At 51.9% G+C, this 40,908-nt stretch carries 38 protein-coding genes; 27 read left to right on the forward strand and 11 right to left on the reverse strand.

The window, feature by feature from the left end; genetic code table 11:
- The coding region (locus tag OXI60_06440) for a YHS domain-containing protein (protein ID MDE0309454.1) at positions 1–646 on the forward strand (646 nt) is incomplete at its 5' end.
- Positions 647–831: 185 nt separating this feature from the next.
- Here the strand turns inward: OXI60_06440 and OXI60_06445 are convergent.
- Both OXI60_06445 and OXI60_06450 read right to left on the reverse strand, forming a co-directional pair.
- Positions 832–1,224: a type II toxin-antitoxin system VapC family toxin gene (locus OXI60_06445; protein MDE0309455.1), complete on the reverse strand. Its 393-nt coding sequence runs from the start codon at positions 1,222–1,224 to the stop codon at positions 832–834.
- The gene (locus OXI60_06450) at positions 1,224–1,478 is read right to left on the reverse strand and encodes a type II toxin-antitoxin system VapB family antitoxin (GenBank protein MDE0309456.1); all 255 of its coding nucleotides are present in this window, start codon (positions 1,476–1,478) and stop codon (positions 1,224–1,226) included. Before OXI60_06450 ends, OXI60_06445 begins: the two co-directional genes overlap by 1 nt.
- Before the next feature lie 70 nt (positions 1,479–1,548).
- Between OXI60_06450 and OXI60_06455 the strand changes: the two genes are divergently transcribed.
- Entirely contained in the window at positions 1,549–1,890 is a 342-nt protein-coding gene (locus tag OXI60_06455) for a cupin domain-containing protein (GenBank protein ID MDE0309457.1), read from the forward strand.
- 54 nt (positions 1,891–1,944) lie between these two features.
- Here OXI60_06455 and OXI60_06460 read toward each other — a convergent pair whose 3' ends face one another.
- Together OXI60_06460 and OXI60_06465 are read right to left on the reverse strand one after the other, a co-directional pair.
- Complete coding sequence (locus tag OXI60_06460) at positions 1,945–2,895, reverse strand: hypothetical protein (GenBank protein ID MDE0309458.1); 951 nt, start codon at positions 2,893–2,895, stop codon at positions 1,945–1,947.
- A gap of 35 nt (positions 2,896–2,930) precedes the next feature.
- Positions 2,931–3,764, reverse strand: coding sequence for a phytanoyl-CoA dioxygenase family protein (locus OXI60_06465; GenBank protein MDE0309459.1), 834 nt, complete (start codon positions 3,762–3,764; stop codon positions 2,931–2,933).
- A gap of 290 nt (positions 3,765–4,054) precedes the next feature.
- On the opposite strand from OXI60_06465, the gene OXI60_06470 reads away from it, so the two are divergent.
- The 9 genes from OXI60_06470 (at position 4,055) to OXI60_06510 (ending at position 13,764) form a co-directional block, all read left to right on the forward strand.
- Entirely contained in the window at positions 4,055–5,206 is a 1,152-nt protein-coding gene (locus OXI60_06470; protein MDE0309460.1) for a Xaa-Pro peptidase family protein, read from the forward strand.
- A gap of 79 nt (positions 5,207–5,285) precedes the next feature.
- Positions 5,286–6,833: a trimethylamine methyltransferase family protein gene (locus OXI60_06475; GenBank protein MDE0309461.1), complete on the forward strand. Its 1,548-nt coding sequence runs from the start codon at positions 5,286–5,288 to the stop codon at positions 6,831–6,833.
- Between the two features lie 54 nt (positions 6,834–6,887).
- Entirely contained in the window at positions 6,888–7,775 is an 888-nt protein-coding gene (locus tag OXI60_06480; GenBank protein ID MDE0309462.1) for a 3-keto-5-aminohexanoate cleavage protein, read from the forward strand.
- Between the two features lie 79 nt (positions 7,776–7,854).
- Positions 7,855–8,862: a 2Fe-2S iron-sulfur cluster-binding protein gene (locus tag OXI60_06485; GenBank protein MDE0309463.1), complete on the forward strand. Its 1,008-nt coding sequence runs from the start codon at positions 7,855–7,857 to the stop codon at positions 8,860–8,862.
- On the forward strand, positions 8,856–9,815 hold the full coding sequence (locus tag OXI60_06490; GenBank protein MDE0309464.1) for an SDR family NAD(P)-dependent oxidoreductase: 960 nt from the start codon (positions 8,856–8,858) through the stop codon (positions 9,813–9,815). Before OXI60_06485 ends, OXI60_06490 begins: the two co-directional genes overlap by 7 nt.
- A 16-nt stretch (positions 9,816–9,831) precedes the next feature.
- The gene (locus tag OXI60_06495; protein MDE0309465.1) at positions 9,832–10,539 is read left to right on the forward strand and encodes a phenylacetate-CoA oxygenase subunit PaaI; all 708 of its coding nucleotides are present in this window, start codon (positions 9,832–9,834) and stop codon (positions 10,537–10,539) included.
- A 16-nt stretch (positions 10,540–10,555) separates the two neighbouring features.
- The gene (gene gtdA / locus OXI60_06500; protein MDE0309466.1) at positions 10,556–11,596 is read left to right on the forward strand and encodes a gentisate 1,2-dioxygenase; all 1,041 of its coding nucleotides are present in this window, start codon (positions 10,556–10,558) and stop codon (positions 11,594–11,596) included.
- A complete protein-coding gene (locus OXI60_06505) occupies positions 11,589–12,152 on the forward strand; it encodes a hypothetical protein (GenBank protein ID MDE0309467.1) in 564 nt (187 codons plus the stop codon). The genes gtdA and OXI60_06505 overlap by 8 nt, the downstream gene beginning before the upstream one ends.
- A 91-nt stretch (positions 12,153–12,243) precedes the next feature.
- A complete protein-coding gene (locus OXI60_06510) occupies positions 12,244–13,764 on the forward strand; it encodes an AMP-binding protein (GenBank protein MDE0309468.1) in 1,521 nt (506 codons plus the stop codon).
- A gap of 537 nt (positions 13,765–14,301) precedes the next feature.
- On the opposite strand, the gene OXI60_06515 is transcribed toward OXI60_06510, so the two are convergent.
- Positions 14,302–15,105, reverse strand: a complete 804-nt coding sequence (locus tag OXI60_06515; GenBank protein ID MDE0309469.1) for an outer membrane beta-barrel protein — start codon at positions 15,103–15,105, stop codon at positions 14,302–14,304.
- Between the two features lie 596 nt (positions 15,106–15,701).
- Here OXI60_06515 and maiA point away from each other — a divergent pair.
- The 3 genes from maiA to thiS are packed head-to-tail and all read left to right on the forward strand — an operon-like array spanning position 15,702 to position 18,449.
- The gene (maiA, locus tag OXI60_06520; protein MDE0309470.1) at positions 15,702–16,343 is read left to right on the forward strand and encodes a maleylacetoacetate isomerase; all 642 of its coding nucleotides are present in this window, start codon (positions 15,702–15,704) and stop codon (positions 16,341–16,343) included.
- Between the two features lie 22 nt (positions 16,344–16,365).
- Positions 16,366–18,186 carry an aldehyde ferredoxin oxidoreductase family protein gene (locus OXI60_06525; protein ID MDE0309471.1) on the forward strand — a complete coding sequence of 607 codons (1,821 nt, stop codon included), beginning with the start codon at positions 16,366–16,368 and terminating at the stop codon, positions 18,184–18,186.
- Between the two features lie 11 nt (positions 18,187–18,197).
- Positions 18,198–18,449 carry a sulfur carrier protein ThiS gene (thiS, locus tag OXI60_06530; protein MDE0309472.1) on the forward strand — a complete coding sequence of 84 codons (252 nt, stop codon included), beginning with the start codon at positions 18,198–18,200 and terminating at the stop codon, positions 18,447–18,449.
- A gap of 7 nt (positions 18,450–18,456) precedes the next feature.
- Here thiS and OXI60_06535 read toward each other — a convergent pair whose 3' ends face one another.
- Positions 18,457–19,617 (reverse strand): pyridoxal phosphate-dependent aminotransferase, encoded by a 1,161-nt coding sequence (locus OXI60_06535; protein MDE0309473.1) that lies wholly within the window; start codon positions 19,615–19,617, stop codon positions 18,457–18,459.
- 264 nt (positions 19,618–19,881) lie between these two features.
- On the opposite strand from OXI60_06535, the gene OXI60_06540 reads away from it, so the two are divergent.
- The 5 genes from OXI60_06540 (at position 19,882) to OXI60_06560 (ending at position 25,933) form a co-directional block, all read left to right on the forward strand.
- A complete protein-coding gene (locus OXI60_06540) occupies positions 19,882–20,709 on the forward strand; it encodes an enoyl-CoA hydratase/isomerase family protein (protein MDE0309474.1) in 828 nt (275 codons plus the stop codon).
- Positions 20,633–22,792, forward strand: a complete 2,160-nt coding sequence (locus tag OXI60_06545; protein MDE0309475.1) for an acetate--CoA ligase family protein — start codon at positions 20,633–20,635, stop codon at positions 22,790–22,792. Before OXI60_06540 ends, OXI60_06545 begins: the two co-directional genes overlap by 77 nt.
- Positions 22,789–23,823 (forward strand): TRAP transporter substrate-binding protein, encoded by a 1,035-nt coding sequence (locus OXI60_06550; protein MDE0309476.1) that lies wholly within the window; start codon positions 22,789–22,791, stop codon positions 23,821–23,823. The genes OXI60_06545 and OXI60_06550 overlap by 4 nt, the downstream gene beginning before the upstream one ends.
- Positions 23,824–24,358: 535 nt before the next feature.
- On the forward strand, positions 24,359–25,405 hold the full coding sequence (locus tag OXI60_06555) for an aldo/keto reductase (protein ID MDE0309477.1): 1,047 nt from the start codon (positions 24,359–24,361) through the stop codon (positions 25,403–25,405).
- 216 nt (positions 25,406–25,621) lie between these two features.
- Entirely contained in the window at positions 25,622–25,933 is a 312-nt protein-coding gene (locus OXI60_06560; GenBank protein ID MDE0309478.1) for a hypothetical protein, read from the forward strand.
- A 418-nt stretch (positions 25,934–26,351) separates the two neighbouring features.
- Here OXI60_06560 and acs read toward each other — a convergent pair whose 3' ends face one another.
- From acs to OXI60_06575, 3 genes are read right to left on the reverse strand one after another with little or no spacing between them, the layout of a single operon-like run.
- Entirely contained in the window at positions 26,352–28,292 is a 1,941-nt protein-coding gene (acs, locus tag OXI60_06565; protein ID MDE0309479.1) for an acetate--CoA ligase, read from the reverse strand.
- Positions 28,293–28,335: 43 nt separating this feature from the next.
- The gene (locus OXI60_06570) at positions 28,336–30,672 is read right to left on the reverse strand and encodes a molybdopterin-dependent oxidoreductase (GenBank protein MDE0309480.1); all 2,337 of its coding nucleotides are present in this window, start codon (positions 30,670–30,672) and stop codon (positions 28,336–28,338) included.
- 33 nt (positions 30,673–30,705) lie between these two features.
- Positions 30,706–31,146, reverse strand: a complete 441-nt coding sequence (locus tag OXI60_06575; protein MDE0309481.1) for a hypothetical protein — start codon at positions 31,144–31,146, stop codon at positions 30,706–30,708.
- A 118-nt stretch (positions 31,147–31,264) separates the two neighbouring features.
- Here OXI60_06575 and leuB point away from each other — a divergent pair, with 118 nt between their 5' ends.
- From leuB to OXI60_06590, 3 genes are read left to right on the forward strand one after another with little or no spacing between them, the layout of a single operon-like run.
- A complete protein-coding gene (leuB, locus tag OXI60_06580) occupies positions 31,265–32,356 on the forward strand; it encodes a 3-isopropylmalate dehydrogenase (GenBank protein ID MDE0309482.1) in 1,092 nt (363 codons plus the stop codon).
- A 26-nt stretch (positions 32,357–32,382) separates the two neighbouring features.
- Positions 32,383–33,399 (forward strand): aspartate-semialdehyde dehydrogenase, encoded by a 1,017-nt coding sequence (locus OXI60_06585; protein MDE0309483.1) that lies wholly within the window; start codon positions 32,383–32,385, stop codon positions 33,397–33,399.
- On the forward strand, positions 33,396–34,367 hold the full coding sequence (locus OXI60_06590; GenBank protein MDE0309484.1) for a hypothetical protein: 972 nt from the start codon (positions 33,396–33,398) through the stop codon (positions 34,365–34,367). Before OXI60_06585 ends, OXI60_06590 begins: the two co-directional genes overlap by 4 nt.
- 17 nt (positions 34,368–34,384) lie before the next feature.
- Here OXI60_06590 and trpA read toward each other — a convergent pair whose 3' ends face one another.
- The gene (gene trpA / locus OXI60_06595) at positions 34,385–35,224 is read right to left on the reverse strand and encodes a tryptophan synthase subunit alpha (protein MDE0309485.1); all 840 of its coding nucleotides are present in this window, start codon (positions 35,222–35,224) and stop codon (positions 34,385–34,387) included.
- On the reverse strand, positions 35,221–36,447 hold the full coding sequence (trpB, locus tag OXI60_06600; GenBank protein ID MDE0309486.1) for a tryptophan synthase subunit beta: 1,227 nt from the start codon (positions 36,445–36,447) through the stop codon (positions 35,221–35,223). Before trpB ends, trpA begins: the two co-directional genes overlap by 4 nt.
- Positions 36,448–36,529: 82 nt before the next feature.
- Here trpB and truA point away from each other — a divergent pair, with 82 nt between their 5' ends.
- From truA to OXI60_06625, 5 genes are all read left to right on the forward strand, one after another.
- Positions 36,530–37,309 (forward strand): tRNA pseudouridine(38-40) synthase TruA, encoded by a 780-nt coding sequence (truA, locus tag OXI60_06605; protein MDE0309487.1) that lies wholly within the window; start codon positions 36,530–36,532, stop codon positions 37,307–37,309.
- 184 nt (positions 37,310–37,493) lie between these two features.
- Positions 37,494–38,183: a phosphoribosylanthranilate isomerase gene (locus tag OXI60_06610; GenBank protein ID MDE0309488.1), complete on the forward strand. Its 690-nt coding sequence runs from the start codon at positions 37,494–37,496 to the stop codon at positions 38,181–38,183.
- Positions 38,180–39,049 carry an acetyl-CoA carboxylase, carboxyltransferase subunit beta gene (gene accD / locus OXI60_06615; GenBank protein ID MDE0309489.1) on the forward strand — a complete coding sequence of 290 codons (870 nt, stop codon included), beginning with the start codon at positions 38,180–38,182 and terminating at the stop codon, positions 39,047–39,049. The genes OXI60_06610 and accD overlap by 4 nt, the downstream gene beginning before the upstream one ends.
- Before the next feature lies 1 nt (position 39,050).
- On the forward strand, positions 39,051–40,400 hold the full coding sequence (locus OXI60_06620; GenBank protein MDE0309490.1) for a bifunctional folylpolyglutamate synthase/dihydrofolate synthase: 1,350 nt from the start codon (positions 39,051–39,053) through the stop codon (positions 40,398–40,400).
- Positions 40,397–40,908: hypothetical protein (locus tag OXI60_06625; GenBank protein MDE0309491.1), on the forward strand; the 512-nt coding region annotated here is incomplete at its 3' end. The genes OXI60_06620 and OXI60_06625, both read left to right, overlap by 4 nt.

The raw sequence follows: 40,908 nt of genomic DNA on the forward strand, positions 1-40,908 counted from the left end.
TTATACCGGCAGGGCTTTTCTTGTTTTTGACTTGTCTAAAGAGATTTCAGGGTGTAACCTGAAAACTCACAATTTGCCGAAGCAGGATACCATTTATGAGTTTGCTGAGTTTCACGAAAATGTACATACTGGTTTCAGAGCATACAAAATCACATCAATTGTCATAATTCAACAGGAAAAATTCATGGAAAACGTCATCAGAACATCCAGATTGGTACTGATCGCAGTAGGCTTGCTGATCGTCTCGGTTCAGACATTTGCTGCAGAACCACCGGTATTTACCGGCCGGGGAGAGTTTGCGATCAACGGGTATGATGCAGTTGCCTATCACACCGAGCGCAAGCCGGTCAAGGGGGACAGTCAATTCACCGCGCAGTGGAACGGAGCCAAGTGGCGTTTCGCCAGCGAGGAGAATCGCAGCCTGTTCGAATCAGACCCGGAACGATGGGCTCCGCAGTATGGGGGATATTGCGCGTGGGCTGTCTCCAACAACTACACGGCGAAAACCGACCCTGACGCCTGGTCGGTCGTGGATGATCGGCTCTATCTGAACTACAATCGGCGCATCCGCAAGAAGTGGAGCAAGGATATCCCGGGAAACATAAAACGCGGCGATGCGAATTGGCCGGCGGTTTTGAAGAAATGATTGGTTCGGGTCCGACGGACACACTTGAAAATATGCTGTGATACTTTGCCTTGAAAAACAGTTTTCATTGTGCAGGCGATTGACGCCAGTCATGACGGTTTGACTCAAACATCTCGAGGCTAGTATTCTTTCATATATCAGTCAACATTCGCCACCAAAGTTCATCCACTTCACCAGAATTGTGACTACACGACAAATACTCTAATGTCGGTTTTGGAAAAATCTTCTCCTTTAAACAACAAACGCTGATCAAGTGACCTTGCCAGCGCATAAGTGAAACAATCGCCAAAATTCAACTGAGCAGGATGTCTGCCTTTCCCGAATTCCAGGAATGCTCTGCGCGCGATTACCGCCTGATTGTAATCAACTGAACGCATTCGAATTTCTGCCTTGTCTATGAATACGTCCAATTCCCTGAGCGCACTCGCACCATAACGCGAAACGAGAACTTGCGATGCCTCTGCAAACGATACAGTAGACATATTCTTATAGGCAACAGAGCCTATCGCTTCAACGAATCTCTCTCGTTCTGGTTCCGTCTGCAGTATGGCGACGATTGCTGACGTGTCAATAACCATCAACTTGGCAAGCCATCTTCGTTGTAGCCCATAATTTCATCGTCACTTCTATCGTCAATGACCGGCAAGGCCGCACAACGCAACGCAATTTCATTAAGCTCATCAACCAAACTCTTGCCGGACCGATCTCGTTGAATTCGCTCCAAACGTTCTTTCAACGCCACTGTGACAGCGGTTGTCTTTGTCTCGCCAGTCAGTTCGGCCACCGTTATGGCCAACTGTTCTGTCCTTGGATTTCGAATATTTAATGCCATTATTTCAATACGTGTAGATAATGTGCTACATTGTATACAACTTTACAGTTCTTCCAATTCTAAAAAAAAGATGAAGCCTATTCAATCAGACAAGCGAAAGGTTGTAAATATTGACGTCGGGGAGTTCAAACCGCTCGTGGACGACAACGGGCGGGTGGACGGCGAGGTCCTGCAGGCCAATGGAAACTATGACTTGGGTTGCGGTTTTCACGTCTATCGTATGCCGCCGGGACATACCACGACACGGCATATACACAACGGAGACGAAGACTTTCTGATCCTGGAAGGTGAAATTGTCGACCATGATGGATTTCGATATCGCAAAGGTGATCTGGTGTGGCTGGAGGCCGGTACCGAACACAACTCGTACACCGAGCATGGCGCGCTGATCGCAGTCTTTTTCCGCAACTGAGCCGCGTTCGGCTCAGATGACCCGGCGCTTCGGGATGATCAGATTGCGACCGGCTTATCGAAACTTGTCGTATATATAGCGGGCAGTCATCAGGTCAAGGTGCCCTCCGCCGCCATTTTTGAACAATGTGACGTCCTGTGTTGAATTCCGTCCGCGGACAGACCCGCAGCACAGCTCATACAGATCGCCCCGCACATCTGACTCGGCAATCACACCGGCTTCGATTGGAATTGTGATCTCGCCGATCTCGCCGATCGTGGTTTTTCTTGAGTCAACGAATATTCTTGACCTTTGGATGGCATCGTCATCCGCTTCCCGCATATCAAGTCGATAAGCGCCGATGAGGTCAAGATGTGATCCGGGCGACAGCCAATTTCCGCGGATGATCGGATCGACGGTCATGGTGGCTGAGCTGATCAGTTCGGCGTTTCGCACAGTTGATTCGATATCTTGACTCGCTTCGATTTCAACGCGGTCGATACTCATTGAATCTGCGAGCGTCTGTGCGCGAGAAAACGTACGGTTCCAGATGGTTACAGTATCAATTGTCGTATGAACCGCGCAATGGGCGCGGATGAGATGAGGCGCCATGGCTCCCGCTCCGATCATCGCCATTGACTTGGGATTTGAGTTGGCCAGCAGCTTAGATCCCAAAGCAGAATCAGCAGCGGTCTTATAGTAAGTCATTGCGGTTCCGTCGATGACTGCTGCAGGCACTCCGTCCTTGCCGTCGTACAAAGCGTAGATTGCGTGGATGGCAGGCAGATCAGAAAACTTCGAATTGTTCGGGAATACGCTGGCGGCCTTCAGTCCGAGCACGCTGCCGTGACTCCAAGCGGCACGGATCAGCAGATGATTGTCCGCAGCCGGCTCTTCCTGCGGACTTGACAGGAGCATGTCTTTGAGGTCTGCCGGTGTTTCCCGGTGAAAGGTTTCAAGCGCATTGACAAGACTTGGGTAACAGGCACATGCCTGATGGACCTGGTCGGCTGAAACAAATTGCATGGGAAATGGATCGCGAGCGAAATTTCAGGTTTGGATCAGGTTCTGTGGCTCGTCCAATCCGTATCCGAGTAAAGAATTTTGCGATAGTTCTCATTGGACTTCCTGTGGAACTCCACTGCGACCGGATCGAAGTCTCTGGAGGGTTCCGGTTCGTGAACAAAATTCCCGTGGAGATCTTCACCGCAGATCATCGTCGCACTGTCCCAATCCGACTTGAGTTGCTTTGAAACAGTGGAAACATATCGGATTGCGATGCCGAGTCGCCGGTCGTCGCTGCGGTTCGGGTGTGATGCATGCGCAATTCGATAGGTAAAGAACACCGCTTCCCCGGTCCCAACTTCGATATTGACTGCCTTGCTCTCGTCGATCCCTTCGCAGATCGTCTGACCTCGGGTCAGCATGTTGTCGTTGTGGTATGTATCTTCATGCGCAAGCGCGTCTTCAAGATGGCTGCCAGGAATCATGCGCATGCATCCACTTTCCACTGTAGCGGGAGAGAGTGCGATCCATGCAGTCAGAAGTTGGTCCCCATCAATTCCCCAATATTGGCTGTCCTGATGCCACGAGACAAATTGATCTGAATTCGCTTCCTTCAACCAAAGATCAGTGCCCCAGCACATCAGATTCGGACCCAATAGGGCTTGCACATTTTGAACGATTGCCGGCGAGCGGATCAGGTCGGCAATCCATTTGTACAGAAGATGACACTTCAGTCGGTAACCGCCTTTCAACTCCCCGATGACCGTTTCAACTGCCTGCAGGCGATTTCGGTAGTCGACAGCTTCCTTTTCACTCATCACGCGGACCGCCGGTGTGAATCCGTCATTTCGAAACTGTCTGATGGCGCTGCTTGAGAGTGGTTCTGGCATTGTGGGCTCAGCTGACTGTTGTTTATCCTGATGAATCCTGACAATGTGTCTGCGAACTGCTATAGTCCGACAAACTCAATGATACTTCAAACCAGTTGTGGTTACAGAGCCGAGGATGGCAGCGATGCGGCGGGACCGGATTCAGGACAGTCATAAGGTTCGAGCTGCGAAACGACATACGAATGGTATGGACCGTCGACCGTATCGTGCACATGTCTGATAAACGAACCTGGAAATCAGAATAAAATAACCAACGTCCGACAAAATGAATCAATCGTGCGGGTAGTCTGATGGCGACATTTTTTTCTGAAGCAGAATTCCAAGAGCGCAGAGACAGGACTGCAGAACGTCTCAGACTGGATGAGCTTGACAGCATACTGATCTTTCGTCAGGAAAGCATGTACTACCTGACCGGGTATGATACGTTTGGCTATTGTTTCTTTCAGTGTCTATATCTGGATGTCAGCGGAAGATATGCACTGCTTACCCGATTGCCGGACCTGCGACAGGCACAGATCACGTCAACCATCAGTGACATACGAGTGTGGGTTGATCAGGCCGGACACAATCCCGTCGATGATCTGATTGCGATGCTCGACGATTTCAGTTGTCGCGGCAAACGACTGGGTATCGAGCTTCACGCATATGGTCTGACTGCCCAGTTATGGGGCCGGATCGAACCCGCACTGTCCGACTACTGTAGTCTTGTGGATGCGTCTGATCTGGTGAGTGCGCTGAGAGTCATCAAATCTCCCGCCGAGATCAGTTATGTTGAGCGGGCCGCCGCGCTTGCCGATGATGCCCTTGATGCGGCAATCCAGACGACGCACCCGGGGGCGTTCGAAGGAGACATACTGGCAGCGATGCATGCTGCAATCTACCGTGGAGGGGGCGATGATCCGGCGAATGAGTTTATAATCGGTTCGGGTGAAAATGCGTTGCTATGCCGCTACCACACCGGGCGGCGGACACTTTCCGATGACGATCAATTGACATTGGAATTCGCCGGGGTGTACAGACACTACCATGCCTGTCTCATGCGTACGATTCTGGTCGGAAAACCCGATCCGCGACAAAAGAAGATGTCGGCGGCATGTGAACATGCCATCTCCGCCTGCAAGGATGTGCTTGTACCCGGTGCGTCAGTCGGTGAGGTTTTTGATACACACGCTCGAATCATGGATGATCACGGATTCAGGAATATGCGCATGAATGCCTGCGGCTACAGTCTAGGCACGACATATGCACCGACCTGGATGGATTGGCCAATGTTCTATACCGGCAATCCGGTAACTGTGGAACCAAATATGGTTTATTTCTTGCACATGATTCTGTTTGACTCCGACAATAATCTGGCGATGACACTGGGTGAGACTGTGCATGTGACGCAAGAAGGTCCGCGCACTTTGAGCCGACATGGTACGGAGCTTATCTGTTGCTGACTGTCGGGACATGAAGGGCGGATTCGGCTGAGAATTGATTTTTGACAGAGATTTGAATGAGTTGAGGCAAATAAAATTGGTGGAAGTTAGACGACTTGGAGGAAGGGCGGCGCGCAAGGCCTTGAGAGCCGCACCGCTGGCCGAAGAGGACAAGGCGGTCAAGCCTGGCATGCACGGTGGCCGATTTGCGCCGCTGACCGATCTGCAGATAAAGCGGGTCAACGAATCGGTAATGGATGCGCTCGAAAACATCGGACTGTCCCAGGCGATTCCTTCCTGTATTGAACTGTTGACCAAGGCGGGTTGCACATATACAAATGAGGGACGTCTCACATTTCCGCGTTCGTTGGTAGAGGACACGATTGCGGATGCTGCCCGAAACTTTGTGCTGCATGGACAGGACGCCAAGCATGATATGGAGCTGACATCCACGCGGGTGTATTTTGGTACCGCCGGTGCAGCGGTTCACGTGGTTGATGTCGATACACGTGAATATCGAGAATCCCATCTGCTCGATCTATACAACATTGCCAGGATCGTCGATAACATGGAGCATATCCATTTCTTTCAGCGACCGCTGGTTTGTCGGGACCTGGAGAACCCGCTGGAGATGGATTTCAACACATGCTATGCCAGCATTTCAGGGACGTCCAAGCATGTCGGCACCAGTTGGGTGCTCCCCGAACATTTTGACAAGACCATGCAGATGTTGCACATCGTCGCCGGCAGCGAGGGCAAGTGGCGAAAACGGCCGTTTGTGAGTTCCTCATCATGTTTTGTTGTGCCCCCGATGCGTTTTGCTGAAGATGCGTGTGAAGTCCTGGAAAGAACCGTCCGGGCAGGCATGCCGATTCTTCTATTGGCAGCCGGCCAGGCGGGTGCGACCAGTCCAGCCTCTCTCGCTGGAGCGGTTGTGCAGGAAGTTGCGGAGACGCTCGCAGGTCTCGTATATGTCAACCAGATCAGCAAAGGTCATCCAGCGATGATCGGTATTTGGCCGTTTGTCTCCGACCTGCGTACCGGAGCCATGAGCGGAGGTAGCGGGGAACAGGCAGTCCTGATGGCTGCGTGCGGTCAGATGGGGAGATATTATGACTTGCCGACGGGAATCGCTGCAGGAATGGCAGATTCCAAAGTGCCGGATGCACAGTCAGGGTTTGAGAAAGGCTATACAACATCACTCGCCGGACACAGCGGCGCCAATATGGTGTATGAGTCTGCCGGCATGCAGGCGAGCCTGCTGGGTCTCAGTTACGAGGGATTTGTAATTGACAATGACATGCTCGGTGCGGTCAATCGCTCAGTGCGCGGAATTGAGGTGGATGAGGACTCCCTGTCGATAGAAGTGATGCGCGATGTCTGTATCGGCGGACCTAATCATTACCTTGGCCACGATCAGACCATGAACCTGATGCAGAAAGATTATGTCTATCCTGAGGTTGGTGACCGCACGAGTCCAAAGGAATGGGCGGAGCAGGGTTCAACAACTGTGATCGAGAAGTCACAGATGATCGTCCAGCAGATCCTGTCCAGCCACTATCCCCGACATATCAACGACGCGACAGACGAGGCTCTGCGAGCGCAGTTTCCTGTTTGTTTGCCTCGCGATGCGATGCGTCCAAGCTGACGATCTGATATCTTCCATCGGGTAAGAATATACATTTGATAATAAGGAGTAATAATGAATCAAGAAGTTGTCATTACTTGTGCGGTAACGGGTGCTGGTGAGACCCAGCACAAACACCCGGATCTTCCGATCACGCCCAAGCAGATCGCGGACGCCTGCGTTGAGGCAGCGAATGCAGGTGCAGCTGTCACACACATTCATGTGCGCGATCCGGAAACCGGGGCCGGCGCTCGCGACCGAAATTTATTTTCCGAAGTAGTTGACCGTGTAAGGAGTTCCGGTGTCGACGTAGTGGTCAATCTAACGACCGGTATGGGAGGCGATTATGTCGTCGGTGATGAGACGCCGACGGAGCCTGGACCGGGAACTGATTTTGTGATGCCTGAAGAGCGGGTGGCACACGTTGATGACCTGCTCCCCGAAATCTGTTCGCTGGATTGCGGGACCATGAATTTCGGTGAGGGGAATATGTTGATGATCAACACACCGAATCATTTGCGACGAGCTGCCGAGCATATCAAGAAGCTTGGTGTGAAACCCGAGCTCGAGGTTTTTGACACTGGACATGTCTGGATGGCCAATCAGATGGTGCAGGAAGGACTGATCGATCAGCCACCTCTATATCAGATCTGTCTTGGTATTCCCTATGGCGCACCGGCCACGACAGCTGCGATGAAGAACATGCGTGACATGCTGCCTGAAGGCTCGAACTGGACCGCTTTCGGGATCAGCCGTCATCAGATGCCGATGGTCGCGCAGGCGGTCCTGCTCGGCGGCCACGTCCGGGTTGGACTGGAAGACAATCTTTATCTGGAGCGCGGAAAGTTTGCGAGTAACGGCCAGCTGGTGGAAAAGGCGGTAAAGATAGTCGAGATGTTGGGTGCGAAAGTGGTCGGTCCGGACGCGGCAAGAGAGAAGTTCCGGTTGGCGAAGCACGCATAGCCACCTCAACAGTCCACGAATCCAACCGAAACAGATAGAGAGGTTCTCTCAAGAAGGTCACAGGTATCGTCACAGTCAGATGTTCAATGTACACATCCGCCAATCCGAGCAGACGATTCAGGTCGAGGTAGGATCCACCATCCTCGAAACTGCACTGGCTGCGGGTATCGAATATCCTCATGGCTGTCGTGCCGGCAACTGCGGCGGATGCAAGTCCCGGATACATTCCGGCGAAGTGGAGTTGTCTCCGTATTCCGAATTCGCGTTGTCGCAGGAAGAGTACGATAGCGGACTTATTTTGGCCTGCAGGGCGGTTCCATGGTCTGACTGTGAGGTTTCCTGGCATGATCAGGATGATCACGCAGCCCACGCGGTACGTCGGCTTGCCTGTGAGGTTTCCGGGCTTGAAAGGCTTACCTCCGATATCGCAAGTGTCAAAGTCAGACTCGCGCTCGGTGAGAGTTTCAGTCACTCATCCGGTCAGTTTGTATACGTTACGTTCGAGGGATATCCGCGTCGGGAGTACTCGATCGCTTCTTTCGAGTCCGATGAAATGGAATTCTATATTCGCAGAATTGAAGGCGGGGCGGTCAGCTCGTTCGTCTGGGATTATTTGCAGGTGGGAGAGACCGTTCAGATTGAAGGCCCCTACGGAAACATGTACTATCGAATTGATCATGCCGGGCCGGTATTGGCGATCGCCGGTGGTTCTGGGCTCTCAGCGATCCAATCTGTCGCGTGCGACGCTGTCACCGCAAACCCCTCAAGAGCAGTGTATCTCTATCATGGCGTTCGTGACGAGTCGGATATTTTCCGGGCGGAGCTGTTTTTCGAATTGGCCAGGGAGTATGAGAGTTTCAGTTATATCCCGGTATTGTCCAATCCATCGGCACCGAGCCAGGTGAGGACGGGCTTGCTGTCGGAAGTACTGGCGCAGGATTTCAGATCAGACGAAGAATTTATGGCATATATGGCCGGTCCGCCGCCCATGGTAAGGACATGTACCGAGGCATTATGCAATATCGGGGTGATGAGATCGAACATCCACGCCGATCCCTTTCTCACTGCGGCTGACCGGGCATGGTGAATACGAACGACTCAGGTAAGGTGCTGGAAGGGCGTGTTGCACTGGTAACCGGAGCAGCGCGGGGGATCGGCAAGGCAATCGCGACGGAATTTGTTCGCAACGGAGTCCGGGTGGTTGTTGCCGACAGCGGTGTGAACATTGATGGCACTCAGCCCGACGGTTCTGTTCTTGAGGGAAGCTTGAATTCGCTGGGAGAACATGCTGAGGGTTGCAGTCTGGACGTGGCAGATCCGGAGTCGGGGCATGAAGCCGTAAGAATGGCGCTCGAACGCTGGGGCCGGTTGGATATTGTTGTGAATAATGCCGCTATCTTGCGTGACCATTTCATATTCAAGGCCAGAGCGGAAGATTTCAGCGAGGTTATACGCGTAAATCTTGCTGGTGCCTATCATGTTCTGGCGGCGGCGACACCGGTGCTGAAGGAACAGGCTAAATCCGCGGGTCCAGGCAATACCTACCGTTGGGGAAGAATCGTCAATATCGTATCGACCGCTGGATTTTATGGGAATTACGGACAATCGTCCTATGCGAGTGCGAAAAGCGGTCTGATGGGACTGACGCGGGCTGTCGCTCTCGATATGATGCGTTCGGGGGTCACTGTCAATGCCGTGGCGCCGTTTGCGAGGACTCGAGTGACCGACACAATCGTTCCGGCGAACGAAGAACAGGAACTCTACAAAAGCAGGGCGATGAAAATCAGCCCTGATTATGTCGCCAAGGTGGTTGCTGCCCTGTGCTGCGATTCGGCAAGTCATATCAGTGGCCAACTGATCGGCGTCCGCGGTCGCGAGGTGTTGCTGTTCTCGCAACCCAGACCGATTTCAAGTATCGAGATCAATGCAGATGCATGGAACGCTGAAAGCGTTGCTGCGACAATGAACAGCGAGTTTGGGGAGTTGTTGGCATCGCTCAGTTCAGACTTGGAAATTTTCAATTACGAACCACCCACTTGAACCGGGAGCAGGAAATATGACCATCCAGCCAGGCACGCAGGTCAATACAGTCGAGGAGTTACGTGAGGCTCCTGAAGAATTCCGGGTTGCAGTGGAGAAGATTGTAATCAGTCATGCGGTCAATGAACTGTATGGCGCTCGGGTTTTCGATGAACCGGCTGTCGCACTTGCGCCGTCTCCATATGCCAAGTGGCTCACCTGCAGGATTGCCATGGAGGAGTATGGCCACCACGTTCGATTCAGTGAGCTTGGCGAGCAATTGGGCATCGAAAAGCCGCAGATGACACCGGAACACAAAAAGCCGTTATCAATCTTTGAATTTGATATGGATACGTGGACCGAGTTTTGTGTGATCAAGATTTTGGCCGATACAGCGGAAGTCATCCAGGTCGAGGATCTGATTCATTGTTCATTTGTCCCGCTTCGGAAGCTTGCGCGGATGACAATGCCGGAAGAGAAATTTCATGTTCAGTTCGGTATGGATTTCACCGCGGAAATTCTGCAGGAACAAAAGCGCAGGGCGGAAGTTCAGGATGTCGTAAACCGATACTATCCGATGATGCACAAGTTCTTTGGACGACCGCAATCGGAAAACAATCGAATCTACCGCAAGTGGGGGATCAAGCAGCGAACCAATGAGGATATGGCCAAAGCCTATCTCGATGTCATGCAAGAGAAGATTGTCGGACATTTCGGCCTTGAGCTTCCGACAGCAACCGAATAACCGAGCGTCTTCCTGAATGACTGCCAACGTACCGGACACTCCTGAACTCAGGGATTTCTATACACGCCTTCCGGCGCATAGCCTTGCGCCCCTGTGGACCGTATTGAGCTCACTGATCACACCGACACCGCAGAGTCGATGTGTACCCGCAGTTTGGCACTACGATCAGGTCCGGCCCCTGATCATGGAATCCGGGGAACTGATCACAGCCATGCAGGCAGAAAGAAGAGTACTGATCCTAGAAAATCCGGGGCTGTCGGGCGAATCAAGAATAACCGAAACACTGTATGCCGGTTTGCAGTTGATACTTCCTGGAGAAATCGCGCCAGCACACCGACACACACAATCTGCACTGCGCTTCATTGTTGAGGGAGGAGGTGCTTTTACCGCTGTCGACGGTGAGAAAACCATTATGGAAGAAGGAGACTTCGTCATTACACCTTCGTGGGCATGGCATGATCATGGCAACGACAGTGACGAGCCAATGGTTTGGCTTGATGGATTGGACATACCGCTGGTCAAGTCTCTTGATGCGTCATTTTTCGAGAAATACCCGGACGATGTATTCCCTCAGTCGAGACCGGAAGGGGATGCGCTGGCAAGATATGGGTCGGGGCTTCTGCCTGAGGGTTATGAAGAGGTCTCGAAAACATCGCCGGTATTCAATTACCCCTATGCAAGAACTCGCGCGGCACTTGACCGGATGCGAGTCTCCGAACAATGGGATTCATGCCATGGACTCAAGTCCCGCTATGTCAATCCAGTCACCGGAGACCATGCGATGCCAACCATGGCAACCAACATGCAATTGCTGCCGAAGGAATTCGAAACCGCGGGTTATCGATCGACTGACGCGACGGTGTTTTCTGTAGTCGAGGGCGCGGGATATTCGAACGTGGGTGAGACAAGGATTGAATGGTCGAGACGGGATACATTCGTCGTTCCGAGCTGGGTCGAGGTGCAGCACTTTGCGGCTGAAGATTCATATCTGTTCAGTTTCTCAGACCGACCTGTTCAAGAAAAACTCGGGCTATGGCGGGAATTGCGCGGTGACTGAACGTAAAGCGAATTCGCTCGCACTGGGCGCTGGTGAGCGAATCAGGCAGATGCCAGTCTTGTTCGAATCGGTTGATTGGTTCAGCAATGTTGGGACGGAAGCATCCGACAATATCAAACAGCTTGTAAATTGCCATCTTGACGGACTTGGATGCTTCGCAGAGTCGATACGGATTGTCGGTGATGTTCATACCCTGGAAGATTGCATACGAAATGAATTCGATTCAGACTGGATGGACGCTGAGACTGACGCGCATGACGAATTGGTGGGAAAGACCAAAGAGTCGCAAACGTCAACATCCCTGGACAGGGTGCTGACTCATATCGTGACACAGCAATCTTCTGCGATATTGGAATATGCACAAAATCGATTGCCTGGCTGTGACCGGTTTCTTTCCCGGGTGGCGGCTGGTTGCGCAACTGAAACCTGTTATCGCTATGCGATGGAGACAGCTGTTGATCCACGCGGACCGCGGACATTTGCTCGTAAGTTTGAATTATTCCGAATGGGACGATGGCCGCTGTGCCTGTCTAACGGGCAATATATATTGTTTTGATAACAATAATATAAGTAGTTTTAATAAAGCATTTTATTACTAATATTCTGCGCCGAGAAACAAGCGCTGATTTCAGTTTTCCAACCTCAGAATGAATATTGTTGCCCAGTTATTGTGCTCTGACCGGCTTGCCGAAGTTGGCACGCAGATTGCGCTTAAGTGGAAACTGGGTTCATGGACTTATACGGAGCTTGCAGGCCGTGTCCACCTCAATAGTGTCGAGCTACGCCAGTCGGGAATCGGTTCCGGCGAACGCGTTGTTTTCAGATGTCTTGACACTGCGCAATTCGTCGCCATGTATCTGGCCGTCATCAATATCGGAGCCGTTGCTGTTGCCGTATCCACGCGCCTTGACAATGTCGAACTTCGTAATGTGATTGATGATTCCCAAGCGGTTGCTTTTGTTCACGATCCAGGCGATACAGATGAGCTTTGCCATCTGCCCCAAGTGGTGTCTGGAGAATTGAGGTTGATTGAACTGACCGATTGGGCTTTGGATACCAATAAAGAATTTCCGCTGGCTGCGATGCCGAAAGACGCAGGTGATGAGTGCTTGTGGGTGTACTCGTCCGGCTCTACAAGTCGTCCCAAGGGTATAGTACATACCCATCGAAAAATTTCCGACTGCTGCCATTTTCATACAGACACGCTGAAAGCGGGCCCTGGCGACGTTGTTTTCTGCACATCAAAACTGTCGTTTGCGTATGCGCTTGCCAATGGTTTGCTAGCGCCCTTGATGATCGGGGCGACTGTTTACCTGCATCCGCAGTGGCTAACGATATCCGAGGTCCATGAAATCATCGTGACTGAGTCTCCGAAAGCAGTCTTTTCGGTTCCGACAATCTATCGGAGGCTGCTGGGTAAGTTGACAGCGGACGAGCTTGGCAGCTTGTCTGACGTTGAGCATTTCGTTTCGGCCGGAGAGCACCTGCCTTCACAAGTTCAAGACGCTTGGTGTCGTACCGTTGGCAGCCGCATCATTAATGTGTATGGCTGCTCGGAGACATTGTTTCTTGCACTGGCAGGGCATTGTGACCACACCTCGCCTGAATCGGTCGGCAAACCGTTGCCCGGTGTCAAACCCGAGCTCGTCCGCACTGACGGCGATTCGGCAGGTGTCCCCAAGCAGGCTGTGCTTCGAATAACGCATCCTTTCATGTTCAAGTGCTACGCCAATAGAGAGCAGGAAACAGCAGACCGACTCTTGGGTAACCAGTTCGTCACCGGCGACCTTTATCATTGCGATTCTGCAGGCGACTGGCATCATCAAGGTCGGGAGGACGATCTGATCAAGGTATCGGGACAGTGGGTACATCTGCGTGATGTTGAAAAAGTTGGACAGCAGTCCGACGTTGCTTCAGATGTGACAGTTTTGAGTGCGGCGGATGATACAGGGACTGAAAGGCCCGCATTGTTTTTCATTCCTTCGGACAATACCGCTGCTTCCGCAGCGTGTGATCGAATGAGGGAACATATGAACCGAAAACTGTCAAAGTTCAAACAACCCCGTTGGATTCGTGCGGTTGAGGAATTTCCCAGGACTGTCAATGGCAAGATCAGTCGGGGCAGATTACGATTGTTAGTAGAGGGTACCGAACGTGATTCAGTTTGAGTGGCGTCATAAAGTGGAATGGGGGGAGTGCGATCCGGCGCAGATCGTGTTTTACCCCAACATTTACCGCTGGTTTGACAAAAGCACTCAGGACATGATGAGACACCATGGATTCGGTCAGGCAGAAATGATTGAGCGATATGGGATTGTGGGTTTCCCACTTATTGAAACGCATGCGGAATTCAAACGTCCAATGAAATGGAACGACGAAGTGATCGTTTCCAGTTGTATTGACTCATGTTCCGGCAGATCGTTTTCCATCACCCACCAGATATTGAGATCCGATGTTTTGTGCGTGCGCGGATATGAGATTCGATGCTGGGCAACGCACGACCAGGAAACAGGTAAACTGACAATATCGCAAATGCCGGATGATTTTATGAATTCGGTGGATTAGCTGTCCAACTTGCCTCACCTCGCTGTTGCTGAGCGAGCCTTCATGGATCCGTTCTGATGTGAAGAGAAATCGACGCGTCGACTTTTACCTCCTGTGGTGCCCGGATGAGACTTCGGAATTTATGCAGTTCAGGCAGCCAATCAGAATTGATATACGAAACCGAGGCGTAAAACAGACACACGGTGATCGATTTTGTGAGTGGCGCACGGTGTTTTCGGACCACCGGAACCGCAACCATCATTGGCAGCGTGGTTGACCTGGTATGTTTCATTGCCGAAATCAAAAACCGCGCCCTCGAGACGTATCAGCCAGTTTGAGGCAATGCTTTTCTCAAATCCGATTCCAAGATTCCATCCGAAGCGAGTCGATTCACTGCTGAACGAATCGTCAGGGTCGTAGACATAGCGTTTTTGTTCGCGAATCCAATCCACGTCTGTCACTGAATTCTCGATGCGGGCGAGTGCCGGTCCGCCAAGTACGAAAAACCGAACATTGTCAATTTGCTTGTCTACGCCAAACCGCGCTGTCAGCGTCCAGTCATACTTCGTGACAACTGTTTCATCTCCGCCATAAATCGGTCTTGGATCAACTCTATTCGAACGGGATACCAGATCAGTCAGCATGAACTCCACTTCATAGCGCTTGTTAGTACCTTCGAAATTGGTGCGCTGGCCGGCAAAAACACCGCCAACGAGACCCCGATCGCTGTATTTGACCTTTGAACCCGGGTGACCCCAATTTGAAAAACCATGAATGTCAACTATCTCGTTTGATGAGTGCCCTGCGCCAAGCATGAATCCGGCGTAAGTGCTCATCTGTGGTGATGTGCTTAAGCCCTCGTCTGCCAATGCAGGTGTCTTAAAAAATGATGCAAACAGATACAAGCCTGTCGCTACTGCCGCACAGCAAAACAGGCGCACCATTCGTATATTTTGGCTTGGCATGTGGTTGGCTCCTGCCGAAAAACTTATGCGTCAATGCATGCTGATATTGTGCCTCATTGACTTCGACCAAATCAACTAATTCTGGCTGTCAATCGGCGCAGAGTCATGTGCGGATCGGTAGAGGCATCGAATCTTCAAAGGCACAGTACCGAGTCGGAGAAGCAGCTTGGTCCTGCAATTCGTACCCGAAAGCCTCAAGAGTACGAGTCGTTGTTCCAGATTGATGCGAAGTCGGTTGACTTTTGGAGAGTCACTGTCTGTCTTGCTTCCCGTTCACCGCGGTTGAACAAACCTGTCCGGATCCGAAACTGATGCAAGGAGAAATCAATGCGTCGGTCTTGAATTCCGATATGGCTCTTACAGCAACCGCTCCTTGAATGGAAGGTCCTTGACGTACGATATCATGAAGGACTGTCCTTTGACGGAAATGACACGGAATCAGTTCCTTGAGCTGTTGCCTGTCAAAAACTCCGCAATTGAAAATAGCATGGGAAACAACTGCAAGATACTTGCTCGGCCAGCAACAAAATTCCAAATCCTTCTTCCCGTTCATTCACATTTACCAACCAACTTTGAGTTTACTGCGAGAAAAACAAATGAAACTATATGGTTATTTTCGAAGCTCTGCGGCGTATCGAGTCAGAATCGCCCTCAACCTCAAGCAGATCGACTACGAGGATGGCTTCGTCCATCTTCGGAACAATGAAATGCGCCAGGATGAATTCCTGCAATTGAATCCTCAAGGACTGGTACCGGTGCTTGACGACAACAGCGTCATTCTCACGCAATCGATAGCGATCATCGAATATCTTGAAGAAAAATATCCGACACCGCGATTATTGCCTGAATGCGAAGTCGATCGTGCTTTTGTCCGCTCTGTCGCTCTGTCGATTGCATGCGACATACACCCTTTGAACAATCTGAGGGTATTGAGGTATTTGGCATATAATCTCAGCCTTGACGATGCGGCTCGCGACACATGGTATCGACACTGGATCGCTCAAGAGTTTCAAGCGTTGGAAAGTCGCTTGGTCGCTAGCGGAAACGACGATTTGTATTGTTTCGGCGACACGCCTACAATGGCCGATGTTTGCCTCGTACCGCAAATGGCGAACGCCCGAAGGTTTCAATGTGACCTGAGTGCCTATCCAAGACTGGTGGAAATTGATGCGAATTGTCGGGAACTGGCGGAATTCACCAAGGCTGCGCCAGAGAATCAGCCGGATGCGGAAAATTGACAATTGAAGGAGAGTAAGATCGATGGGATGGCAGAGAAAAGTACTAAGAGTCAATCTGACTGACGGACAGATTCAGTCTGAGCCGTTGAATATGGATTGGGCACAGCAGTTTCTCGGTGAACGCGGTTTGGGAACCAAGTATCTTTACGAGAATATGGACCCTTCGGTTGATGCGCTTGATCCCGGAAATGTACTGATCTTCGCGACCGGCCCGCTCACCGGAACCATGGCATCCACTTCCGGTCGCTACGCGGTGATAACGAAAGGTGCCTTGACCGATGCAATTGCGTGTTCGAATTCCGGAGGAAAGTTTGGAGCTGAACTCAAGTTTGCAGGATACGATCTGCTCATTCTTGAAGGTCGAGCCGCCGAACCCTCCTATCTGAAAATCTTCGACGACAAGGTCGAAATCATCTCGGCCGAACCGATTTGGGGAAAGACGGTCTGGGAAACCGAGGCGTGGCTCAAATCCCATCACCAGGATCCATTGATGAAAGTTGCCTCGATCGGTGTGGCCGGTGAAAATCTTGTTCGATATGCGTGCGTGGTAAACGATCTGCATCGGGCTGCCGGACGCTCCGGTGTGGGAGCCGTCATGGGTTCAAAAAATCTCAAGGCGATCGCGGTTCGGGGAACAGTCGGCGTTACGGTGGACAATCCAAAACGATTCATGGAAGTGGTCAAGGAAACCAAGGCAAAACTGGCGCAAAGCGGTGATGTTCAAGAACTTACCGAGTACGGCACCAACGCCATGATCGACATGATGCAGGAATTTGGCGGATTGCCAACACGCAATTTCCAGGAAGTCCAGTTTGAAGGTGTGGACAATATCAATCCAAGTGCGATGACGCGTGAGAACCCCAACGGCCACGTCAACCTGCTGACCAACAAGGCATGTTTCGGCTGCACCATTGCTTGTGGCCGAATATCTCACATTGACAAGGATCACTTCACGATCAGCAATCGACCGGAATACTGGCATGCGAGCGGCGGGCTTGAGTACGAAACCGCTTTTGCGTTCGGGCCGGATTGCGGAGTGGATGATATCGATGCATTGACGTTTGCAGGATTCATGATGAACGAGCATGGCATGGATCCAATCTCGTTTGGCGGTACACTGGCAGCCGCGATGGAACTGTATGAAATGGGTGTGATCACTGATAAAGATACCGATGGCGTTCCATTGAACTTCGGCAATGCAGAAGCGCTGACAATCATGGCTGAAAAGACTGGTCGACACGAAGGATTTGGACAGATACTCGGGCTTGGTTCAAAACGGCTGTGCGAGAAATACGGACATCCTGAGCTGTCGATGACGGTGAAAGGTCAGGAGTTTGCCGGCTACGACTCACGGGCGTTGCAGGGCATGGGACTGGGTTACGCCACGAGCAGCAGAGGCGCATGTCATATGAAACACGATGTCTTCGGTCCGGACATGGAAGATCAGACTGGTGCAGGCAAGGCATTGCCCTGTAAGAAATCACAAGACAAGGTCTCTATCATCGATTCGACAGGACTTTGTTGGTTTACGTTATCCGGATGGGGGATCAAGGACTTTCAGGCGCAGATTGATGCCGCCTGCGAAGGCGACTGGAGTGTTCCACGTCTTTTCGAGACCGGGGAGCGAATATGGAACCTGGAAAGGCAGTTCAATCTGAAAGCCGGACTCACCAAAGCGGACGATTCCCTGCCACCTAGATTGCTGAATGATCCAGCAAAGTCGGGTGTGGCAAAAGGCAAGGTCAACGAGTTGGGCAAGATGTTGCCCGAGTACTACGAGATCAGGGGCTGGAACGAAGACGGCGTGCCGACAGAAGAAACGTTGGATAGGCTTGGACTGTAGAGGTCTGCCCCATGCAGTTGACAGTCAAACTAGTTGGCACATTTGCCAGATATCTGCCAACGCCAAGTCAGGGCAACATGGTGGAGATCGAGGTCGACGATGGCACCACAGCGGCACAGTTGGCAGGCATCCTCGGTTTGCCGGAGACGCAGCCGTTCATGGTATCCGTCAACGACGAAATTGTTCCGAAATCTGACCGCGAATCAAAAGTTCTCCAATCGACAGATAGCATAAAGATCATACCTCCGCTGAAAGGAGGTTGATCGACACTCATCCTGGAAGGTATTTGAGACCTTGTGTCAACCGGTCGATACCTTCCACGACAGTTGCCGGTTGCATTGCTCCATAGGAAGCCCGGATACAGCGGGCGCTTGCCATTCCGAACGCGACACCTGGAATCACTGCAACCTGGTACTGTTCGATCAGAAATCTGACAATGTCCATATCACTCAGACCGACTTGTGGAAGGTGCAGGAATGCGTAGAATGCTCCTTGAAGCCTGCCATGCGAAGCGGTGCTGTTGCCGTGCAGGCTTTGCTGAAAGTGCCTGCGTACCTTGTCAATTTCACCAATCCGTGATTCGTAAAATCCCCGACCGACCTTGAGGCATTCCATCGCCGCATATTGGCTGATGACAGAAGGACATATCAGATTGGTATCCTGAATCTTTCTCACCGGCTTGAACAGTCGTGGCGGTATAAGCATATATCCGATTCTCCAATTGGCCATTCCATAACTCTTGCTTGTGGAGTAGAGCGAAATGGTATGATCAATTGCAGAATCGACCGATGCCGGTGAAAAGTGCTCTGCATCGCCATAGCAGAAATATTCATAGGCTTCATCATGTATGTGAAACAGGTTGGCGTCACGGCACAAGTTATTGATTTTGATCAGCATCTCCCGATCATATACAGCACCGGTCGGGTTATTGGGGGAAATTGTCACAATCGCTCTGGTTTTGGCGGTTATCGCCTTTTCCAGTGCTTTCACGTCTGGTTGATACTGCTCGTCCGTATCGACCGAAACCGGAGTGCATTGCGCAATCCGTACTGCCATTTCATGATTGAAGTACCACGGCTTGAGTAGAATGATCTCATCGTCGCTGTCGGCAATCGCAAGAATTGCATTCAGAAACCCCATATTGCTGCCAGCGCTGACGACAATTTCATAACCCTCAGTCTCAATTCCATTTTCGTCCTGTAACTTCTGACCGATCAGGTTTCTCAGTGCAGGAATCCCTTCGACTGCCTGATAGTGATGCGAGTTCGATTGCATGAACTCCTGCACGCCTTGGCTGATTTGTTCCGGCGGTTTGTAATAGACAACACCCTGACCCAATGAAATGGTTCCTGGATTGCGAACAATCAGATCCGCAACCTCGGGGATGATCGGAGCCTGAACCTGGTTCATTCTGCGTGAAATATCGGACAACTGCCTATGGCTTCCTTTGGAGCGGTTGAATCGTTCGTGAAATCCGTGAAGTTGTTGAATGGTACACAATTTTCGTTCGGTACCAGAATATACGAAGACAAAATTGATTTGTTCGAAGGGTATTCAACATACAACGGTTCGTCAACATCATAACAGACCAGGCCTGCGCCACAGGCGCGCGTCATGCCTGTTCGATTCAGATAACCGGATGCTTCGAAGCCTTTTATAATCCGCTGTGTTTTTGGAATGATTTCCTTGCCGGAGATGACATACGACACCATCCAGCTTTCGATTGATGGGCCGGTTGCGACGATCAGCCTAAACCGTCCGAACAAGCTCAATGCCATCAACACCACGATGCTCCATGAACTGGGCGGGGCTCTCGACACTGTGGAAGACGATGATGCGGTGATGGCCATCGTGTTACACGGCAATGGTCGTTCGTTTTGTGCCGGATTTGACCTGAAGGCCTCGGTCGACAAACAGCGTAGGAGTGAACAGGAATGGCGGGCTGCGCTGGAGTATGACCTCGCGGTCATCATGCGGTTTTGGCATTGTGAAAAACCAACTATCGCTGCGGTGCATGGATATGCACTGGCAGCAGGCTTTGAACTTGCCCTTGCCTGCGATATGACAGTGTGCGGAACAGGTGCCATGTTCGGGGAGCCGGAAGTTCGATTCGGCAGCAGTATCGTAGCCTTGCTGCTGCCTTGGTATGCCAATCCAAAACGGACCAAGAAGATGTTGCTCACCGGCGAGGACCGAATGACTGCGCAGGAGGCGCTGCAACTTGGCCTTGTCAACGAAGTCGTAGCGGACAGCGAAGTGTTGACTCGCGGCAAAAGCCTTGCTCTCGGAATTGCCCTGATGGACCCCGATTCGGTTCGATTGACCAAAAAAGCGATCAATCGTACTTACCAGATCATGGGCATGAACCAAGCCTTGAATGCCGGACTGGAAACATCGATCGAAATTGAAACTGCCGAGACGGAGGTTCGCAGGGAGTTCAACCGAATTGTTCGCAAGCAGGGGCTCAAGGCAGCGCTCAAGTGGCGCGAAGCAAGGCTTGGGTTCTCCGATGCATCGGCTTGACCCTCTGCTGAAACCGAATTCCGTCGCTCTGGTGGGTGTCTCGGACGAACCCGGCCGCCCGGGACGAAACCTGGCCGAACTTGTCATTCAATCCGGATATCAAGGTCATGTCTATCCCGTCAACCCAAAATATCGGGAAGTTCTCGGGGTGCCGTGCTTTCCAGATCTCGCGTCCGTGCCGCAACCGGTCGACAATGTCATCCTGGCAGTCGCGAATGAGCGCTTGGAAGATGCATTGCGCCAGGCTGTGCAACATGGCGGGAAATCAGTGACCATCTATTCCAGTTGCACTCTGGAAAATGATACCGATCCGCCACTGAAGCACAGATTGAAGCAGTTGGCGGACAATGCGGGCATTCCGGTATGCGGTGGCAACGCAATGGGGTTTTATTCCATTGGCATCGGGTTGTTCGCCGGTGTGTTTCCCATCAACAAGACTATTGAAATGGGTTCGATAAGCTACATTGCCCAGTCGGGTTCGGCACTTAGCGCGTTGGTCCATAACGGCACCCGCCTCAGATTTAATCTGTGCGTGTCAAGTGGCAACGAACTGACAACTTCCGTGTCGGACTATATGGATTGGGCACTTGATCAGGAGGCGACGCGAGTTATTGCCCTGTTTCTTGAGACTGTCAGAGACTCAGATGGTTTTCTAAAGTCCCTGAAGAAAGCTTATGATCGGAGAATACCGGTTGTTGTTCTCAAAGTGGGGAAGTCGCCACTTGGGGCGAAACAGGCCGAAACTCATACCGGTGCGATGGCTGGTAACCATACGGCTTTGGAAGCTGTTTTCAGGAAATACGGAGTTATGGAAGTCAGTGGGCTCGACGAGATGGCGGCCCTGCTCATTCTGTTGCAGTCTGCCCGAAGGCCTGGGATCGGAGAACTCGCGACAATCCAGGAATCAGGTGGGTTTATGGAACTCGTCACTGATCTTTGCCATGATCTCGACATCAGTTTTGCCCAAATCAGTCAGCAGACGAAAGACGAAATCGCCCGGCACTTGGAACCCGGACTGAAAGCTGACAATCCCCTTGATGCCTGGGGAACGAACAAAGAATTCGAGCATCGTTTCTACGCTTGCATCGCGGCGATGATGCGAGATTCCGCGGTAGCAAGTGGTATGTTTTTCGCCAATTTTCGAGATGGATATTACCTTGCAGAAGCTTTTTTCAGAGCGGTCAGAAGAGTCTGCGATGAAACCCCGAAGCCATTGGCGATGGTGAACTGTTACAGCGACATCTCCCATCGCGATCTTTGCGTGAAAGCGGCTGAGGCCGATATTCCGTTTATTGACGGTGCCCGGGAGGCTCTCCTTGCGACGCGCCACATCTACCGATACCGCGATCAGTCGGGCCGTGTGTCCGATGAGCGCGACTTTGCCCTGGATTCGGACAAAGTGACCGAGTGGCGGCGTTACCTGAGCACGACGCAAGGCGGCCACCTCGCACAGACAGCGGCGATGGACATGCTCGACGACTTTGGCATCAGGACTCCGAGACGCCTCGAGGTCAGCACGATGCAGGACCTGATGGTCTGTGCGTCGCGGATTGAATATCCGGTCGTACTCAAATCCTGTGCACCGGGTCTGCATCACAAAACAGAACAAAACGCAGTCATGCTCGACATACCGGACGACAAGGAACTGATTCGACACTACCGCGACATGAACAACCGATTGGGTGCGAAAGCCGTTATCTGCGAACAGATTGCCAGTGGTACCGAAATTGGATTCGGCATGCTGAACGACCCGCAATTCGGACCGTTTGTCATGCTGTCGGCGGGTGGGACCTATATCGAACTTCTTGCTGATCAGGCTGTAGCCCTGCCACCTCTTTCCTATTCCGAAATTGACGAAATGCTTTCTTCCCTCAAGGTTGACAAGATACTTCAAGGGATACGCGGCCAACCTCCTGGCAACAGATCAGAATTGATAGACAATCTAGTAAAATTGTCTCATCTGACCATTGAATTCAAGGATTTCTTCGCTGAAGTTGATATAAATCCAATTGTTGTGAACCCGCGAAACGCTGTGGCAGTCGATGCGTTGTTCATGCTGAAACCACCGAAGTCATTTGAATGAACGGAGCGCGGCTTGTACCGGTGCCCGAACATGTAATCATCAGGAAAGGTATTCATATGAAGTTTAAGTTGATCACTGGAGCTGTTGCATGCATCCTAGCGGTTTTTGCGAGTGTGGCATTGGCTGAAAAATGGGACATGCCCCTTGCATATTCAGCGACAAACTATCAGTCTGAAAATGCTGCCGCTTTCGCCGCAGCAGTCGAAGAGGCGACAGATGGAAAACTGAAGATTGTCACACATCCGGATGGGTCACTTTACAAGGGTGGTGAAATCTATGCAGCCGTGAAGTCCGGTCAGGTGCCAATTGGTGAACGATTGATGTCGACGTTGGGCAACGAGCATCCGATATTCGAAATTGACGCACTTCCTTTTTTGGCGACGAGTTTTGAAGATGCTTGGAAATTGCAAGAGGCAACCGCGCCGATTCTTGCAGAAGTTCTTCGAGAATCCGGATTGGTCCTTCTGTATACAGTGCCTTGGCCGCCGCAAGGACTCTATACAGTCAAACCCGTACAAAGCGCTGCGGATATGAAGGATGTCAAATTCCGAGCCTATAACGATAGCACTGTGCGGCTTGCCGAACTGATGGGTGCAGTTCCCCAAAAATTAGAAGTTGCCGAATTGTTCCAGGCCTTCGCCACCGGAGCAACCGAGAGCATGATCTCTTCAGCTTCAACCGGCTACGATCGTAAACTATGGGAACACATAAGTTACTGGTACGACCTCCAGGCATGGCTTCCAAAGAATATGGTGATTGTCAATCAGGATGCCTGGGACAGTCTGGATGCGGATACACAGGCGGTGGTGAGGAAGGCTGCCGCGGATGCACAGGCAGCCGGGTGGGGGAAGGTGCAAGAGTTGGCTGCTTGGTATAAGGAGCAGTTAACTGCCAATGGGATGGAAGTTCATCCGCCTGACGATCAGTTGAGAGCGGAGCTCGAGACAATTGGACAAGTCATGACACAGGAGTGGCTGGAAAAAGCGGGGGAAACCGGTCAGGCCGCGATTGATGCGTATGAAGCCATGTAAGTCAATTTGCCATCCTTGTCTGCTCTTTATGAGCGCGTCGCGTGTTTAGTCTGCATTGTCCTGACGTTTCCGGATCGACGATATTCTATTGTGCTCTTCATCAAAGCGAAATTGACCGCTATGAATTTCTTTCCATCTGCATACGACTTGACTTCCCATGACACTATTCGCAGCAGCACCGATTTACGCTACATATGCAGAACGAGATTGCATTCCCAATGAACGGTCGCTTGCAGCTTATTTGAACTTTTTGCACGAGGGAGGCGGTTCAATATGTGCGGATGACGCAGGTTATTCTCCAGGATTGAAAGAGCGGATAGAAGTTGTACGAGATGCTTATAGTCGACCCTCTCTTTAGGGCATTCAATATTACAGTTGATTGATGAGAATGGAAAGGAACTGCATGTGCGTGTTGCCGAAATTTTCAGCAAGCCCTCTAGTGGAGTATTTTGAGGTTGGCTAATGAGAGTTAACCAGAAATCGGATCTGAAAATATGATTTTTTCGATTCGTTTGCCTGAAGTGGGCGGTGGACAATGAAATACAACGAACTCGGAAAATCCGGCATCAAGGTCAGTGAAATTTGTCTTGGGAGTATGACCTGGGGCACTCAAAATACCGAAGCGGAAGGACATGCGCAGATGGATCTCGCTTTCGAAAAAGGAGTGAATTTCATCGATACAGCTGAAATGTATCCGGTCAACCCGATCACACGGGAAAAATCCGGGCGATCAGAAGAAATTATTGGTAACTGGCATCGCTCGCGCAAGAATCGTGAACAGGTGATTCTTGCCACCAAGATTGTCGGACCGGGTACAAGATCAGTCAGGGACGGCGGGCCGGTAAACCGAAAATCTATCGAAATTGCAGTCGAAGGCAGTTTGCGACGTCTCCGGACTGATTACATTGATCTGTACCAGATACACTGGCCGAACCGGGGTTCGTACCATTTTCGCCAATCATGGGAATTTGACCCTTCCAAACAGGACTATGACCAAACGTATGCCTATATTCTGGAAGCGCTGGATGGCTTGCAGCGACAGATGGATGCGGGGAAGATCAGAGCCATAGGGCTATCGAATGAATCGTGCTGGGGCACAGCCAAGTTTCTCGAAGTGTCCGCAGCTCATAATCTACCGAGAGTTGTCAGCATGCAGAACGAATACAACCTGTTGGATCGAAAATATGACCTCGATATGTCGGAACTATCCATCAACGAAAATGTTGGTTTGCTGGCTTTCTCCCCATTGGCGGCGGGTATATTGAGTGGCCAATATCAGGGCGACCAGATTCCGGCTGATTCAAGACGCAACTTTTCCAATGATATCGGCGGCCGTTACACAGAATACGTAGTTCCGGTTGTTGACAAGTATCTGGATGTTGCAAGGAACCACGGTTTGGATTGCTGCCAAATGGCATTGGCCTTCTGTCTGACTCGGCCATTTATGGCGTCGGCGATCTTTGGAGCGAGAACGATGGAGCAACTCAAGGCGAATCTGGCAGTCGTTGACCTGAAACTGGATGACGCGGTGATTCAGGACATCGCCTCCGTCCATCGGTCCCATCCCAATCCGATGGGTTAGGCTGAAGTTCTGGGCGGTAGTTTAGGTTATCCCGCAAGCGGTATCAAGGACATCTTTTAATCAGCAACTTGAGAGTTGGTTACTAGACGGCAGAGCGAGAAAATATTTCAAAACGCGCGATACTGAAACTCTTGTTCCCTTAGACAATGCGATTGCCAAAATGAAATTGATTACTGATGGCACTAACAATAAGAAATTGATTAAGAGGGATTATTTATGAATGAATCAGATTATTTTACTTTTGGATTAGGCCTTTTGGTAGTGTACATTTTTGTTTGCGGCCTAGTCAGCATCTTTAAATGGTTTAGAAGAAGAATATTCAAGATACCACCAAAATGGCATAAAGATGATGCTACTGATAGGCAACTTGACTATATCGAATCATTAGCAGAAGAACGAGATATGACACCTGAACAAGCAATGCAACGAATATTAGGTGTTAATGGTAATTATTTGAATTTAACAAAAGGTGAGGCCAGCTTACTAATTGACGAGTTGCTTAAACATGATATAGATACACATGATTAATGGGAGTCAAGTATATAATACCCAAAAAAAAGAGGCTGTCAGGTTGGACAAATAGTCGTTTGAAATCCGAGACTTGCGAGCGAAAAAGGCGAAAAACAGCCGCAGAACTTCAGACTAAGTACCAGTGCCTCACTCCATACCGTATTCTCCGTTTCCGGCAGCCGCTCATCAAACCGGACATGCGGTCTTCCGCATCCGGCTTTCATTCGAAATCATGACTTCACCCGCGGAAGGCTCCGCGTCTGAACTTCAGGCGAGTCAGGCCCTAATGGTCATACAGCCTGCCATAGGAGAACCGCAGAACTCCCGCCACTCGCCTCGTGCTTGCGACTAAGCCACTTGCGAAGCCGTCTGGAAGCATGAGCGTCAATAGCTGCGTAAGCCGGGGGCGGGAATACCTGACCCGAATCCCGTCCGATCAGCTGGTTATTGTCCTATTTCTGATGATGTCATCGACAACGGCCGGTTCTGCCAGCGTTGAGGTGTCTCCCAAATCGTCGACTTCATTGCTGGCAACCTTGCGCAAGATTCTCCGCATGATCTTGCCGGAACGGGTTTTCGGCAAGCCCGGCGCGAATTGGATGACATCGGGCTTGGCAATCGGACTGATTTCGTTGCGTACCATATTGAACAGTTCGGTTCGCAGTTCTTCATTTTCGACGGTACCCGCCACAGTCGTAACGTAGGCATAGATCGCCTCACCCTTGATCGCATGCGGAAAACCGACAACAGCAGCTTCGGCCACCGTCGAGTGAAGGACCAAGGCACTTTCAATTTCCGCAGTGCCAAGTCGATGACCTGATACGTTCATCACGTCGTCGACGCGTCCGGTAATCCAATAGTATCCGTCTTCATCGCGTCGTGCACCGTCACCGGTCATATACATACCCGGAAACGTACTGAAATACGTCTGAATGAAGCGTTCGTGGTCGCCCCAGACAGTTCTCATCTGACCTGGCCAGGAGTTCTTGATACACAGAGCGCCTTCTGCAGCACCTTCGATTTCATTGCCTTCCGGATCGACCAGACAGGGTTGAATTCCAAAAAATGGATTGGTGGCGGAGCCTGGCTTCAACCGGGTTGCACCTGGCAACGGTGTGATCATGTGACCGCCTGTTTCAGTCTGCCACCAGGTGTCGACAATCGGGCAACGCCGATCACCAACTTTCTCGTGATACCATTCCCACGCTTCGGGGTTGATCGGCTCTCCCACGGTGCCGAGTATCCGCAGACTCTTGCGACTCGTCTTTTCGACAAACTCGTTGCCGGCTCCGATGAGTGCGCGAATTGCCGTCGGGGCGGTGTAAAACAGGTTGACCTGATGCCTGTCGCAGACCTGCCAGAACCTGCTCGCGTCAGGATAGACGGGGACGCCTTCGAACATCACATTGGTCGCCCCGTTTGAGAATGGTCCGTAGACGATGTACGAGTGTCCTGTCACCCAGCCGATGTCGGCTCCACACCAATACACCTCTCCATCGTGATAGTCAAATGTATATCTGAACGTCATTGTGACGTAGAGAAGATATCCCGCAGTCGTGTGGACCACACCTTTGGGTTTGCCGGTCGAACCGGACGTATAGAGAATGTACAGGGGGTCTTCGGCATCCATTTCCTCGGCCGGACAGACCGCGGAAGCTTCCGCTACGGCTTCGTGGTACCAGATGTCCCTGTCGGACTTCATGCCAACATCACCACCGGTTCGCTGCACCACGATGCAGGTATGGACATCCGGGCAAGACTCCATGGCGGCATCCGCGTTTTGCTTGAGCGGCACGTTCTTGCCGCCGCGCGGACCTTCATCCGCTGTGATGACGACTTGGCAGTCGGAATCCAGAATTCGATCCTTCAGAGCCTCGGGAGAGAATCCGCCGAACACGATGGAATGAATCGCGCCGATTCTGGCACAGGCAAGTGCGGTCACGGCGGCTTCCGGCACCATAGGCATGTAAACACAGATCCGGTCACCTTTTTTGACGCCTCGAGACTTCAAGACATTGGACAGTCGGCAGACTTCCGCGTGCAATTCACTGTAGGTAAAAGTCCTGACAGTATCGCCATCATCACTCTCCCAGATCAGGGCTGTCTGATCGCCTTTGGTCTCTAGATGCCGGTCAAGACAGTTGAATGACGCATTCAGCTTACCGCCTTCGAACCAACGAATATGTCCCTCGTTGAAATCATATTCGCTCACCTTGTCCCATTTCTTGAACCAATGCAGAAATTCATCGGCCTGTTCCGCCCAGAAGCCATCGGGTTCGGAGATGCTTTGCGCATACATTTTTGCGTACTTTTCAGCACTGATGAGGGCACCTTGGGCGACATCATTCGGGATTTCGTAAATTTTTGATTCAGACATCGAAACGTCTCCTGTTGCTAGGGAGCCTGAAATACCAATAAAGTCATTTTAATTGATTGTCTTGAACCACGTGAATAGACGTTATCGTTGGCGGTGCGAATGCGCTGACTTCAGGTGCCGGTCGATTCAGCTTCTCGATTTTGACGAGACATGTCATGGCAGCCGGACCCTGTCCCAATCTGGATGTGCCGCGATCGTGTGTGACCATATTGGGATTGCCATGCTTGCAGATCGACCTTTCAACGTCAGGGTCTTCCGGATCGAACCAGGCTCCGGTCGCGATCTGAAGCACACCTTGGCGCAGATTTTCGTCCGGCTTGGCTGTCGCCAAGAATTCGCCTCGTTGATTGTAGACTCTCACTACATCACCGAATTCAATGTTTCTTGCCCTTGCGTCATCCCGGTTGATCCGGATCGGCTCCCGTCCGTTCAGTTTATGCGCCTGACTGAGCATTCCGTGATCAAGTTGGGAATGTAACCGAGGCGATGGCTGATTGGAAATCAGATGCAGCTCGTCAGATTCGATACCGTCTTTGCCCAACCATTCTGAAGGCGGGATCCATGCCGGATGTCCAGGACAGTCTGCATAGTTGAATGAATCGATGACTTCAGAAAAAATCTCAATCTTTCCGCTTGGAGTTCGAAGCGGCTTATTCTCGGGATCCTGAATGAAGGGTTGCAGCAGGATTCCCGGTCTGGCAGGATCGTCGACCCTGAACCACCCATTTTTGACAAATTCATCGAATTCGGGGAGGTGCGCGCCGCCCGAATTCGGAGTCTCTTTTGTCTGCTGGTAGAGCAGGCGCAGCCACTCGTGTTCATCACGGTTTTGCGTAAATTCTTCTTCGAATCCAAGTTGACGCGCAATGCCTGCGAAAATCCGGTGATCGGTTCTGGATTCGGCAAAAAGCGGCAGTATCTGATCCATGTGCACCGCATAGGCGTCTCTCGGCGATGAACTGATATCGGTGCGCTCAAGTGTCGTGGCAACTGGCAACACCACGTCGCTGTATCGAGCCGTAGCAGTCCAGAATGAGTCATGGATGACTGTGCACTTTGGCTTGCGCCACGCTTTGATCAGTCGATTGAGATCCTGATGGTGATGGAAGGGATTGCCTCCGGCCCAGTAAATCATCTCGATGTCCGGGTACGTGTATCGCTGGCCATCGTAATCGAATTCGGTACCTGGATTGAGCAACATATCGGAAATCCGGGCGACAGGGATAAAGTTGGCGACCGGATTGCTGCCGGTCGGCAAGTTCTGAAAACGCAGTCTGCCGGTCATATTGCCAACGCCATTGACCGAACCGTAGCCGAATCCGATTCCACCGCCTGGCTGCCCGATCTGTCCAAGCATTGCGGCGAGTGCGACAGCACTCCAGTACGCTTGCTCTCCATGTTCCTGCCGGGTCAGTGCCCAGGTTATCGAAACCATCGTACGGTTTTGCGCCATTTGCATCGCCAGCGCCTCAATCTGATCGGCTGCGATTCCACAGATCGACTCCGCCCACTGTGCGGTTTTCGGTATGCCGTCAGACTCACCGGTCAGATATTCTCGAAAACGCTCGAACCCAACACAATACCGATCAAGAAAGTCGCGGTTGTGCAGATTGTGCTTTAGCAATGTCTGCGCCAGACCCAGCATCAGGGCCACATCAGTATTCGGTACGATCGCAAGCCATTGCGAATTCAATTGCTGGTCAATGTCGTCCTTGATCGGGCTGACACTGACAAACCTGATGCCGCGTCTCGCAGCCTGTTCCATGTAGTTGCACTGAACATGGCAGGCGTGTCCGCCAAACTCGACTTGCGTGTTTTTCATCGGAATGCCGCCGAAAGCCACGAAAAGGTCACTGTTGTCCAAAACAGATGGCCATGCCGTGGTATTGACCAAAAGAATGAAGAAATTCCCCATCACGTGGGGCATGATCACTTCGGCCGCCGCGAAACTGTAAGTGTTCTTGGAATAGGTGTAGCCGCCGAAGCAGTTCAGGAAGCGAAAAAGCTGACTGGGTGCGTGATGAAACTTACCTGCACTGGCCCATCCGTAGGAGCCGGCGTAAATGGCCTCGTTTCCGTACTCCCGCCTGACCGCCCGCAACGAGTCGGCAACAATTCTTTCAGCGGTATCCCAATCGACACCGACAAAGGGTTCACAACCGCGTTGTGCTGTGTTCGAGTTGAGCCCGTTTTCGTAAAACCCTCTGCGTACGCAAGGTTGACGGATTCGCGCCGGATGATCGTAAGCGTCAATCCAGCCATCTGATATGGGTGAGGGATCCGGGTCAAAGTCCACCCCGGGCATCTCTACCAGCCTGCCGTTTTTGACAATCGGCTGATAGGCTCCCCAGTGTGTCGCGGTCAGCTGACGACGTTGCATCGAAGCGGATTTCACGGTCAGCTGGGCAGGTTGTTACCCGGATTGCTGGACTTTGCCTTTTCCGGGACTCGAGTGCAATGCGGATTGTGTAGCCTGTAATGCAGTGGGGTAGGAATCGTATTGCTTGAAAAACTCTGCGGCCACACTTCCAATTTGATGAACAAGTTCCACCTGATCGATGTCAGATACATCGGAGTTGACAATGTCGCCATAAATCTCACCGATTGCATCAAATGTGGATTCAAAATAAATCGGCGCATTCAGGTGATAGCAACTGTTGGCGCGATAGATCGCGCGCGTCAGTTTCTTGACAATGTCGTAGTGAATCGCGTCGGAGGTGATCAACGCGGCTGGATGCATTGCCGTCTGTTCGATTGGTATCTGGTGATGGCCAATTTGGTCGGCGAGCGTCGATACCAAATTACGAAAAGTTGCATACGTTACAGACTTTTTTTTGGAACGCTTTTTACTCATCAAATCCAATCGACTATCTGGCAATACCGAATTTCCGATAAAATACTGTTTTCTTTCTACGCTATCAATTACCCATAATATAGCGTAATTCTTGTCAAATTCTAGTGAGGAGTATTTTGTGGCAGCCAATCTACTGCTGATTCCAGGCGATGGTGTCGGGCCGGAAATCATGGCTCAGGCGCGGTTGGTATTGGATGAGTTGTGCAATCTCACCGATCTCGATGTCAATTGCGAGTATTCAGATCTCGGTGGTGCTGCGTATGACAAGACCGGGCATGCGCTGCCGCCCGGTACACTGTCGTTGGCCAAAGACAGCGACGCGGTACTTTTTGGAGCCGCCGGCGGTCCTCAGTGGGATAGTCTGCCGCGGGAAAATCGTCCGGAAACCGCACTGCTGCGGCTTCGACGCGAACTTGATCTTTTCGCGAATCTGAGACCGGCGATCCTGTTCGACTGCCTTGCGTCGTCGTCCTCTCTTAAGGCTGATCTGGTGTCCGGACTCGACATACTGATCATCCGTGAATTGACCGGTGGAATCTATTTCGGCGAGCCGCGGGGAGTTGAGACTCTGGATTGCGGCAAGCGAAGGGGGGTCAATACCTTGGTCTACCATGAAGATGAGATATCCAGGATTGCTCACGTGGCGTTCAAGATCGCGCGTCAGCGGGACAACAGGGTTTGCTCCATTGATAAGGCCAACGTACTCGAGACGACTGAACTTTGGCGCCAGATCGTGACCGACGTCGGAGGAAACCACTATCCGGATGTTGAACTCAGTCACATGCTGGTGGACAACGCAGCCATGCAATTGGTGCGGGAGCCGAAGCAATTCGATGTTATCGTGACGACCAATATGTTCGGAGACATTCTGTCCGACGTCTCCGCAATGCTGACCGGTTCCATCGGTATGCTGCCTTCTGCATCGCTGGATCGCAATCAGAAAGGATTGTTCGAACCTGTACACGGTACCGCGCCGGATATCGCTGGACAGGACAAAGTCAACCCGTTGGCGATGATCCTGTCGCTCGCAATGCTGTTGCGCTATACACTGAAGCAGGACGATCTCGCCGACAAGGTTGAACAGGCGGTAGAGAATGTGATCGACAATGGCCTGCGTACGCATGATATTTTTGTCGAAGGTGCGGTATTGGCAGGAACCGGCCAGATGGGTTCGGAAGTTGTCAGTGAGCTTCGTAATCTTTTGAATTAGCGTGGCTCCAATGAGGGATAGGTGAGATGAATCAGGAATATGATGTTGCAGTAGTCGGCGCTTCGGGAATGATCGGCGAAGCGATGATGTCCATCCTTGAGGAAAGGAACTTTCCTGTCCGGAATATCTATCCGCTCGGCAGTGAGCGCTCTGCAGGTACCGCATTGGAGTTTCACGGGGAGACAGTTCACATCGGATTGCTTTCGGATTTCGACTTCTCGCATGTTCAATACGGTCTTTTCTCGGCAGGGGCAGGCATATCGGACGTATACGCGCGCAAGGCCGTGGATCAGGACTGTACAGTCATTGACAATACTTCAAGATTTCGTTACGACCCGGATATTCCGCTAGTCATTCCGGAAGTCAACGGTGAGGTATTGAGCGGCCGCGACCGGCTGATCGCAAATCCTAACTGCTCAACCATTCAGATGCTGGTAGCCCTCAAACCGATTTATGATGCGGCGGGGATTGACCGAATCAATGTTTGCACCTATCAGTCAGTGTCCGGTGCGGGTCGTTCTGCAGTGGAAGAACTCGCGGAACAGTCGGCTGCGCTTCTGAGCGGACGTGATGCCCAGGTGTCGGTCGCACCGCGACAGATCGCATTCAACGCTATTCCCCATATCGATGTTTTTCAGGAAAACGGCTATACCAAAGAGGAAATGAAAATGGTGTGGGAGACTCGGAAGATTCTCAATGATGACACCATCCGGGTCAACCCGACTACGGTCAGGATACCGGTTTTCTTCGGCCATTCAGAGGCTGTGCACATCGAGACCAAACAGAAGATTACAGCAGCCCAGGCTCGCGAATTGCTCAGGTCTACCGAAGGCATTACCGTAATCGATGATCCGGACGGGCTCGAGTATCCAACCGCAGTCACTGACGCGGCCAATCGGGATGACGTGTTTGTTGGAAGGATACGAGAGGATATCTCCCATGAGCACGGTCTCAATATGTGGGTGGTCTCGGATAACGTACGCAAGGGCGGCGCACTGAACAGTATTCAGATTGCTGAATATCTGATCAACGCAGAACGTTGAAAAAGTTGCCTCGCCCAGCGATTGCAGGAAGATTCCGGTTCTATTGCGCTGCCGCTATTTCAGCGGCTTTGTTTTCGACAGCAGTGATTGCCCAGTACGACGGTGCTGATCAGCAAACCGAGTCTGCGCAAGTCAGTCTTATGGATGCTGAACAAAGTGAAGCTGCGAAGCTGACCGTTGGTCTGAAACGATTCCTTGACTTGGTTCGGACCGAGTTTGAGTTGATCGAAGGCACGAATCTCCAACATCGGATTCAGTTTGTTATTGAACGCTATGATTCGGATTCGACTGCGCGAATACTTTGGATTCTGATCGCCCTGATGCTGACTTCCGGGTCGATTTTTGTCCTGTCGATCGCTTTCGGGTTGCTGGTCAGGCCCCGTCGTAGCGCGACACTGCGACGCAGGCGGCGTTCGAGATCGTCTGCCAAAAAAACAAAGAGTACCCGGCCCGCCCCGCACTCGGGACGGTCAATGGTCGGTATGCTCAAGGAAGGGCGGTTGAAAGACGTCGAGAAGCTGCTCCTCGCACAGCATCGAAGACAGCCGGTCGACTCGACCGCGGTGATGTATCTTCTCGCCTGTCGGGCAACTGCCGATTCGGCTGCCTATGATGACTTGATTTCGGAGTTGTTTTCGAAGGGGCTGGACCGAAGCATCCAGATTTGTCTGCATGCAGCCGAGATCGGAAGACTGATCAAGCCTGACAGTTACCCCTTGAAGCAGTATCCTGAGCCTGAATCGGCGTTTGTGGTTGACAACACAGTCAGTGGAAATACGTTGGGTCCGATTTCTGAATTCGGCGATGTGCAGACGTTATTGGATCTTGTGCGTGTCTATGTCGACATGGAGGATGAGGCCGAGGTCAAGCACCTGACAGTCGAAATCCTGGTTCGGGGGAACTGCGAACAGCGCCGGCAGGCACTTGAGTTCCACAGCAAATTAGTGCGGAAAAAGAGCGCTTCCTAGCGCTGAGAAAGAGGAGATCAGGCTTGGACTACCGAGTCGGCGATTTCCCTGACGTAACTGTGAACGGCTTGTGCAAGTCCGGGATTCGGTGATCCGTCGCGGTCAAGGTTCGCTTTGACCAAGTCGACGATGGCAGAACCGATCACGATACCGTCGGCTTTTTCGGCAACAGATCGGGCATGTTCGGGTGTCTTTATGCCAAAGCCGACTGCGAGGGGCAAATCAGTGTATTGGCGAAGGCGCGTCACCGCTTCGTCAACATGGTCAGTCATTGCGCTGCGGGTTCCGGTCACGCCCAGCACCGAAATGTAGTAGACGAACCCGCTTACATTGTGCAGCACGGATTCAATCCGGCTGTCATCGGTCGACGGCGTCACCAACCGAATCCAATGCAATCCGGCGGTGAGCGCCGGATCACACAGTTCCATATCCTCTTCAGGCGGCAGGTCCACAATGATCAGTCCGTCGACTCCACTCGATGTACATTCGTGAACGAAACGATCGACTCCATAACGATAGATGGGATTGTAGTATCCCATCAGTACGATGGGAGTCGATTGATCTTGTTCCCTGAAGTCCCGCACAAGTTGCAGTGTCTTTGCCAGTGTCATTCCAGCTTTCAGCGCTCTTTGGCTGGACGCTTGAATCGCCGGGCCATCTGCCATGGGGTCGGAGAAGGGAATTCCGACCTCAATCAGATCAACGCCCGCTTGCGGCAGACCGCAAATCAGGTCCCGACTGATTTCGTAATTCGGATCGCCTCCGGTGAGAAATGCGACAAATGCCTTGCGGTTCTGTTCACCGAGCTGGGCGAATTTTCGCGTAATGCGCGTGTCTGTGAGTGAACCCGGATTCAAATCGATTCTCCCAGTGCCTCAGCAACGGAAAATACATCCTTATCGCCCCGACCGCACATGTTCATGACAAGAATCTGATTGCGGTCGAATTCGGAAGCAATTTTGGCGACGTGCGCAAGTGCATGCGCCGGTTCCAGGGCAGGGATGATGCCTTCTGTCCGACAGCACAACTGAAACGCGTCCAATGCTTCCTGATCGGTGACTGACACGTATTGGACGCGACCGTTATCGTTGAGCCAGGAATGTTCGGGTCCGATTCCAGGGTAGTCCAGTCCGGCTGAAATGGAGTGTGCATCGATAATCTGCCCATCCTCAGTCTGAAGCAGGTAAGTCCGATTCCCGTGCAGCACGCCCGGTTGTCCGCCGGTGATGGAAGCGGCATGCTTTCCCGTTTCCACCCCCAGCCCGGCAGCTTCGACGCCGATGATCCGGATGTCACGCTCATCGAGAAATGGGTGGAACAATCCCATTGCATTGGAACCTCCGCCGATGCATGCAACCAGGCAATCGGGAAGGCGGCCTTCGGCCTCCAGAATCTGTTGACGGGTTTCGTTTCCGATCACTGACTGAAACTCACGCACCATTTGCGGGTAGGGATGGGGCCCGGCAACTGTACCGATGATGTAGAAAGTCGATTCAACATTGGCTACCCAGTCACGCAATGCCTCATTCATGGCGTCCTTGAGTGTTCCGGTACCCGAAGTGACTGGAACGACTTCGGCGCCGAGCAGCTTCATCCGGAATACATTGGGAGCCTGGCGTTCTATATCAGTCTCTCCCATATAGACGACGCACGGAAGGTCGAACAGCGCACAGACGGTTGCCGTTGCGACACCGTGCTGGCCGGCGCCTGTTTCTGCGATGATCCTGGTTTTCTTCATCCTGCGCGCCAGCAGTATCTGGCCCAGGGTATTGTTAATCTTATGCGCACCCGTGTGATTCAATTCATCCCGCTTGAAGTAAATCTTCGGTCCGCTCAGGTTCTCGCTCAGCCTTGCGGCATGATATAGGGGACTCGGCCTGCCGATATAGTGCTTCGCAAAATAGTCAAAATCAGCCTGAAAGTCGGGGTCTTGTCGAGCCTGGTTGTACGATTTCTCGACATTGAGAATGAGAGGCATCAGTGTTTCGGCAACAAACCTTCCGCCGTAAATGCCGAAATGACCGGTTTCGTCCGGTCCCGAGCGATAAGACTCAATATTTGATTCGGGTTGGGAACTCAATCGCAGTTACCTGTCAGGATAAAATTGTGTCGTTGGAATTATACTCAACGAACTGCATGAAACTCTTGCGGGTGTCACAGAAATGAGAATCGCTGGCTGTATGGAATATGACGGGACCGGATTTTGCGGTTGGCAGGTTCAGCACGGCCAGTACACGGTGCAGGAAGCATTGGAATCGGCGATATCCCACATTGCCGATCACAGGGTACAGGTCCACGGTGCCGGACGAACAGACTCGGGCGTGCATGCCTGTGGACAAATATTTCACTTCGATACCGACAGTGCCAGATCCGAACATTCTTGGGTGATGGGGATCAATTCGAAACTGCCGAAACAAGCCAGTCTGCTTTGGGTCAAGGTCGTGCCGGAAACGTTTCACGCCCGCTTCAGTGCGATCAGTCGTCGATATCGTTATATTTTGCTGAATCGAAGAGCCCGACCGGGAGCCATGACCGGCAAGACTGGCTGGTACCCCCGTGCGCTGGATGTGGAACGGATGAATGGGTGTGCGCAGAATTTGTTGGGTGAGCACGACTTCAGTGCATTTCGCTCCGCACAGTGCTCGAACAAGGTGACTACCAAGCGTATCGTCGCAATTGACGTGAAAAGGTGCGATGACTGGGTGTGGATTGATGTCGAAGCCACCGGTTTTTTGCACAATATGGTTCGAATTATCGCAGGTACCCTGGTCGAGGTCGGCTGTGGCGACCGGGATTCGGATTGGGTTTGTGAGGTGCTGGCGGGCAAGGACCGGACAAAGGCTGGCGTTACGGTACCGGCAGACGGATTGTATTTCGTGAACGTGCGATATCCTCTGGAATTCTCCTTGCCGGCCCCGCCTGCCGCATTCCGGTTCTGGTAATCAATCAGTCCACAGTCAGCAACAATATCGCGCAATTGTGGTAATCCGAATGCCGGCGATTGCATATAATCACGCAGTATCGAGAATTCCATAGGTTTCCATCTCGCAATTCGTCTGTTCCCGGCTATATTCGCGTTATCCAAGCCTAATCAGAAATTCCATATCCTTAGCACATCATTTCGCAATGAAACGATCCGCTCGTTTTCTTGATTCAGGTGGCCCGTTGGATAGTGTCCGGACGCAGGTCAAGGTTTGTGGCATCACCAGACTGGAAGATGCAGTTCATGCATTGCAGTGTGGAGCACATGCGCTTGGCTATATTTTCTATACTCCGAGCAAGCGTAACATGACCGGCCCGAAGGTCAAGGCGATCAAGGACGAACTGCCCGAGCCGATATCTTCCGTGGCGGTCGTCGTCGACCCCGACGACCAGCTGCTCGATGAGATAGTGTCTGTTGTCAGGCCGAGTTTCATCCAGTTCCATGGCGACGAGACGCCTGAGCGATGCCGGGAGCCGGGTATACCATTCATCAAGGCATTTCGTGTACGAAGCGCCGAACAGCTGGAAACAGTGGGTGACACGTATCACGACGCCAGCGCGCTGCTTTTTGATGCCTATCAACCCGACAAGGTCGGCGGAACGGGACTGACGTTTTCGTGGGGCATGGTGCCGTCGTTTGATCAGCCCGTCATTCTCGCCGGCGGACTTCATTCGGGGAATGTACTCCGAGCCATAGAGGCGGTCCAGCCCGATGCAGTGGATGTCAGTACCGGTGTTGAAATCAGTCCCGGCATCAAGAACAGGCAAGCCATCAGCGAATTCTTTTCGGCTGTGAAGGTTGCCGATCAATCAGTCGGGTCACAGGTGGCATGAACTGGTTCACAAAGCTGCTCCCGCCGAAAATCAAGTCGGGTGCGAGACTTTCCAAAAAGGGCGTTCCAGAAGGAATCTGGGTGAAGTGCCCGCAGTGTACCGAGGTTCTCTATCAGGAAGAGCTTGAGCGCAATCTTCATGTATGCCCCAAATGCGATCATCACATGCGGATGGGCGCAAGAACCAGAATCGATTCGTTTCTGGACGAGGACAGTGCAGAGACACTGACAGGTGACGTCCGCCCGGTGGATAAGTTGAAATTCCGGGACAGGAAAAAATACAGAGACCGATTGAGTGAGGCACAGAAGAGAACTGGACAGTTAGATGCTTTGCTGGTGGCAAAGGGGACCCTGATGGAGATGCCGGTCGTAGTGGCTGCATTCGAGTTTGAGTTTCTTGGCGGCTCAATGGGTTCGGTTGTGGGAGAGCGGTTTGTTCACGCGGTCAATGCCAGTTTGGAAGGTGCTATGCCGCTGATCTGTTTTTCGTCAAGCGGCGGGGCACGCATGCAGGAAGCGATGTATTCGCTCATGCAAATGGCAAAAACGACGGCTGCGGTCAATGAGATGCACAATGCCGAACTGCCGTATATCTCGGTACTCACCGACCCGACTATGGGTGGGGTTTCGGCGAGTCTGGCAATGCAGGGGGATATTATCATCGCAGAGCCAAAAGCTCTGATCGGATTTGCTGGACAGCGTGTGATCGAACAGACGGTTCGGGAGTCGCTTCCCGAAGGATTTCAGCGTTCCGAATTCCATCTCAGTCACGGTGCGCTTGATATGGTAGTGGATCGCCGCGAGCTTCGCAGTGAAGTTCACGGAGTTCTGCAAACCCTGACAACAGGTCTTGCAAACGGGTTGTAACATGCAACAGACAGAATATCCGGACGGTCGCGAAAACACCGTCGTAAATCTGCCGTTGAAGTCCAACGCTGAACTGGACGCGTGGATACAGCATATTCAGCTGCTGCACTACCGAACGATGGATTTAACCTTGGACAGGGTAGGGACGGTGATTGATCGAATCACATCGGGTTCGATTGGATTCAAGGTGATCAGTGTTGCAGGTACCAACGGGAAGGGTTCGGTTGCGACGATGCTCGAATCGATCTTTCGACACGCAGGCTATCGGACGGGGCTTTACACATCGCCCCATCTGGTGCATTTCAGCGAACGGTTTGTCGTTGACGGTCGCGTCATCTCGAATACCGCGTTGCTGGAGGAATTCAGACGCGTGGAAGAAAAACGCGGGAGTGTTCCTCTGACGTTTTTCGAGTACGGCACTGCGATTGCGATCGATTACTTCATGAGAGAATCGGTTGATGTCGCTATCTTGGAGGTCGGGCTGGGAGGTCGCAAGGATGCGGTGAATACGCTTGAGGCCGATATAGCATGTATCACATCCATTGGTATCGATCACGAGAAGTGGTTGGGCAACACCCGCGAGCAAATTGGATATGAGAAGGCTGGCATCTTGCGCAGCGATCAGTTGGCAGTCTGCACTGACACGGACCTGCCCGAATCCATACGCAAGGTCGCGGCTGACCTGTCGCTCGACTTATTGCTGAACGGTGAGGATTTTGATGTTGACCCGGATACCGCGACATGGAACTTGCGATTTGCTGCAAATCGCCGCGAGTCCGATATCTTCGATTTGCCCTATCCGTATATAGCCGGTCGATGTCAGCGCGATAACGCGGCTGGCGCAGCCACTGTGGCGGTCATGGCGCGTAAGTTTTTCGATATTCCGGATGAGTCAATCCGTCTGGGTCTTCAAAATGCGAGACTCGAAGGTCGCTTGCAGGTTGTCCAGCACAATCCGCAGGTCCTTTTGGATGTCGCGCACAACATTGAATCTGTCAATGAGTTGAAAAGATACCTGAGCAGCAATCCGGTCGCGGGACGCGAGATCGCCCTGATGTCGGTGCTGTCAGAAAAGCCGATAGAGGTCATGGCTGACTGCATCAGGTCGTCAATTGATGAATGGCACCTTTGTGGAATTCACGACGAACGCGGAATTACAGCAAGAAAACTGTTTCGCAGGGTACACCCTGTATTGGGTGACGATGTCGCTATTCATCTGCACTTTGATGTCAGTCAGGCTTTTGCAGCAGCAATCGCATCGGCGGGCCGCGCTGACAGGGTCTTGGTGTTTGGATCTTTTCTTACGGTCGGTGAGATAATTGACAGGTATCGAGGAAATTCTGAGTTATGAACGCAGAAGTGGTATCAGAGACAGCGGTCCGTACAAAGCGGACAAGAAACATCGTCACTGGGTTTGTGATCTGGATTGGCGCCGTGGTCGCTGTTGTATTCGTTGTGCTGAATCCTACGCAGTCCGTGGAGATGAGACCGGGCGTCGATAATTCTGTCCAGCCGGCGGTGACTGTTGCATCTGAACATTCAACTGGCTCCGATGAGGCCGACGATGCCAAACCCGAAGTTTCATCAATCGTATTCAAGGGCAGTACGGTGGCAGCGCCGGAACCTGTTGCAACCGTCGAGTCTGCTCAGACTGCCGATGTGCCGTCCGAGTCGGAGACCGAGACGATCCCCGATTCCGTTGCTGTCACCGAAACCAATGTTCAGTCTGAGACTGAGGTTGAGACAGCCACTGTTGCTGATGGCGAGAACCGGACTGAGGCTGAGGGCACATCTGGCACACAGGCTACCGAAGTCGTCCAGTCTTCTGAGCCCGCCGAGCCTGTCCAATCTACCGAAGT

This window comes from Acidiferrobacterales bacterium (assembly GCA_028820695.1).
In the GTDB taxonomy this organism is placed as follows: Bacteria; Pseudomonadota; Gammaproteobacteria; order Arenicellales; family JAJDZL01; genus JAJDZL01.

Excerpts from the sequence above, each read along its gene's own strand:
- OXI60_06445 (MDE0309455.1), bottom strand. The coding sequence starts at position 1,224 with ATGGTTATTGACACGTCAGCAATCGTCGCCATACTGCAGACGGAACCA.
- OXI60_06450 (MDE0309456.1), bottom strand. The coding sequence starts at position 1,478 with ATGGCATTAAATATTCGAAATCCAAGGACAGAACAGTTGGCCATAACG.
- OXI60_06455 (MDE0309457.1), top strand. The coding sequence starts at position 1,549 with ATGAAGCCTATTCAATCAGACAAGCGAAAGGTTGTAAATATTGACGTC.
- OXI60_06460 (MDE0309458.1), bottom strand. The coding sequence starts at position 2,895 with ATGCAATTTGTTTCAGCCGACCAGGTCCATCAGGCATGTGCCTGTTAC.
- OXI60_06465 (MDE0309459.1), bottom strand. The coding sequence starts at position 3,764 with ATGCCAGAACCACTCTCAAGCAGCGCCATCAGACAGTTTCGAAATGAC.
- OXI60_06470 (MDE0309460.1), top strand. The coding sequence starts at position 4,055 with ATGGCGACATTTTTTTCTGAAGCAGAATTCCAAGAGCGCAGAGACAGG.
- OXI60_06480 (MDE0309462.1), top strand. The coding sequence starts at position 6,888 with ATGAATCAAGAAGTTGTCATTACTTGTGCGGTAACGGGTGCTGGTGAG.
- OXI60_06485 (MDE0309463.1), top strand. The coding sequence starts at position 7,855 with ATGTTCAATGTACACATCCGCCAATCCGAGCAGACGATTCAGGTCGAG.
- OXI60_06490 (MDE0309464.1), top strand. The coding sequence starts at position 8,856 with ATGGTGAATACGAACGACTCAGGTAAGGTGCTGGAAGGGCGTGTTGCA.
- OXI60_06495 (MDE0309465.1), top strand. The coding sequence starts at position 9,832 with ATGACCATCCAGCCAGGCACGCAGGTCAATACAGTCGAGGAGTTACGT.
- gtdA (MDE0309466.1), top strand. The coding sequence starts at position 10,556 with ATGACTGCCAACGTACCGGACACTCCTGAACTCAGGGATTTCTATACA.
- OXI60_06510 (MDE0309468.1), top strand. The coding sequence starts at position 12,244 with ATGAATATTGTTGCCCAGTTATTGTGCTCTGACCGGCTTGCCGAAGTT.
- OXI60_06515 (MDE0309469.1), bottom strand. The coding sequence starts at position 15,105 with ATGCCAAGCCAAAATATACGAATGGTGCGCCTGTTTTGCTGTGCGGCA.
- maiA (MDE0309470.1), top strand. The coding sequence starts at position 15,702 with ATGAAACTATATGGTTATTTTCGAAGCTCTGCGGCGTATCGAGTCAGA.
- OXI60_06525 (MDE0309471.1), top strand. The coding sequence starts at position 16,366 with ATGGGATGGCAGAGAAAAGTACTAAGAGTCAATCTGACTGACGGACAG.
- thiS (MDE0309472.1), top strand. The coding sequence starts at position 18,198 with ATGCAGTTGACAGTCAAACTAGTTGGCACATTTGCCAGATATCTGCCA.
- OXI60_06540 (MDE0309474.1), top strand. The coding sequence starts at position 19,882 with ATGACATACGACACCATCCAGCTTTCGATTGATGGGCCGGTTGCGACG.
- OXI60_06550 (MDE0309476.1), top strand. The coding sequence starts at position 22,789 with ATGAACGGAGCGCGGCTTGTACCGGTGCCCGAACATGTAATCATCAGG.
- OXI60_06555 (MDE0309477.1), top strand. The coding sequence starts at position 24,359 with ATGAAATACAACGAACTCGGAAAATCCGGCATCAAGGTCAGTGAAATT.
- OXI60_06560 (MDE0309478.1), top strand. The coding sequence starts at position 25,622 with ATGAATGAATCAGATTATTTTACTTTTGGATTAGGCCTTTTGGTAGTG.
- acs (MDE0309479.1), bottom strand. The coding sequence starts at position 28,292 with ATGTCTGAATCAAAAATTTACGAAATCCCGAATGATGTCGCCCAAGGT.
- OXI60_06570 (MDE0309480.1), bottom strand. The coding sequence starts at position 30,672 with ATGCAACGTCGTCAGCTGACCGCGACACACTGGGGAGCCTATCAGCCG.
- OXI60_06575 (MDE0309481.1), bottom strand. The coding sequence starts at position 31,146 with ATGAGTAAAAAGCGTTCCAAAAAAAAGTCTGTAACGTATGCAACTTTT.
- OXI60_06585 (MDE0309483.1), top strand. The coding sequence starts at position 32,383 with ATGAATCAGGAATATGATGTTGCAGTAGTCGGCGCTTCGGGAATGATC.
- truA (MDE0309487.1), top strand. The coding sequence starts at position 36,530 with ATGAGAATCGCTGGCTGTATGGAATATGACGGGACCGGATTTTGCGGT.
- OXI60_06610 (MDE0309488.1), top strand. The coding sequence starts at position 37,494 with ATGAAACGATCCGCTCGTTTTCTTGATTCAGGTGGCCCGTTGGATAGT.
- accD (MDE0309489.1), top strand. The coding sequence starts at position 38,180 with ATGAACTGGTTCACAAAGCTGCTCCCGCCGAAAATCAAGTCGGGTGCG.
- OXI60_06620 (MDE0309490.1), top strand. The coding sequence starts at position 39,051 with ATGCAACAGACAGAATATCCGGACGGTCGCGAAAACACCGTCGTAAAT.